The organism is Streptomyces sp. NPDC047971, from assembly GCF_040653355.1.
Classification (GTDB): domain Bacteria; phylum Actinomycetota; class Actinomycetes; order Streptomycetales; family Streptomycetaceae; genus Streptomyces.
In genome coordinates this window covers 1-55,877 of sequence record NZ_JBEZNW010000036.1, presented here as the reverse complement: position 1 = coordinate 55,877, position 55,877 = coordinate 1, and the positions used below count along the sequence as shown (strand labels likewise).

54 protein-coding genes, 1 rRNA gene and 1 riboswitch (1 of these 56 running past the window's edge) are annotated in these 55,877 nt (G+C 71.6%); of the genes, 14 read left to right on the top strand and 41 right to left on the bottom strand.

Going from position 1 to position 55,877, the window contains the following annotated elements; genetic code table 11:
* From AB0D99_RS27855 to AB0D99_RS27765, 19 genes are all read right to left on the bottom strand, one after another.
* Nucleotides 1–1,539: the 5' portion of an ABC transporter substrate-binding protein gene (locus AB0D99_RS27855; protein WP_362367970.1), read on the bottom strand. It extends 39 nt beyond the left edge of the window; the window shows 1,539 of its 1,578 coding nt (coding positions 1–1,539); the start codon lies at nt 1,537–1,539; its stop codon lies beyond the left edge, outside the window.
* A 148-nt stretch (nt 1,540–1,687) separates the two neighbouring features.
* A complete protein-coding gene (locus AB0D99_RS27850) occupies nt 1,688–2,455 on the bottom strand; it encodes an SDR family oxidoreductase (RefSeq protein ID WP_362367967.1) in 768 nt (255 codons plus the stop codon).
* Nucleotides 2,456–2,483: 28 nt separating this feature from the next.
* Nucleotides 2,484–3,245, bottom strand: a complete 762-nt coding sequence (fabG, locus tag AB0D99_RS27845) for a 3-oxoacyl-ACP reductase FabG (RefSeq protein WP_362367964.1) — start codon at nt 3,243–3,245, stop codon at nt 2,484–2,486.
* Between the two features lie 170 nt (nt 3,246–3,415).
* Nucleotides 3,416–3,799 (bottom strand): DUF3037 domain-containing protein, encoded by a 384-nt coding sequence (locus AB0D99_RS27840; protein WP_362367961.1) that lies wholly within the window; start codon nt 3,797–3,799, stop codon nt 3,416–3,418.
* Complete coding sequence (locus AB0D99_RS27835) at nt 3,796–4,641, bottom strand: HipA family kinase (protein ID WP_362367958.1); 846 nt, start codon at nt 4,639–4,641, stop codon at nt 3,796–3,798. Before AB0D99_RS27835 ends, AB0D99_RS27840 begins: the two co-directional genes overlap by 4 nt.
* A 9-nt stretch (nt 4,642–4,650) precedes the next feature.
* The gene (locus AB0D99_RS27830; protein WP_362367955.1) at nt 4,651–6,219 is read right to left on the bottom strand and encodes a GMC oxidoreductase; all 1,569 of its coding nucleotides are present in this window, start codon (nt 6,217–6,219) and stop codon (nt 4,651–4,653) included.
* A 47-nt stretch (nt 6,220–6,266) separates the two neighbouring features.
* Nucleotides 6,267–7,814, bottom strand: coding sequence for an APC family permease (locus tag AB0D99_RS27825; RefSeq protein ID WP_362367952.1), 1,548 nt, complete (start codon nt 7,812–7,814; stop codon nt 6,267–6,269).
* On the bottom strand, nt 7,811–9,280 hold the full coding sequence (locus AB0D99_RS27820) for an aldehyde dehydrogenase family protein (RefSeq protein WP_362367949.1): 1,470 nt from the start codon (nt 9,278–9,280) through the stop codon (nt 7,811–7,813). Before AB0D99_RS27820 ends, AB0D99_RS27825 begins: the two co-directional genes overlap by 4 nt.
* 346 nt (nt 9,281–9,626) lie before the next feature.
* The gene (locus tag AB0D99_RS27815) at nt 9,627–10,643 is read right to left on the bottom strand and encodes an aromatic ring-hydroxylating dioxygenase subunit alpha (protein WP_362367946.1); all 1,017 of its coding nucleotides are present in this window, start codon (nt 10,641–10,643) and stop codon (nt 9,627–9,629) included.
* Between the two features lies 1 nt (nt 10,644).
* Nucleotides 10,645–10,869, bottom strand: a complete 225-nt coding sequence (locus tag AB0D99_RS27810) for a recombinase-like helix-turn-helix domain-containing protein (protein WP_362367943.1) — start codon at nt 10,867–10,869, stop codon at nt 10,645–10,647.
* Between the two features lie 29 nt (nt 10,870–10,898).
* Nucleotides 10,899–11,834 (bottom strand): PDR/VanB family oxidoreductase, encoded by a 936-nt coding sequence (locus AB0D99_RS27805; protein ID WP_362367940.1) that lies wholly within the window; start codon nt 11,832–11,834, stop codon nt 10,899–10,901.
* 43 nt (nt 11,835–11,877) lie between these two features.
* Nucleotides 11,878–13,503, bottom strand: a complete 1,626-nt coding sequence (locus tag AB0D99_RS27800) for a thiamine pyrophosphate-binding protein (RefSeq protein WP_362367937.1) — start codon at nt 13,501–13,503, stop codon at nt 11,878–11,880.
* A 9-nt stretch (nt 13,504–13,512) separates the two neighbouring features.
* Nucleotides 13,513–14,301 carry an SDR family oxidoreductase gene (locus tag AB0D99_RS27795; RefSeq protein WP_362367934.1) on the bottom strand — a complete coding sequence of 263 codons (789 nt, stop codon included), beginning with the start codon at nt 14,299–14,301 and terminating at the stop codon, nt 13,513–13,515.
* Nucleotides 14,302–14,320: 19 nt separating this feature from the next.
* Nucleotides 14,321–15,076, bottom strand: a complete 756-nt coding sequence (locus AB0D99_RS27790; protein WP_362367931.1) for an SDR family oxidoreductase — start codon at nt 15,074–15,076, stop codon at nt 14,321–14,323.
* A complete protein-coding gene (locus tag AB0D99_RS27785) occupies nt 15,069–15,590 on the bottom strand; it encodes a cupin domain-containing protein (protein ID WP_362367928.1) in 522 nt (173 codons plus the stop codon). Before AB0D99_RS27785 ends, AB0D99_RS27790 begins: the two co-directional genes overlap by 8 nt.
* 12 nt (nt 15,591–15,602) lie before the next feature.
* Entirely contained in the window at nt 15,603–16,409 is an 807-nt protein-coding gene (locus AB0D99_RS27780; protein ID WP_362367925.1) for an alpha/beta fold hydrolase, read from the bottom strand.
* Nucleotides 16,406–17,203 carry an aspartate dehydrogenase domain-containing protein gene (locus AB0D99_RS27775; protein ID WP_362367922.1) on the bottom strand — a complete coding sequence of 266 codons (798 nt, stop codon included), beginning with the start codon at nt 17,201–17,203 and terminating at the stop codon, nt 16,406–16,408. The genes AB0D99_RS27780 and AB0D99_RS27775 overlap by 4 nt, the downstream gene beginning before the upstream one ends.
* Nucleotides 17,200–18,144, bottom strand: coding sequence for a VOC family protein (locus AB0D99_RS27770; RefSeq protein ID WP_362367919.1), 945 nt, complete (start codon nt 18,142–18,144; stop codon nt 17,200–17,202). The genes AB0D99_RS27775 and AB0D99_RS27770 overlap by 4 nt, the downstream gene beginning before the upstream one ends.
* 30 nt (nt 18,145–18,174) lie before the next feature.
* Entirely contained in the window at nt 18,175–19,659 is a 1,485-nt protein-coding gene (locus AB0D99_RS27765) for an aldehyde dehydrogenase (protein WP_362367916.1), read from the bottom strand.
* A 292-nt stretch (nt 19,660–19,951) separates the two neighbouring features.
* Here AB0D99_RS27765 and AB0D99_RS27760 point away from each other — a divergent pair, with 292 nt between their 5' ends.
* Both AB0D99_RS27760 and AB0D99_RS27755 read left to right on the top strand, forming a co-directional pair.
* A complete protein-coding gene (locus AB0D99_RS27760) occupies nt 19,952–21,316 on the top strand; it encodes an MFS transporter (RefSeq protein WP_362367913.1) in 1,365 nt (454 codons plus the stop codon).
* A gap of 94 nt (nt 21,317–21,410) precedes the next feature.
* Complete coding sequence (locus AB0D99_RS27755; RefSeq protein WP_362367910.1) at nt 21,411–21,950, top strand: MarR family transcriptional regulator; 540 nt, start codon at nt 21,411–21,413, stop codon at nt 21,948–21,950.
* 15 nt (nt 21,951–21,965) lie between these two features.
* On the opposite strand, the gene AB0D99_RS27750 is transcribed toward AB0D99_RS27755, so the two are convergent.
* Nucleotides 21,966–23,162, bottom strand: a complete 1,197-nt coding sequence (locus tag AB0D99_RS27750; RefSeq protein ID WP_362367907.1) for an MFS transporter — start codon at nt 23,160–23,162, stop codon at nt 21,966–21,968.
* A 209-nt stretch (nt 23,163–23,371) separates the two neighbouring features.
* Between AB0D99_RS27750 and AB0D99_RS27745 the strand changes: the two genes are divergently transcribed.
* Together AB0D99_RS27745 and AB0D99_RS27740 are read left to right on the top strand one after the other, a co-directional pair.
* On the top strand, nt 23,372–25,702 hold the full coding sequence (locus tag AB0D99_RS27745; protein ID WP_362367904.1) for an alpha-N-acetylglucosaminidase: 2,331 nt from the start codon (nt 23,372–23,374) through the stop codon (nt 25,700–25,702).
* Between the two features lie 76 nt (nt 25,703–25,778).
* Nucleotides 25,779–26,195, top strand: coding sequence for a Rieske (2Fe-2S) protein (locus AB0D99_RS27740; protein ID WP_362367901.1), 417 nt, complete (start codon nt 25,779–25,781; stop codon nt 26,193–26,195).
* Here AB0D99_RS27740 and AB0D99_RS27735 read toward each other — a convergent pair.
* Nucleotides 26,182–26,841: a cysteine hydrolase gene (locus AB0D99_RS27735; protein ID WP_362367898.1), complete on the bottom strand. Its 660-nt coding sequence runs from the start codon at nt 26,839–26,841 to the stop codon at nt 26,182–26,184. The two genes, AB0D99_RS27740 and AB0D99_RS27735, sit on opposite strands and share 14 nt — an antisense overlap.
* 111 nt (nt 26,842–26,952) lie before the next feature.
* Here AB0D99_RS27735 and AB0D99_RS27730 point away from each other — a divergent pair, with 111 nt between their 5' ends.
* Complete coding sequence (locus AB0D99_RS27730) at nt 26,953–27,420, top strand: pyridoxamine 5'-phosphate oxidase family protein (RefSeq protein WP_362367895.1); 468 nt, start codon at nt 26,953–26,955, stop codon at nt 27,418–27,420.
* Nucleotides 27,421–27,588: 168 nt separating this feature from the next.
* Here AB0D99_RS27730 and AB0D99_RS27725 read toward each other — a convergent pair whose 3' ends face one another.
* Nucleotides 27,589–28,494 (bottom strand): LysR family transcriptional regulator, encoded by a 906-nt coding sequence (locus AB0D99_RS27725; protein ID WP_362367892.1) that lies wholly within the window; start codon nt 28,492–28,494, stop codon nt 27,589–27,591.
* Nucleotides 28,495–28,568: 74 nt separating this feature from the next.
* Between AB0D99_RS27725 and AB0D99_RS27720 the strand changes: the two genes are divergently transcribed.
* On the top strand, nt 28,569–29,540 hold the full coding sequence (locus AB0D99_RS27720; protein ID WP_362367889.1) for a DMT family transporter: 972 nt from the start codon (nt 28,569–28,571) through the stop codon (nt 29,538–29,540).
* Nucleotides 29,541–29,581: 41 nt separating this feature from the next.
* Here AB0D99_RS27720 and AB0D99_RS27715 read toward each other — a convergent pair whose 3' ends face one another.
* Nucleotides 29,582–30,913 carry an aminotransferase class I/II-fold pyridoxal phosphate-dependent enzyme gene (locus AB0D99_RS27715; RefSeq protein WP_362367886.1) on the bottom strand — a complete coding sequence of 444 codons (1,332 nt, stop codon included), beginning with the start codon at nt 30,911–30,913 and terminating at the stop codon, nt 29,582–29,584.
* Between the two features lie 35 nt (nt 30,914–30,948).
* Here AB0D99_RS27715 and AB0D99_RS27710 point away from each other — a divergent pair, with 35 nt between their 5' ends.
* Both AB0D99_RS27710 and AB0D99_RS27705 read left to right on the top strand, forming a co-directional pair.
* Nucleotides 30,949–31,614: a pyridoxamine 5'-phosphate oxidase family protein gene (locus AB0D99_RS27710; RefSeq protein ID WP_362367883.1), complete on the top strand. Its 666-nt coding sequence runs from the start codon at nt 30,949–30,951 to the stop codon at nt 31,612–31,614.
* Nucleotides 31,615–31,625: 11 nt separating this feature from the next.
* Nucleotides 31,626–32,264, top strand: a complete 639-nt coding sequence (locus AB0D99_RS27705) for an FMN-binding negative transcriptional regulator (RefSeq protein WP_362367880.1) — start codon at nt 31,626–31,628, stop codon at nt 32,262–32,264.
* A 33-nt stretch (nt 32,265–32,297) separates the two neighbouring features.
* On the opposite strand, the gene AB0D99_RS27700 is transcribed toward AB0D99_RS27705, so the two are convergent.
* The 3 genes from AB0D99_RS27700 to AB0D99_RS27690 all read right to left on the bottom strand — a co-directional run bounded on the left by AB0D99_RS27700 (nt 32,298) and on the right by AB0D99_RS27690 (nt 35,050).
* Nucleotides 32,298–33,233: a DMT family transporter gene (locus AB0D99_RS27700; RefSeq protein ID WP_362368049.1), complete on the bottom strand. Its 936-nt coding sequence runs from the start codon at nt 33,231–33,233 to the stop codon at nt 32,298–32,300.
* Between the two features lie 192 nt (nt 33,234–33,425).
* Complete coding sequence (locus AB0D99_RS27695) at nt 33,426–34,490, bottom strand: EamA family transporter (RefSeq protein ID WP_362367877.1); 1,065 nt, start codon at nt 34,488–34,490, stop codon at nt 33,426–33,428.
* 41 nt (nt 34,491–34,531) lie between these two features.
* Entirely contained in the window at nt 34,532–35,050 is a 519-nt protein-coding gene (locus tag AB0D99_RS27690) for a Clp protease N-terminal domain-containing protein (protein WP_362367874.1), read from the bottom strand.
* A gap of 217 nt (nt 35,051–35,267) precedes the next feature.
* On the opposite strand from AB0D99_RS27690, the gene AB0D99_RS27685 reads away from it, so the two are divergent.
* Together AB0D99_RS27685 and AB0D99_RS27680 are read left to right on the top strand one after the other, a co-directional pair.
* Nucleotides 35,268–35,477: a hypothetical protein gene (locus AB0D99_RS27685; protein WP_362368046.1), complete on the top strand. Its 210-nt coding sequence runs from the start codon at nt 35,268–35,270 to the stop codon at nt 35,475–35,477.
* 78 nt (nt 35,478–35,555) lie between these two features.
* Nucleotides 35,556–35,984, top strand: a complete 429-nt coding sequence (locus tag AB0D99_RS27680) for an SRPBCC family protein (RefSeq protein WP_362367871.1) — start codon at nt 35,556–35,558, stop codon at nt 35,982–35,984.
* A 76-nt stretch (nt 35,985–36,060) separates the two neighbouring features.
* Here AB0D99_RS27680 and AB0D99_RS27675 read toward each other — a convergent pair whose 3' ends face one another.
* Complete coding sequence (locus tag AB0D99_RS27675) at nt 36,061–36,681, bottom strand: PadR family transcriptional regulator (protein ID WP_362367868.1); 621 nt, start codon at nt 36,679–36,681, stop codon at nt 36,061–36,063.
* 148 nt (nt 36,682–36,829) lie between these two features.
* Here AB0D99_RS27675 and AB0D99_RS27670 point away from each other — a divergent pair, with 148 nt between their 5' ends.
* Nucleotides 36,830–37,639 carry a PhzF family phenazine biosynthesis protein gene (locus AB0D99_RS27670; RefSeq protein WP_362367865.1) on the top strand — a complete coding sequence of 270 codons (810 nt, stop codon included), beginning with the start codon at nt 36,830–36,832 and terminating at the stop codon, nt 37,637–37,639.
* 76 nt (nt 37,640–37,715) lie between these two features.
* Here the strand turns inward: AB0D99_RS27670 and AB0D99_RS27665 are convergent, their stop codons facing one another.
* Together AB0D99_RS27665 and AB0D99_RS27660 are read right to left on the bottom strand one after the other, a co-directional pair.
* The gene (locus AB0D99_RS27665; RefSeq protein ID WP_362368043.1) at nt 37,716–38,498 is read right to left on the bottom strand and encodes a type II CAAX endopeptidase family protein; all 783 of its coding nucleotides are present in this window, start codon (nt 38,496–38,498) and stop codon (nt 37,716–37,718) included.
* 119 nt (nt 38,499–38,617) lie between these two features.
* Nucleotides 38,618–40,117 carry a glutamate-cysteine ligase family protein gene (locus tag AB0D99_RS27660; protein ID WP_362367862.1) on the bottom strand — a complete coding sequence of 500 codons (1,500 nt, stop codon included), beginning with the start codon at nt 40,115–40,117 and terminating at the stop codon, nt 38,618–38,620.
* A gap of 477 nt (nt 40,118–40,594) precedes the next feature.
* Between AB0D99_RS27660 and AB0D99_RS27655 the strand changes: the two genes are divergently transcribed.
* Together AB0D99_RS27655 and AB0D99_RS27650 are read left to right on the top strand one after the other, a co-directional pair.
* Nucleotides 40,595–41,194 carry a hypothetical protein gene (locus tag AB0D99_RS27655; protein WP_362367859.1) on the top strand — a complete coding sequence of 200 codons (600 nt, stop codon included), beginning with the start codon at nt 40,595–40,597 and terminating at the stop codon, nt 41,192–41,194.
* Between the two features lie 336 nt (nt 41,195–41,530).
* A complete protein-coding gene (locus AB0D99_RS27650) occupies nt 41,531–41,737 on the top strand; it encodes a DUF5999 family protein (RefSeq protein ID WP_362367856.1) in 207 nt (68 codons plus the stop codon).
* A gap of 132 nt (nt 41,738–41,869) precedes the next feature.
* Here AB0D99_RS27650 and gcvP read toward each other — a convergent pair whose 3' ends face one another.
* Entirely contained in the window at nt 41,870–44,755 is a 2,886-nt protein-coding gene (gene gcvP, locus AB0D99_RS27645; RefSeq protein WP_362367853.1) for an aminomethyl-transferring glycine dehydrogenase, read from the bottom strand.
* 179 nt (nt 44,756–44,934) lie between these two features.
* Nucleotides 44,935–45,033: riboswitch (glycine riboswitch) on the bottom strand.
* 111 nt (nt 45,034–45,144) lie between these two features.
* Here gcvP and AB0D99_RS27640 point away from each other — a divergent pair.
* Nucleotides 45,145–45,510: a PRC-barrel domain-containing protein gene (locus tag AB0D99_RS27640; protein ID WP_362367850.1), complete on the top strand. Its 366-nt coding sequence runs from the start codon at nt 45,145–45,147 to the stop codon at nt 45,508–45,510.
* 84 nt (nt 45,511–45,594) lie between these two features.
* Here the strand turns inward: AB0D99_RS27640 and AB0D99_RS27635 are convergent, their stop codons facing one another.
* The 11 genes from AB0D99_RS27635 to rrf form a co-directional block, all read right to left on the bottom strand.
* Entirely contained in the window at nt 45,595–46,989 is a 1,395-nt protein-coding gene (locus tag AB0D99_RS27635; RefSeq protein ID WP_362367848.1) for a DNA polymerase IV, read from the bottom strand.
* A gap of 85 nt (nt 46,990–47,074) precedes the next feature.
* Nucleotides 47,075–47,704 carry a MerR family transcriptional regulator gene (locus AB0D99_RS27630; protein ID WP_362367845.1) on the bottom strand — a complete coding sequence of 210 codons (630 nt, stop codon included), beginning with the start codon at nt 47,702–47,704 and terminating at the stop codon, nt 47,075–47,077.
* A gap of 218 nt (nt 47,705–47,922) precedes the next feature.
* A complete protein-coding gene (locus AB0D99_RS27625; RefSeq protein WP_026281837.1) occupies nt 47,923–48,396 on the bottom strand; it encodes a bifunctional nuclease family protein in 474 nt (157 codons plus the stop codon).
* 53 nt (nt 48,397–48,449) lie between these two features.
* Nucleotides 48,450–49,193, bottom strand: a complete 744-nt coding sequence (locus tag AB0D99_RS27620) for a MerR family transcriptional regulator (RefSeq protein ID WP_362367842.1) — start codon at nt 49,191–49,193, stop codon at nt 48,450–48,452.
* A gap of 29 nt (nt 49,194–49,222) precedes the next feature.
* Entirely contained in the window at nt 49,223–50,164 is a 942-nt protein-coding gene (locus tag AB0D99_RS27615; protein ID WP_362368040.1) for an FHA domain-containing protein, read from the bottom strand.
* A gap of 82 nt (nt 50,165–50,246) precedes the next feature.
* Nucleotides 50,247–51,059 (bottom strand): DUF881 domain-containing protein, encoded by an 813-nt coding sequence (locus tag AB0D99_RS27610; protein WP_362367839.1) that lies wholly within the window; start codon nt 51,057–51,059, stop codon nt 50,247–50,249.
* A gap of 5 nt (nt 51,060–51,064) precedes the next feature.
* Entirely contained in the window at nt 51,065–51,397 is a 333-nt protein-coding gene (locus AB0D99_RS27605; protein WP_015032176.1) for a small basic family protein, read from the bottom strand.
* Nucleotides 51,394–52,323, bottom strand: coding sequence for a DUF881 domain-containing protein (locus tag AB0D99_RS27600; RefSeq protein WP_362367836.1), 930 nt, complete (start codon nt 52,321–52,323; stop codon nt 51,394–51,396). Before AB0D99_RS27600 ends, AB0D99_RS27605 begins: the two co-directional genes overlap by 4 nt.
* Nucleotides 52,324–52,423: 100 nt before the next feature.
* Nucleotides 52,424–54,919, bottom strand: coding sequence for a mannose-1-phosphate guanyltransferase (locus AB0D99_RS27595; protein ID WP_362367833.1), 2,496 nt, complete (start codon nt 54,917–54,919; stop codon nt 52,424–52,426).
* 111 nt (nt 54,920–55,030) lie between these two features.
* Entirely contained in the window at nt 55,031–55,639 is a 609-nt protein-coding gene (locus AB0D99_RS27590) for a CDP-alcohol phosphatidyltransferase family protein (protein WP_362367830.1), read from the bottom strand.
* A 146-nt stretch (nt 55,640–55,785) separates the two neighbouring features.
* Nucleotides 55,786–55,877: ribosomal RNA gene (gene rrf, locus AB0D99_RS27585) — 5S ribosomal RNA — on the bottom strand; the annotation flags it as partial.

The window sequence follows — 55,877 nt, the reverse complement described above, 5'->3', positions numbered from 1 at the left end:
GACCGTCTGCGGGTCGAGCGCGCGCTCGCCGCCCGCGATGTCCTCACCGGCCGCGATGTAGAGCTTGCCCTGCCACAGCGGGAGGAGCCGGACGTCGTCGACCATGATCTCCTGCGCCTCCTTGAACTCCTCGGCGGCGGCTCCACGGTCGCTCTCGCGCCGCGACTTCGGCAGGATCTCGTCCGTGATGCGGGGGCTCACGTACGGGGTCCCCAGCGCGTTCTGCTTGCCGACGAACGGGGCGATGAAGTTGTCCGCGTCCGGGAAGTCGGGGAACCAGCCGCGGCCGAAGACCGGGTACTCGCCCTTCTGGTAGTCCGCCGCGAACTCCTTCCACGGCTTGCTGCGCAGCGTCACCTTGAAGAGCCCCGAGGCGTCCAGCTGCCTCTTCAGCTCGGCGAACTCGACCGCGGTGCCGGAGCCGTACCGGTCGGTGGTGTACCAGAAGGTCAGCTCGACGGGCTTGGTGATCCCGGCCTTGCGGAGAATCGACTTGGCCTTCGTGACGCTGGGCTCGCCGAAGGCGTCGAAGAACTCCGTGGTGTGCCCGGCGATGCCCTTGGGAACCATGGAGTACAGCGGCTCGGCCGTGCCCTTGTACGCCTTGTCGACCAGTTCCTCGCGGTCGACGATCTGCGCGATCGCCTTGCGGACCGGCTCCTTGGCGACCGAGGCGTCCCGGGCGTTGAAGACCAGGTAGCGGATGTCGGCGCCGGTCGACTCCACGAGCTGGAGCCGCTCGTTCTCCGGGGTGTCCTCCTGGAGCTCGACCACCTCCTCGGCGGTGAGACCACGGTAGGTGGCGTCGATCTCCTTCTCCCGCAGCGCGGTGACCATGGCCTCGGACTCCTTGAAGTACCGAATGGTCACGCCGCCGTTCTTGCGGTCCGCGAACCCCTTGTAGGTGGGGTTCTTGGTCAGCTCGGCCTTGTCACCCTCGGTGTACTCGTCGAGGACGTAGGGGCCGGAGCCGATGAGCTTGCCGTCCTCACGGAGCTTGTCGGCGGCGTACTCGGCCGGGTCCACCAGGGACATGGCGGGCGTGGCGAGGACGAAGGGGAAGGTGGCGTCGGGCTTGTTCAGCTTGAAGACGACCGTACGGTCGTCCACGGTCTCGATCTTGTCGAGCGAGCCGAGCATTCCGTTGGGGCCGCCGTCGGCGTTGATCGTGCGGATGCGCTCGATCGAGTACTGGACCGCCCTGGCGTCCAGTTTGTTACCGTTCGAGAAGGTCAGCCCCTCGACGAGCTTGCACTCGAAGATCCGACTGGCGGTGTCGGAGAATTTGCAGTCGGCGGCATCGGCCTGCGGGGTCGTACTGCCGGTGGGAAAACTCACCAGCGTCTGGAAGACATTTCGGTACAGCTCCCAGGAATTGTCCCAAGCGGCTGCCGGATCAAGCGTGGTGGGAGAACTCGTCGTGCCGACGACGATTCTCTGCTCCCCGGTGGATTCACCGTCCGAAAACAGGCTGCATCCGGACACCAGGGATATGGACGCAAGGGCTGCAGCGGCCTGCAGACTGGTCCGGTTGAACACGTGCACGCTCCTCGTTCAGCCATGGGTCGGCCGACCATACCGCAGCGCCCCGCCAGGTCAATGTTCGACCCTGACGGGGCACTTGAGGCATTCAACGATTAACCGGGGTCAAACCGGTCAGGAATTCAGGAAAGTGTCCGGATATCGGTCACTCGACGCCGGAGTTGAGGAAAAGACCCCCGTCGACCACCAGGGTCTGTCCGGTGATCCAGTCCGACTGGTCGGAGGTGAGGAAGGCGGCGGCGCCGCCGATGTCCTCCGGGACGCCCAGCCGGCCGAGCGGGTACGCGGCCGCGGCCTCCGCCTCACGACCCTCGTAGAGGGCCTGGGCGAATTTGGTCTTGACGACGGCCGGGGCGATCGCGTTGACCCGGACCACCGGCGCGAACTCGTGCGCCAGCTGGAGGGTCAGATTGACCATGGCCGCCTTGCTCATCCCGTACGCGCCGATGAAGGGCGAGGCGGAGACGCCGGCGATCGAGGCGATGTTCACGATCGCACCGCCATGATCCTTCTGCCAGGCCCGCCAGGTGAGCTGGGCGAATCCCAGGGCCGAGATCACATTCGTCTCGTAGACCTTGCGGGCGACGTTCAGGTCGAGCTCGGCGATCGGCCCGAAGACCGGGTTCGTCCCGGCGTTGTTCACCAGGAAGTCGACCCGGCCGAACGCCTCCATCGTCGCCTCGACCGCCGCGGCCTGGTGGGCCTCGTCGTGGGCCTTGCCGGGCACCGCGATGACCCGGTCGGCGCCGAGGCGCTCCACGGCCTCCTTGAGGGCCTCCTCGCCCCGGCCGGTGATGCACACACGGTCGCCGCGGGCGACCAGCGCCTCGGCGATGCCGTAGCCGATGCCCCGGCTGGCTCCGGTGACCAGAGCGACCTTGCCCGACGGCTCGGGCAGTTCCTTCGTGCTCATGTCCGTCTCCTTCTTCCCGCTCGAAGCGTCAGTTGAGCGGGCCGCCGGCCACGTACAGGACCTGGCCGGAGACGAAGCCCGCGTCGTCGCCGGTGAAGAAGGCGATGGCGTTGGCGATGTCCTCGGGCCTGCCGACCCGCTGCACCGGGATCATGGAGGCGGCCGCGGCCTGGAACTCCTCGAAGCCCATGCCGACGCGCTCGGCGGTCTGCGCGGTCATCTCGGTGACGATGAAGCCCGGGGCCACCGCGTTGGCGGTGATGTTGAACTTGCCGAGCTCCTTGGCGAGGGTCTTGGTGAAGCCCTGCAGACCGGCCTTGACGGCCGAGTAGTTCGCCTGGCCGCGGTTGCCGAGCGCGGAGGACGAGGAGAGCGAGACGATCCGGCCGAAGCCCGCGTCCACCATGTGCTTCTGGCACGCCTTGGCCATCAGGAACGCGCCCTTGAGGTGCACGTTCATGACCGTGTCCCAGTCCGCCTCGCTCATCTTGAAGAGGAGGTTGTCGCGGAGCACGCCGGCGTTGTTGACGAGGATCGTCGGGGCGCCGAGCTCGGTGGCCACGCGCGCGACGGCGGCCTCCACCTGGGCGCTGTCGGAGACGTCGCAGCCGACGGCGATGGCGGTGCCACCGGCGGCCGTGATCTTCTCGACGGTGTCCTTGCAGGCCGCCTCGTCGAGGTCGAGTACGGCGACGGCGCGGCCCTCCGCGGCCAGCCGTACCGCGGTGGCGGCGCCAATGCCCCGCGCCGCGCCGGTCACGACGGCTACGCGCTGCTCGGTGGTCGACATGCTTCTTCTCCTCGCCCTTGGATCATGCATGGATGCGGTCCCGCACGCTGCGTCCCCCCACATGAGCGACCGCTTAGTACCTTCCGCAGACGAGACGCTAGAAGCCCTGGCACCCGGTGTCAACGGCCCACCGGGTGCACAGCGTCACTCCGCGCCGAACCGGCCGGCGCTCAGCGCACCAGCAGATCGAGCAGCCTTTCGACCTCGGCCTCCGGGTCGACGGTCAGACCGGTGTGCACCGGGCCGGGCTGGACGACGGTGGAGCGTGGCGCGATCAGCCAGCGGAAGCGCCGTCCCGCGTCGTCACGGGCCGCCTGACCGGCGTCCTCCCCGCCCAGGCAGACCCCCTCGACCGCGTGCAGCGCGGCCCGTACACCGGTCACGTCCGCACCGGGGTCGAGCACCCTGAGCTTGGCCTCGTCGAGATGCGTACGGGCGGCGACGAACGACCTGGCCCGGCAGTAGACCACCACACCGGCGTTGAAGAACTCGCCGCGCTCGACGCGTGGCACGACGCGCAGCAGCGCGTACTCGAAGACATCGCGGTCGGTCACGTGGTGCGGTCCTTCTGGGCGGAGTGCGGCCGGGGGGCGAGACGTTCGGCGAGCCAGCCGGGCGGCTGCGCCGGCCCGCGGTCGACCCGCGGACCGAGGGTGATCCGCTCGTGGATGGTCGCGGCGCGGGGCAGCAGCGCGTCCACGTACGCGGCGCGCACCTCGTCGGTGCCGTCGAAGCCGGGCTCGTCCGCGAGCCACGCGTCCGGGACGTCCGCGGCGACCTCCTCCAGCAGCCCCCGCGTCACCAGGGGCGCCAGCTCGGCCGCGGCCGCGGCGACGTCCGGCGAGAAGGGCGCGAGGGCGTGGTCGGAGGCGTCGTACGGCTTCGCGGCGGAGACCTGGGCTCCCCGCCAGTTGTGGTGCCAGATCATCGTGGCGCCGTGGTCGATGAGCCACACGTCGCCGTGCCAGACCAGCATGTTCGGGTTGCGCCAGGACCGGTCGACGTTGTTGATCACCGCGTCGAACCAGACGACCTTCCCCGCCTCCTTCGGGTCCACCTCGTACGCCAGCGGATCGAAACCCAGCGAGCCGGGGAGGTAGTCCATCCCGAGGTTGAGCCCGCCGCTCGCCTTCAGCAGCTCCTGGACCTCCTGGTCGGGCTCGGAGAGCCCGATGACGGGGTCGAGCTCGATGGCGACCAGCTCGGGCACCCGCAGCCCGAGCCGACGGGCGAGCTGCCCGCAGATCACCTCGGCGACGAGCGTCTTGCGCCCCTGTCCGGCGCCGGTGAACTTCATGACGTACGTTCCGAGATCGTCGGCCTCGACGATCCCGGGGAGCGAGCCGCCCTCACGCAGAGGCGTGACGTAGCGGGTCGCTGTCACTTCTGTAAGCATTTCGCCAGGCTATACGGCCTGTCCCGCCCGGATCATGTCCGAGCACTTCTCGCCGATCATCATCGTGGTGATGCACGGATTGACCGCCGGCAGGAACGGCATGACCGAGGCGTCCGCCACCCGCAGGCCCCGCACCCCCTTGACCCGCAGCTGGGGGTCGAGGGGCGAGGCGGCGTCGTCCTCGGCACCCATGCGCACGGTGCCCGCCGGGTGGTAGACCGTGTTGTGCGTCTGCCGGATGTAGGAGAACAGCTCGTCGTCGGTCGTGGCGTCCGGCCCGGGCGCCAGCTCCGCCCCCTTCCAGTCGGCGAGCGGCGCCTGCGCCGCGATCTCCCGTGCCAGGCGCAGCCCGTGGGTCATCACGCGGATGTCGTGCTCGTGGGTGAAGTAGCGCGGGTCGACCTTCGGCTTGTCCCGGAAATCACGGCTGCGCAGCCGGACCGTGCCCTCGGAGCGGGCGCGGGTGACGTTGGGCGTCAGGCAGAAGGCGTTGTCGGTGGTGGGATAGCCGCGCCGGTAGGTGTTCATGTCGAACGGGACCGAACCGTAGTGGAACATCAGGTCCGGGCGGTCGAGTCCCGGTTCGGTGTCCGTGAAGATCCCGATCTCCCACCACTGCGTGGACGAGGTGACCATGGGCTGCTTCGCCTCCCACATGATCACCCCCTCGGGGTGGTCCTGGAGGTGTGAGCCGACGCCGGGAGAGTCCACCCGTACCTCCACGCCGTTGTCGCGGAGGTGGGCGGCGGGTCCGATGCCCGACAGCATCAGCAGCTTCGGCGAGTCGATCGCCCCGCAGGAGACGATCACCTCGCGCCGCGCCCGTACGGAGTCGACGTGCACGGCGTCCGGCTGCAGGTACTCGACGCCCGAGCAGCGCGCGCCGTCGAAGAGCAACCGCCGCGCCTGCACTCCGGTGCGGACCTCCAGCCCGGGCCGCTTCCCCATCACGGGATGCAGGTACGACACCGAGGCGGAGGAACGGGTCCCGTCCTCGCGGCAGTTGATCTGGAACCAGTTCGCGCCGCGCACCACCGTGCGGCCGGAGTTGAACGGGACCGTCGGGATGCCGGCGGCCTCGCAGGCCGCCAACAGCGCCCGGCCGCACGGGTCCCGGGGAGGCACCGAGCGGATCGTGACGGGTCCGGAGCGGCCGTGGTGGTCGCCCGGGCCGTCGTTGGTCTCCAGCCGTCGGTACAGCGGGAAGCAGTCGGCGGCGCTCCAGCCCGAGCACCCCAGCGCGCCCCACTCGTCGAGGTCCTCGGCCGGCGCCCAGAAGGCGATGCACGAGTTGTGCGACGAGCAGCCGCCGAGCACCTTGGCACGGGCGTGGCGCATGAAGCTGTTGCCGTTCTCCTGCGGCTCCACCGGATAGTCCCAGTCGTATCCGGACTCCAGCAGCGCCATCCACCGGTCGAGCCGCAGGATGTTCTCGTCGCCCTCGTCGGAGGGGCCCGCCTCCAGCAGGCAGACGCTGACACCGGGGTCCTCCGACAGGCGGGCCGCGACGACCGCCCCGGCGGTGCCCCCGCCGACCACCACATAGTCGAACTCGGCCTCAGAGGGCTGTGCGGGCATGGTCACTCCAGTACGGGATGTCCCCGTGACGGGGGAAGGGGCGTGGGTCAGGGGGCGTCGGCGCGGTGTTCGGCCAGCACGCCCGTACGGTGGCGCTGGACGAACCAGTAGTAGGCGAAGCCGCCGAGCGCCACGATGCCGACGAACAGGAAGGCCCCCCAGCGCAGGTACCAGTGCTGGGGCCCGGTCGCGTTGTAGACCTCGGCGCGGGGCCAGGCCAGGTTCAGGGACATGGCGGCGCCCCACAGCACCGCCAGGATGTTGATCGGCAGCCCGAGGCGGCCCAGCGAGAAGGCGCCCTCGCGCGGTTGCCACTTCCCGCGCAGCCGCTGGATCAGCATCGGGGTGGTGACCATCAGGTAGGCCACGTAGATCATGATGATCGCGATGCTGGTGATCACCGAGAAGATCTGCGGCTGGTTGATGTTGACGACCAGGATGACGACACCCACCACGCCGATCACGACGGCGGGGACCACCGGGGTCTGGAAGCGGGGGCTCACCCTGGCGAGGGCCGATCCGGCGGGCAGGTTGTTGTCCCGTGCCATCGCGAACATCAGCCGGATGCCGGCGGCCTGGACGGCCAGCACGCACACCGTGATCGCCACGACCACGCACCACAGGAAGATCTCGCCGATCGTCGACCCCAGCGTCTCCAGCACCACGTACTGCAGGCCGCCGGTGGCCAGCTCCTCCGACTGGAGGTCGGGCACCGCCATCAGCGCGAACAGCAGGATGAGACCACCGATGAGGAAGGACGCGACGAGCGCCCGGAGAATGGCCCGCGGCGCGTTGCGGCTCGGGTCGTGGGACTCCTCGCCGAGCGAGGAGGCCGTGTCGAAGCCGTACATCACGTACGCCGACGCGAGGGAGGCCGTCAGGAACGCCCCGAAGTAGCCGAGCGGCTCCCCGGCTCCCAGGCCCCACGTGTCGGTGAGCACCGTGCCGGGGCCACGGGTGATGTGCGCGGCGAGGAAGATGATCAGGGCCACGGCGGCGATCAGCTCGATGAAGACGCCCGCCGAGTTGATCCGTGCCATCAGCTGGACGCCGAAGGCGTTGACCAGCGTGGAGAAGAGGATCAGCACCGTGCCGAGCAGGACCGCGTTGGCCGCGGCGTCGTTCTCGCCGCTGCCGTCGCCGACGAACTGGAACCAGGGGTCGATCTGGGGCAGCGTGATCTGGTACGCGAGGGCCACGGCCGACAGGGTGACCATGGTGGCCGTCATCATCATCCAGCCGCCGAGCCACCCCACGTGCGGGCCGCCCATCTTCTTGGCCCAGTTGTAGACCGAGCCCGCGACGGGGTAGCGCGCGGCCAGTTCGCAGAAGCACAGTGCCACCATCAGCTGGCCCACGAACACCATCGGCCACGACCACCAGTACGCGGGGCCGCCGAAGGCGATGCCGAAGTAGAACAGCTGGAAGGTGCCGGTCAGGATCGAGATGTAGCTGATCCCGGCGGCGAAGGTGTGGAAGTTGCCCAGGGTGCGCTTCAGTTCGGGCCGGTAGCCGAGTTCGGCCAGCGACGCGTCGTCGTGCGTGGTGCCGTCGCCGGCGTCGGGCCGGTCCTGGCCCGTCGGCTGTGCGGTCACTCGAACCACCTCTGCGGCTTGGGGGCGAGGTTGCGCCAGATGTGCTTGGTCTCCTGGTATTCGGCGAGTCCCGCCGGCCCCAGTTCGCGGCCGAAGCCGGACTGCTTCATGCCGCCCCACTCCGCCTGCGGCACGTACGGATGGAAGTCGTTGATCCACACGGTTCCCGCGCGGAGCCGGGACGCGACCCGGTGGGCGCGGCCGGTGTCCCGCGACCAGACCGCGCCCGCCAGGCCGTACATGGTGTCGTTGGCGACGGCGACGGCCTCCGCCTCATCGGCGAACCGCTCGACCGTGAGCACCGGGCCGAACGACTCGTCACGGACCACGGACATCCCGGGCGTGCAGTCGTCCAGCACGGTCGGCGGATAGTAGTAGCCGTCGGCGAGTTCCGGGTCCGTCGGCCGCGCCCCTCCGCAGCGCAGCACCGCCCCCTCGGCCAGGCCCGCCGCGACGTACGCCTCCACCTTGTCGCGGTGCGCCGCCGAGATCAGCGGTCCCGTCCGCGCGTTCTCGTCGAAGGGGCCGCCCATGGGGATGGCCTTCGCGCGGGCGACGATCTCGTCGACGAAGGCGTCGTGCAGCGAGTCCTCCACGAGGAGCCTGGCACCCGCCGAGCAGACCTGACCGGAGTGCAGGAAGACGGCCATGAGCGCGTAGTCGACGGCCGCCTCGAAGTCCGCGTCCGCGAAGACGATGTTCGGGTTCTTGCCGCCGAGCTCCAGGGCGACCTTCTTCACCGTGGGCGCCGCCGCCGCCATGATCCGGCGGCCGGTGGCCAGGCCACCGGTGAACGACACCAGGTCCACGCGGGGATCCTCGGTGAGCGGCGCGCCCGCCTCGGGGCCCGTGCCCAGGACCAGGTTCCCGACCCCTGGTGGCAGCCCCGCCTCGGTGAGCAGCCGCATCAGCAGGATCGCGGTGTGCGGGGTCAGTTCGCTCGGCTTCAGGACGAAGGTGTTGCCCGCCCCGAGGGCCGGGGCGACCTTCCACGCGGTCTGCAGCAGCGGGTAGTTCCACGGGGTGATCAGCGAACACACACCGACCGGTTCGTGCACCACCCGGCTGTCCGCCTCCGGGTTGCCGGTGGCGACGATCCGGTCGGCGCCGCCCGAGGCGGTCAGGTTGCCGAAGTAGCGGAAGCAGGCCGCGATGTCGTCCATGTCGTACTCGGACTCGACGAGCCGCTTGCCGGTGTCCAGGGACTCGGCACGGGCGAAGGCGGCCTTGTCACGTTCGAGCAGATCGGCGACGCGCAGCAGCAGCCGTCCGCGCTCGGCGGCGGGGGTGGCGGGCCACGGCCCGGTGTCGAACGCCTCGCGGGCGGCGGCGACGGCCGCGGCCGCGTCCGCGGGTCCTGCCTCGTCCACGGTGGCGACCAGGGTGCCGTCCGCCGGGCAGCGGATCTCCCGCGTGCGACCGTCGGCCGCGGCTGTCCACTCGCCACCGATAAACAGCTCCGGCATCGCGCACCTCCGGGTCGACGGGCCGGGCACTGTCCGTGCTCCACCCCCCATGACACTAGGCAGCCTCGGCCGACCCCGCAGAACGAAGGCCCGCGCGGGTTCCGGCCGTGCCCACCCGTCGACGGGCGTCGTCCGGTGCCCCAACCGCGCGGGTGGGAACCGATCCGGAGACCGTCACCGCAGGTCACACCGGTGCGAAGGAGCCGCTCGTGACGGACGGCCGGGATCGCCGACCTCGACGGACGCGGGGAGCACGCCCTCCCGCAGAGGAGTGACGTGGCCGGTCGCCGTGGCCTCCGGAAGGGTCCGCCCCGGCCCGTCCCCCGGCAGGAGCGACGGGCGGCGGTCAGGTGCTGGACGAGGTCTGTGCCTCGGCCTCCGCGCGGTACAGCCGCCGCAGTCGGACGACGCCCAGGTCGTGCTGGTACAGGTTCTCCCTCTGGTCGGCGTCGGCGGGCATGGCCTCCAGCATCACGCGGTCCTGTTCCAGGACCTCCCAGTGGCGCTTCTCGATCAGCGTCTTGTAGAGGAAGCGCCAGGACGCACGCTGCCAGCCCTCGACGCGGCGGTAGCGCCAGAAGAAGGCGCCCGTCCGCCGTTCGTCGACCGGGCAGACCATGCCCACGATCCCGAACGGTCCGCCGGGGCCCGCCGACGGCGGGTACGGGATGGACAGGTCGACCCAGTCGACGCCGGTTCGGCACAGCTCGACCCAGTCGAAGTTGACGCCCCGCTGGTCGGTCTTCTCGAAGAAGTAGCCGCGCTCGGTCTCCCGGATGCGGAACTTGGCGGTCGTGTCGCCGGCGAACATGGTGTGCGACTCGTGGTGGAGGAAGGCGCCGTGCATGGGGTCGAGCAGGTTCTCCACGGCGTAGCGCCAGGGCACGTTCCACTCGGCGTAGCAGAGGAAGGCGTCCACGGCGGGGTCGGTGAGCGGCTCGGGAAGCGTCAGCTCGGCCGCCTCCGGGTGTTCCTCGTCCCCGAACCAGGCGAGGATCGCGCCGCCGACCTCGCGCACGGGCAGCGAGGCGACCAGCTTCTTGCCCTCCAGGTTGCAGCCCGGCAGGCCGGGCACGGAGGTCACCGTGCCGTCGGAGCCGACCTCCACGCCGTGGTACCAGCAGGCCACCCGGTCGCCGAGGTGCCTGCCCAGCGACAGGGGCGCTCCGCGGTGCGGGCAGCGGTCGGCGAGCATGGAGAGCGTCCCGTCGGAACGGCGGAACAGCAGCCACTGCTCGCCCAGCGCGGTGACCTTGCGCATCGCGCCGGGGGCGACGAACCGCGACGGGACGACGGGATGCCACTGGTTGCGCAGCCCGGTGGCGTAGACGTGGTCCGCGGTGGCGGTGGGCGACAGCGTCATGTCAGGCTCCCAGTCGGTTGATCTCGGCGCGGAAGGACTCCTCGGTCCACGGTGTGCCGTCGGCGGTGTGCACCTTGCGGGCGTTGAGCCCGCGCACGACGTCGGCGAGCTCGTGGCCCTCCTGGGTGAAGACCTCTTCGAGGGTGGCGGCGAGTCGGTACGCGTACGGCGTGGGCGCGTGCGTGCGGGACTGGTGGACGTCCAGGTACGGCCAGGTGTCGGTCACGTTCTCTCCTGAGAAGGCGGGGGGAAGGGTCAGAGGTCGAGGACGAGCCGGCCGGAGGCGCACCGCGAGACGCAGATCATCATGGATGCGCCGGCGGACCGCTCCGCCTCGCTGAGCAGGAAGTCCCGGTGGTCGGGAACGCCGTCGAGCACACGGGTCTCGCAGGACCCGCAGATGCCGTCGCGGCAGGAGCTGTTCACGCCGATCCCGGCGCTCTCCGCCGCGTCGAGGATGGACGTGCCGGCGCCGACTCGGAGCGTCAGGCCCGAGGTGCGGCACTCGACCTCGAACTCCTCGTCGTCCCCGGCGTGTTCGGCGGTGGGTGCGGCGAACCGCTCCAGGCGGAGCCTGTCGTCCGGGCAGCGGGCCTGCACGGCCGCGAGGAGGGGTTCGGGCCCACACGCGTACACGAGCGCGTCGTCGGGCAGCCCGGTGAGCAGCGCGTCCAGGTCGATGTGGCCCAGCTCGTCCTGCGGGACGAGCGTCACATCGCCTTGGAGCAGGGCGAGTTCGGCGGTGAACGCCATCGAGGCGCGGCTCCGGCCGCCGTACGCCATGTGCCACTCGGCGCCCCGGCGGGCGGCCTCGCGGGCCATCGCGAGGAGGGGGGTGATCCCGATGCCGCCGGCGACGAAGACGTACGAGCCGGCGTCCTCCAGGGCGAAGTGGTTGCGCGGTTCGCTGACCGTGACGGTCCCGCCCGGGCGGAGCTTCGTGTGCACGTGGCGCGAACCACCGCGCGAGGAGGGCTCGTTGAGGACGCCGATCCGGTACGCGCCCTGGTCGTGCGGGTCGCCGCACAGGCTGTACTGGCGGACGTGTCCGCCGACGTGCACGTCGATGTGGGCGCCGGGCGTCCAGGCGGGCAGGGGCTTGCCCTCGGGATGGGCGAGCTCGACGGACAGGACGCCCTCGGCCTCCCATGTCATGCGGTGGACGATCAGCTGCAGCGGGTTCTCGTTCATGGCCTGGTGCCTCCTTACCGGCGTCGGGCAGTACGGGGCCGGGTCAACGGCCCGGGATCCTCACGGGCGGGGTGAACGGGTTCTTCATCGGGCCGAGGGCCCCGAGGTCGACCTCGACGAGCGTCGGCCCGTCCGAGGCGACGGCCTGGGTGATGACCGGAGCGGCGTGCTCCTCTGCGGCGATCCGCAGGTACGGCAGGTCGCAGGCGCGGGCGAGGCGTTCGAAGTCGGGGGTGGCGAGGTCGACACCGGAGCGTCGCTCGCTGTGGCGGTCCTGCATGTTGCGCAGGACGCCGTATCCGCCGTCGTTGAACACGATCAGGGTGAGCCGGGGGCGCTCCTGGGCGAGGGTGAGCAGTTCGCCGAGGTGGACGGCGAGTCCCCCGTCGCCCGCCAGGACCACGGTGGGCGCGTCGGGCCGTGCGAGCGCCGCGCCGATCCCCATGCCGAGGCCCTGGCCGATGCCTCCGCCGCGGGGGAAGACGTTGTCCCGCGGGTCGTACATCTCCAGCAGGCGGTTGCCCCAGCTGCTGGAGGGGATGGTCACGTCCCGGGCGATCACCGCCTCGCGCGGCAGCGCGGCGCGGATGGCGTCGCAGATCGCGGCCTGCGGTCCGATGGTGTCGTGGAGCGTCGCCCGTACGTCGGCGCGGACGGCGCGGACGCGTGCGCGCCAGCCGTCCTCGGCGGGTGCGGCGTAGGCGGTCAGGGCGGTCAGGGTGGGCGCGGCGTCGCCGTGCAGGGGGTGCGCGACGGGGTAGACCCGGCCGAGCGCCGCCGCGTCGGCGTCGATCTGGATGTGCGCCGCGGGCAGCTCCAGGGTGTAGTCGGCGGTCTCGTTGGAGCGGAAGTGGGTGCCGATGGTGAGCAGCACGTCGGCGTCGGCGAGCAGGGCCCGCGCGGCGGGGGTGGTGGCGAAGTTGCCGATGACCTGCTCGTCGTCCTCGGGCACCGTGCCGCGACCGGAGTTGGAGGTGAGCAGGCCCGCTCCGGTCGTCTTGAGCAGCCGGGCGAGTTCGGGGCGGGCCCGGGTCGCGCCGCCGCCGGCCCAGACGAGGGGGCGGCGGGCGGAGGCCAGCAGCTCGCCGGCGGCGGCCAGTTCCCCGTCCGTGGGGGCGGGCGCCGCGGGGTGGTCGGGGACGGTGGGGCCGTCGGTCTGGGGCGCGTACTGGAGGTCGATCGGCCACTCCACGCTCGCCGGTCCGCCGGGTACGGCGAGCGCCGCCCGGGCCGCCCGGCGCAGGAGGTCACCCGCCCGTTCGGTGTCCGGCACGGTCGCGGCGTGGACCGACACGGCGGTCAGCATGCCGAGCTGGTCCTTGGTCTCGTGGATGAACCCCCGTCCGCTGCCGAGGAACGCGCTCTCCACCTGGCCGGTGACGTGCAGCACGGAGCTGCCGGCGCTCAGGGACTCGATGAGCGATCCCGCGGCGTTGCCCGCGCCCGTTCCGGTGGAGGTCAGGGCGCAGCCGATGGAGCCCCGGGCCCGTCCGTAGGCGTCGGCCGCGTTCACGGCGGACGCCTCGTGGCGCACGGGGACGAAGCGGAGTTCGCGGTCGACGGCCTCGACGAGCGGCAGGTTGTGCACGCTGACGATGCCGAAGACGGTGTCGATGCCCAGTTCGCGCAGGACGGCGACGAGGAGATCGCCTCCGTTGTCGTAACGCATGGTGTCTCCTCAGAGGATGGAGCGGCCGACGCCGCCGCACACGTCGATGCCGGTGCCGGTGATGTACGAGGCGCGGGGTGAGAGCAGGGTGACGACCGCGTACGCGACCTCCTCGGCCCGGCCGAGCCGGCCGAGGGCGACACCTCGGTCGGCGGCCAGCTCCGCCTGCCAGTCCTCGTAGCTCGTGCCGGTGGCGGCCGCGGCGTGGCGGCGGGTCCACTGGCCGGTGTCGATGAGGCCCAGGCACACCGAGTTCACCCGGATGCCGTCGCCGGCGAGTTCGGCCGACAGGGACTTGGAGAGGTTGAGGATGCCGGCGCGGGCGGCGCTGGTGGTGATGAGACGCGGCTCGGGCTGCTTGGCGAGGACCGCGTTGATGTTGACGATGCTCGCCGCCTCGGAGCGGGCGAGGTACGGGCGGGCGGCGCGCAGGGGGTGGAGCACCCCGGCGAACTTGAGCTCCAGTTCGTCGCGCCAGTCCTCGGCCGTCGAGTCGTCGAGTCCCTTCATGCGGGACTGTCCGGCGTTGTTGACGAGTCCGTCGACGCCGCCGAACGTCTCGGCGGCGCCGCGGACGAAGCGGTCCACGGCGTCGGCGTCGCGCACGTCGCACACGCCGGTGAGCAGACGGTCGCGTCCGGCGCCGAGCCGGGCGGCCGCCGTGGCGAGCCGGTCGGCATCGCGGCCGCAGGTGGCGACGCGGGCGCCCTCGTCGAGCAGGGCGCGGACCGTGGCCAGGCCGACGCCCGAGCTGCCGCCGGTGACCACGATGGTGCGGTCGGCGAGGCCCAGATCCATGACGGTGTTCTCCTGCGCTTCAGTTCATGGTGAAGCCGCCGTTGACGGCGATCACCTGTCCGGTCAGATAGCGGGACTCCGCGCCGAGCAGGTAGGAGACGATCCCGGTGAGGTCGTCGGGCTGCTGCGGCCGGGAGACGGCGCGGTGCATGCGGTAGAGGTCGTGCCGCTCGGCGGGCACGGTCTCGGTCGCCTCGCCTTCGGTGAGGCCGGGGGCGACCGCGTTGACGGTGATCCCCTTGTCGCCGAGTTCGCGTGCCATGGCCCGGGTCAGGGCGATGACCGCTCCCTTGGAGGCGATGTAGTGGGCGAGGCGCGGGGAGCCGTAGAGCGCGGCGTCCGAGGCGATGTTGACGATCCGGCCCGGTGCCGCGAGGAGCGGGTACAGGGCCCTGGAGACCAGCCAGGGGCCACGGGCGTTGACCGTCATCAGCCGGTCCCACACCTCGATGTCGATGTCCTGGAACTCCTTGCCGCCCACGCCGTTGGCGAGCGCCGCGTTGTTGACCAGGCCGTAGAGCGGCCCGATCTCCCGCACGGCGGCGGCCAGCGCGGCCACCGAGTCCGGGTCGGCGACGTCGCAGCGTACGAAGCGGGCGTCGATGCCCTCCCCGCGCAGCTCGGCCGCCGCGTGCTCGCCCCGCTCCCGCTCCAGCTCGGCGACGACGACGCGGAAGCCGTCCTCGCCCGCCCGGCGGGCCATGGCCAGTCCCAGGCCACGGCCCGCTCCGGTGACGACGACGGTGCGTGCGTCGGCCGGGGGCAGGTCAGCCACGGGTGACGCCGTGCATCGGCGAGTACTCCGGGTAGGTCGGCACCTGCGGCTTCCGCGTGCCGATGACGACGCAGAAGAGGGCGTCGGTGTCGCCCTCGTTCTTCAGGGATCGGGTGACGCCGGCCGGGACGACGATCATGTCGCGGTATCCGAGGGTCCGGTACTCGGCCTCGTCGGGGCCCCGGTGGATGCCGACCTTGACCTCGCCCTCCAGGACGAAGAACGCCTCTTCGACGTCGTGGTGGGTGTGGGCCGGGCCCTCCGCGCCGGGCGGCAGCAGCATGTTGGAGAAGGTGAAGCCGCCGGACGGGATGATCCGGCTGTCGTTCTCGTGGTTGCCGGTGGCGCCCGAGCCGACGTACCGGATCTGGCCGCGGCGGAACTGCGAGCCGGCCTTCTCCTGGAAGGACAGCGTGTCGAAGTCGGCGATCCGGGAGGCCCGGGTGGCGATGAGCGAGTCGGTGTAGGCGGCGAGGTCGCCGCCGTCGTCGTACTGGGTGGTGGTCAGAGGCATGGGAGACGGCTCCTATTCGGGGATGCGTGCGGTGATGCGGAGGTGGGAGAGGACCCAGGCGTTGAAGCGCCCGGGCTGCTCCTGGTTGGCCAGGTGACCGGCGTCCTTGACGATCACGAAGGCGGTCTTGTGGAGGGCGCCGGCGATGGTCTGGCTCGCTTCGATGCCGGTGACCTCGTCCTGGTCGCCGCAGAGGACGAGCGAGGGCGCGGCGATCGAGGGGAGTTCGGCCCGGAGGTCGGCCGAGGCCATGGACTCGGCGGCGTAGGCGTAGCCCGGCAGCCGCACCGAGGCCGCCATGGTGTCGACGATGCGCCGGACCAGTTCGGCCGGGGCTCCGGGCGACACGAGGCGGGGTCCGCGGGCGGCAGCGAAGGCGCGCGGGCCGAGTTCGGCCAGTTCGGTGGCGCGGGCCCGCATGCCCGCGGCCTTGCGCTCGTCCGTGCCCGAGCCCGGACTGGAGTCGGCGACGATCAGCGAGGCGACCAGATCCGGGTGGCGGGCGGCGAGCCGCAGGGCGATCACGCCGCCCCAGGAGACGCCGAGCACATGGGCGCTCCCGCCGCGCTCGCGGATCAGTCCTGCCGCCACGTCCGCGAAGTCGTCGAGGGTGAGGGGGGCCTCGGGGTCGGGCGACGAGGCGTAGCCGGGGGCGTCCCAGGCGACGACCCGTGCGTACGGGGCGAGTTCGGCGAGCTGCGGGGCGAAGGCCGCCGACGACGAACCGATGCCGTGCAGGCACAGGAGCAGGGGTCCGTGGTCACCCGCCTCCTCGACGTGGACCTCCGCGGAGGCGGGGGCGAGGACGCCGGCGCTCACAGGATCTGCCCCGTCCGTCCGGCGAGCGCCGCGAGGCTGCGCAGGACCGCGTACGGCACGACCTGGCTGGTCGCCGGGTTGCCGGGGTCCGGCAGGTGCGCGACCTCGAAGCGGTACGTCCCGTGCGGTCCGGCCGCCTCGATGACGTGCCGGGTGTGGTGGGCCGCGGGATCGGCGACGACCCGGACCCGCACAGCGTCCAGGTCGCCGACGGCCAGCGCGACCGAGGCGGCCACGTTCGTCGATTTCGGAAAGCTGACCGGGACCTCGCGGGCCGTGCCGGTCATGACCTCGACCGGGCCGGTCGCCGTCCGCATCCGGTGCAGCAACTCCTCGTCCATCCAGGGCTGTTCGAGGGTCGAGGGCAGCTTGGTGGTGGTGAGCCGGACGTCGCTGAGCGGTCCGAGGGAGCGGGCGGCCTGGAGCAGGTCGAGTCCGCCGACGGCACCGCCGGTGAAGTACACCCGGCCCGGGCCCGCGGCGAGGAGCCGCTTCGCCAGCTCGTCGTCGGTCAGTGCCCCGGTGGAGGCGATCAGCAGGTCGGTGCCGGAGGCGAGCACCCGCTCGCCCCATTCCCGTACGACGCCCTGGCCCGCCGCCTCCACGATCAGGTCGCAGCGGTCCAGCGCCTCTTCGAAGGGGACCTGTGGGGCCGGGGCCGCCTCGCCGAGCGGGCGGTTGTCGACGACGCACTCGAGTGCGGCGCCGCTCACGTCGCCCGCTGCGAGCGCGGTGCCGACGGTCCGGCCGATCGCGCCCCAGCCGACGATGCCGACCTTGCGTGCGGTGTTCATGCGGAGACCTCCTGGGCGTCGACGGGGGCGAGCGGGCCGGGGTCCGGCGCGCCGGCCATGTGGGCGCGGATCTCCTTCGACGGCGGGCCCGCCGTCCCCCACAGGTCGGACAGGTCGGGCACCCGCCGCCACACCCGGGCGATCCACGCGTCCTCGACGATCTGGGCGACCTCGGAGGTGTACTCGCAGACCAGTCCGGAGGGGTCGGTGAAGTAGGAGAAGGTGTTGTTGCCCGGGCCGTGCCGGCCGGGGCCCCATTGCGGGGTGATGCCGTGGTGGCGGAGCCGGCCGAGGCCGCGCATGAAGTGGTCGACCGAGGTCATCTCGTACGCCACGTGGTTGAGCGAGGTCCACTCGGCCTGGTTGAAGGCGATGCAGTGGTGGTCGGCGTTGCAGCGGAGGAACGCCATCTGGTGCTCGGACCAGTCGGAGACGCGCAGGCCGAGGACCTCGCGGTAGAAGGCGACGGCGGCGTCGATGTCGACGGTGTTGAGCACGGCGTGGGTGACCCCGACGGGTACGGCGCCGTCCCGTCCGCGCGGGACGACGGCCTCGACATGGGCGCTGATCTCGATGAGGCGCCCTTCGGGATCGGTGAACCGCAGTCCGTATCCGCCGCCGGCCCGGTCCAGCGGTCCGGGCCCGAAGACGGGGGTGAGGGAGCGTGCCTCCAGGCGCCGGGCCGCCTCGTCCACCTCGGCCGGGGTCCCGACGGCGAAGGAGATCCGGCCGAGACCGACGCGCTCGCGCTCGGTCAGCTGGAGCACGTGGTGTTCGTCGCCGGTGCCGCGCAGCCAGCGGGTTCCCGTGTCGGACTCGACGGTTTCGAGGCCCCAGACGTCCTCGTAGAAGCCGGCGGCCTCGGTGAAGGCGGGGGTGTACAGCTCGACGGAGCGCAGCGAGCGGAGCCGGGCGATCGGACCTGGCGGTGTGGGGTGCATGAGTCTCTCCAGGGCGGCGGGGATGCCGGGTCAGTTGGCCCAGGGCAGGGGGAGGTCGGAGGTGCCCCAGTACAGGGACTTCTGTCGCTGGTAGGCGCGGATCGCGTCCCGGCCCTTCTCCGTGCCGAGGCCGCTCTCCTTCCACCCGCTGAACGGGGTGGAGGCGCTGAACTGCTTGTACGTGTTGATCCAGACGGTGCCGGCCTCGATCCGGCGGGCGATCCGCCAGGCCGCGCGCAGGTCGCGGGTCCAGATGCCGCAGGCAAGTCCGTACACGGAGTCGTTGGCCTGGCGGACGAGGTCGTCCTCGTCGTCGTAGGGCAGGGCGACGAGGACGGGACCGAAGATCTCCTCCCGGCAGGTGCGGGAGGTGTTGGACAGCCCGTCCAGGACGGTCGGGAGGTAGTACGCGCCGTCCTGGTACCGCTCGCCCTCGGGCGCGGCCCCACCGCACAGCACGCGCGCGCCTTCGGAGCGGGCGAGGTCGACGTAGGCGGCGACCGAGTCGCGGTGGCGGTGGTGCACGAGGGGCCCGACCTGGGTGGCCGGATCGGTGCCGGGACCGACGCGGAGCTTGCGGACGCGCTCGACGAGTTCGCCGACGAAGGTGTCGTAGATCTCGCGTGCCACGAAGAGACGCGATCCGGCGATGCAGGACTGGCCGCTGGACGAGAAGATCCCGAACAGCACTCCGGCCAGGGCCTGCTCCATGTCGGCGTCGGCGCGCACGACGGTCGGCGACTTGCCGCCCAGCTCCAGCGAGGCGGGGACGAGCTTCCCGGCGGCGACGGCGGCGATCGAGCGGCCGGTCTCGGTGCCCCCGGTGAATCCGATCCGGGCGACGAGGGGGTGGCGTACGAGGGCGTCGCCGACGACCCTCCCGCTGCCCGGCAGTACCGACAGCAGGGCGGTGGGCAGGCCGAACTCGTCGAGTGCCCGGGTGATCAGCCGCCCGAGGGCGAGGGAGACCAGCGGGGTCCAGGCGGCGGGCTTGAGGAGGACGGCGTTGCCGGCGGCGAGCGCGGGGGCGATCTTCTGCGCGTCGCTGGCGACCGGTGAGTTCCACGGGTTGATCGCGCCGACCACGCCGATCGGTTCGTGGACGCTCAGGGTGACGTACGGGCCTCGGGACGGGGTGACCGCGTCCTCTGCGGTCTCCAGGGCGGCGGCCATGTAGCGGAAGGTTCCCGCCGCGCTGAGCGCCAGGGCCCTGGTCTCGGTGAGGGTCTTGCCGGTGTCGGCGGTCTGCAGGGCGGCGAGTTCGGGGGCGGCCTCTTCGGTGAGCTCGGCGATCCGGTGCAGGAGCCGGGCTCGCTGGTGGGCGAGCATGTCCCGCCAGGCGGGGTCCGCCATCGCCTTCGCGGCGGCTTCGGCGGCTTCGGCGACCTCTGCGGCGGAGGCGGAGCGCACGGTGGCGAGCACCCGGCCGGTCGCCGGATCGACGGTGTCGAGGGGCTCGCCCGCACCACGTCGCCACTGGCCCGCGATCAGGATGTCGGTGGAAGGGAGCGGCACGGGTGGACCTCCGGGCGGGCGGCGGAAGGGGAGTCGGCTCCGGGCACGGACGAATCCGGCGCGATCCCGTCACCGGAATCGTCGAAGCACTAGAAATCTAAGTGCTTAACTATTTCTCGACAAGCCCCTGAGTCGAGATCGTTGCCGAATCGGCCTTGAGCACGACCTTCAGGGAACCGAAGATGGTCGTCGGGCCTGCGAGACGGAGATCTCTAGGCGCTTAACCATTGACCGCTTAGATATGGACCCCTACTGTCTCGGCAACTCCCCTGCCCGCGGAAGGACCCCCTCCATGACGACTGTGGCCGGCAAGCAGGCCATCGGCTCCGTAGCCGCGCGACTCGAACGGCTTCCGCACTCCCGGTGGCACGTGAAGGTCCGCTTCCTGATCGGCGCCGTCACCTTCTTCGAGGCGTTCGACCAGCTCCTGGCCGCGTCCGCGCTGCCCGTGCTGATGAAGGAGTGGCATCTGACCACCGGGCAGGCCACCCTCGCCGTGACCGCCGCCTCCCTCGGCATGCTGCTCGGCGCCCTCGGCGCCGGCTGGCTGGGAGACCGGATCGGCCGGGTCCGTACCGTCGCCCTCGGCGTCGGGATCACCGGCCTCGCCAGCCTCGCGGTCGCGCTCTCCGGCGGCATCGAGACCTTCTCGCTCTTCCGGTTCGTCCAGGGTCTCGGCATCGGCGGCGTCGTCCCTGTCGCCGCGACCTACATCAACGAGATCGCCCGCTCCGACAAGCGGGGCCGGTTCGTCCTCCTGTACGAGATGATCTTCCCCGCAGGACTCGCCGCGGCCACGCTGGTGGCCGTGTGGGTGGTCCCGAACCTCGGCTGGCGCGCGATGTTCGTCATCGGCACCATCCCGGTCCTGCTCGCCGCCGCGCTCCCCCGCCACGTGGCCGAGTCACCGCGCTGGCTGCTGGCCCGCGGACGCACCCAGGAGGCGGAGGAGGTCATCGCGCGCATCGAGGCCGAGGTCGCCCGCTCCACCGCCGGGCCGCTGCCCGCCCCCGCCGCCGAGCTGTCCGACGAGACGTCCCGCGGCCGCCTGCTCGACCTCTTCCGCGGACGCTACCTCCGGCGGACGGCGGTCCTCTCGGGTCTGTGGTTCGTCGCCTACTACGTGAACCACGGCATCTCCACCTGGCTGCCCTCGCTCTACACGAAGACGTTCGGCCTGGATCTGACCACCGCCCTCGTCTACACCCTGCTGAGCAATGTGACCGGCCTGCTCGGCACACTCATCGTCGCGCTCCTGATCGACCGCGTCGGCCGCAGGCCCGCCCTCGCGGGCGCGCTCGTCGGCACCGTGCTCTCGCTGGGCGTGCTCGCCCTGGCCGGCGCGACCTCGGGCGGCCAGGTGGCGCTCTTCGCCTCCTGCACGACCTTCTTCCTCTACGCCGTCAACGCCGGCCTCTACCTGTACTCGCCCGAGCTGTACCCCACCTCCAACCGGGCCAGGGGCGCCGCGTTCGGTGGCGTGTGGAACCGGCTCGGCGTCATCCTCGGCCCGGTGACCGTCGGCGCGATCCTCGGAGCGGGCGGCAGCCTCACCCTCGTCTTCCTGCAGCTCGCCGTGGTGGCCGCGGTGGGTGCCGCGATCGCCTGCTTCGCCGTCGAGACCAAGGGCAGGACGCTGGAGGAGCTCAACGCCTGAGGCACCCGGAGCGGACGACCGCACGCTTTCACCTCAGGGCTAAGATTCTCACCGCTGTGAGAATTCGGGGGACATGCCGGACGAGGGGAAGAGCATGGCTGCATCGAGGCCGTCGGACCGAGACGCCGTCGCGAGCGTGATCGAGGACTGGGCACGGGAGAGGCCCGAGCTGGACACCAGCCCGCTGGAGGTCCTCGCCCGTCTCCACCGGTCCTTCCTGCGCTACAGCACCCGGCTCACGGCCTCGATCGAACGGCACGGTCTGTCCGTGGCGGGCTTCGACGTCCTCACCGCGCTCCGGCGGGCCGGACACCCGCACCGGCTGACGGCCGGCCAGCTCGCCGACTCCGGCCTCGTCTCCTCGGCCGGGGTGACGCTGCGCATCGACCGCCTGGAGAAGGACGGCCTCATCGTCCGTGAACGGGACGCCGACGACCGCCGCGTCGTCTACTCCCGTCTCACCGACAAGGGACTCGCGACGGTGGACACCGTCTTCGCCGAGCATCTGGACAACGAGCGCCGGATGCTCGGCGGCCTGTCCCCCTCGGAACGCCGCCAGCTCGCACGGCTGCTGCGCAAGCTGGAGGAGTCGATCATCGGCTCCGACGAGGACCCGGCGGACACGACCGCGTAGGGCCCGGTCGGCAGGTCAGTCCGGGGCCGGGACCGTCCGGGGGCGCGTCCTCATGGAAAGCAGCGGCACGACGAGCACGAACAGCGCGAGGGCCGCGAAGCCGTAGGTGAGGCTGGAGGCCGTGGCGACCGCGGCGACGAGGAGCGGGCCTCCGGCGTCGCCGAGCTCGCGGCCGAGTTCGGCCGAACCCATGGTCTGGCCCATCCGCTCCTCGGGCGTGCTCGTGGCGAGCGCCGTGAAGCCGAGCGGGGTGATCAGCCCCGTGCCCGCGCCGATGAGGACCGCCGCCGTGAGGACGCCCGCCAGGCCGGGCAGCATCGCGCAGAGGAGGCCGAGGGACGTGACGCCGAGGCCGGTGGCGAGCCCGCCCCGTACGCTGACGCGGCCGGCGTCCAGGGCCCGTCCCGCGTACGGCTGGACCACGGCGGCGGACGCGGCCAGGACGGACACGGCCGCTCCGGTGGCCACGGTCCCGAGACCGGCGGCGGCCCCCGACACGGGCAGGAAGCCCACACCGACCGAGAGGGCGGCGGTCGCCGCGGCCAGGGCCGCGGTGGGCGCGAGGAAGGTCCGGTCGGCCAGGCGCCTGGCCAGGTCGGCGAGGGTCTGGCGCTGCTTCGGGAGCGGCGGCACGGCGGGTACGGCCACCGCGGCCCACAGGGCGACGGCGAGGCCGAGCACGGCGAGCACGACGAACAGCAGGCGCAGCCCGCCGGCCCAGACGAGGAGCCCGCCCAGGAGGGGCCCGAGGGTGTACCCGATGGACTTGTGGAAGCCGTAGCCTCCGAAGGCGCGTCCGCGCTTGGCGGCCGGGTTGAGGCGGGCGACGAGCGCGGAGGCCGAGGGAGAGAACGCGGACGCGGCGGCGCCCTGGCCCAGCCGGGCGGCCCACAGCCATCCGGGGCTGTCCGCGATCGCGTACAGCGCGGAGGCGAGGGCGAAGGCCGTCAGGCCGCCGAGCAGCACCGGCTTGGCGCCGATGCGGTCGGCCAACGAACCGAAGACGGGTTTGAGGACGACCTCGGCGCCGTCGTACAGCGCGAGCAGGCCGCCGAGGACGAGCAGCGAGGTGACGGCGTCGTCCGAGAAGCCGCCGAGATTGGCGGCGATGCCGTGGGCGCCGAACGCGGTGGTGAACCCGGCCGCGTACAGGGGCCACATGGACCGCCTCGGCGCGGGCGCCCGACCGGTGGCCCGGGGTGCCGTGCTCATGGCTGGTCGTCCGTGCCGGTGACAGTCACGCCGGGGAATGTAGCAGGGGAACCCAGCCGGGGGGCGTCCACGAACGCGTGATCGGCGTCCCCTCCCGTGCACCCGCGAGGATGAGCCGGACGGTGTCCGCGGCTCCGCCTGCGGCCGCGAGGCGGGCGGTCGGCGGAGAGTGATCGCACCATTCGTCGATCACCCGAGCAGGGAGCCAGATGGGCACCGACCTGGTCCTTCGATGCCGCCGGGCGCTGGTCGCGGTCGCGCTGGCCGCGACCTGCGCGCTGGCGGTACCGGCCCCCACCCCCGCCATGGCCGCCGCCCACGCGTCGGCCCGGGCGTCCGCGAGCACACGGTCCGACGCCCGCGCCGACGCGCTCACCCGCGCCCCCGCCGAGGCCCCGGCCGCCCCCGCCGACCTCCCGGTCACGGCCCCCGCCTTCGACCCCGCGCCCGCGCGGGCGAGCCTGGAACGCCTGTTGCCCTCCCACGCCGCGCAGTTCACCCTGCTGGCGGTCGAGCGGCCGGCCTCCGGCGACTTCTTCTCGGTCTCCGGAACGCCCGGCGCGATCCGGGTCCGGGGCACCTCCCCGGCCACGCTGCTCACCGGAGTGGGCTGGTACCTGGAGCGGATCGCCGGGGTCGACATCGGGTGGCCGGGCGACAGCCTCGACCGGCTCCCCGCCACACTCCCCGGCGTCACCGGCACCGTCACCCGCTCGGCGTCCGTGCCCCACCGCTACGCCCTGAACGACACCGACGAGGGCTACTCGGGCGCCTACCGCGACTTCGCCTCGTACCGGCATCAGATCGACCTGATGGCGCTGCACGGCGTGAACGAGGTCTTCGTCCCGACCGGCGCCGAGTACTCCTCCTACCGGGCTCTCCAGCAGTTCGGCTACAGCGCGGCGGAGTTGCGCGCGTGGATCCCCGGCCCGGCCCATCAGGCGTGGTGGCTGCTGCAGAACGTGTCCGGCTTCGGCGGCCCGGTCTCCGAGCACCTGATCGAGGCCCGCGCGGCGCTCGGGCGCCGGATCGCGGGCCACCTGCGCTCACTGGGCATGACGCCGGTGCTGCCGGGCTTCTTCGGCACGGTGCCACCGGACTTCGCCGCCCGGAACCCGGGCGCGGTCACCGTCCCGCAGGGCAGGTGGCTGGGGTTCGACCGTCCCGACTGGCTGGACCCTACCGGACCGGTCTTCGATCGGCTGGCCGCCGCCTACTACCGCGTCCAGCAGCGGCAGTTCGGCGACAGCGACATGTTCAAGATGGATCTGCTGCACGAGGGCGGCACCGCGGGACAGGTCGACGTCCCGAGCGCCGCCGGCGCCGTCCAACGGGCCCTGGAGGCGGCGCGTCCGGGCGCCACCTGGGTCATGCTCGGCTGGCAGTCGAACCCGACCGCGACCCTCCTGAGCGGCGTGGACCGCGACCGGGTGCTGATCGTCGACGGACTCTCGGACCGCTACGACGGCCTCGACCGCGAGACACAGTGGGGCGGTACGCCGTACGCCTTCGGCTCCATCCCCAACTTCGGCGGTCACACCAGTCTCGGCGCCAACACCGGAGCGTGGGTGAGCCGCTTCCATACCTGGCTGGCCAAGCCGAACAGCGCCCTGCGCGGCATCGCCTACCTCCCGGAGGGCACCGGCGGGAATCCGGCCGCCTTCGACCTCTTCACCGAACTGGCCTGGCAGCCCGGACCGATCGACCAGCGGGCGTGGTTCGCCGCGTACGCGGCCCGGCGGTACGGCGGTCCCGACCCGCATGCGGCGGCCGCCTGGGAGCAGCTGCGCCTCGGCCCGTACAGCGCGCGTACGGGTACCTGGAGCGAGCCGCAGGACAGCCTCTTCGCCGCGCGGCCGAGCCTGACGGCGACGAAGGCGGCCCGTTGGAGTCCGAGCGGCATGCGGTACGAGGCGGCCTCGGTGGAGCGGGCGCTCGCGGAGCTGCTCCAGGTCGCGCCCGAGCTGAGGACCACCGACGCGTACCGCTTCGACCTCGTGGACGTCGCGCGGCAGGCGCTGACCAACCGCTCCCGCGTCCTGCTGCCCCGCGTCAGGGCGGCGTACGAGGCCGGGGATCTGGCGGGCTTCCGGGCGCTGGTGCGGGAGTGGAACGCCGACGAGGAGCTGCTCGGGCGGCTGGTCGGCTCCGATCGCCGGTTCCTGCTCGGCCCGTGGCTCGCCGACGCCCGTTCCTGGGGCGCCGATCCGGCCGAGCGGGACCGGCTGGAGTACGACGCCCGTTCGATCCTGACCACGTGGGGCGGCCGGGTGCCGAGCGAGACGGGCGGGCTGCGCGACTACGCCAACCGTGAGTGGGCGGGGCTCGTCCAGGACGTCTACGCCCCGCGCTGGGCGGCGTACTTCGCGAGCCTCGACTCCGCGCTGGTGAACGGCACCGCTCCGGTCGCGATCGACTGGTTCGCGAGCGACGACGCCTGGGCGCGCGGGCACCGGACCTACCCGACGGCTCCGTCCGGTGATCCCGTCGCTCTCGCGCGCGAGGTGGCGGACCGCGTCGGCGATGTCATCCCGCGTTGAACGTTTCCGGGTGCGGGCTCGTACTGACTCCTGACAGGGTGATCGCCTCGATGTGATCGAAAGGCAAGGGGAGCACATGAGTGGAGTGGCACGCCGGACGGTGGTCTCGGCTGCGGGCGGCATGGGCCTGGTGGCCGTACTGACCGCATGCGGCGCGGACGGGGACTCGGGCGGCGGCGGTACGGGCGGCGCACCACAGGAGCCGGGCGCGCCCTTGGCGAAGACCGCGGACATCCCGGTGGGCGGCGGCAAGGTGCTGGAGGGTCAGGGGGTGGTGATCACCCAGCCGAAGGCCGGTGAGTTCAAGGCGTTCTCGTCCAAGTGCACCCATCAGGGCTGCGCCGTCAGCGGCGTCGCCGACGGCGTCATCACCTGCCCGTGCCACCAGAGTCTGTTCGACGCCTCGGACGGCAGTGTGAAGGGCGGGCCGGCCACGGCCCCGCTGCCGCCCACTCCGATCAAGGTCGAGGGGGACTCGATCACGCTCGCGTGACGCGCCGGGGGCTCTTCCAGCAGTCCAGCACCTCGTCGGTGGTGGCGACGGTGGAGACGAGCGCGAGCGTGTGACGGATCATCGCGGGGGTGTAGTCGGCCGGCACCCCCGCGATGGCGTCCCCGGGTACGACCACCGTGTAGCCGAGGTTGACCGCGTCGAAGACGGCGTTGGGGACGGCCACGTTGGCGGAGACGCCGGTGACGACGAGGGTGCGGCAGCCGAGGTTGCGCAGCAGCGGGTCGACGTCGGTGCCGGCGAGGGGCGACAGGCCGTGCAGCCGTCGCACGACGAGGTCCTGGTCGGCGACCTCGATCGGTGCGGCGATGCGTACCGCCGTGCTGCCGCTGTGCTGTTGTACGGGGAGTCGGGCGGCGGCGCGGAAGAGTCGGGCGTTGTTGTTGGCGCCGCGGCCGTCGGGTCGGCGCTCGGCGACCGCGTGCACCACCTGTACGTCGGCCTCGTGCGCGGCGGAGACCAGCCGGGCGACGTTCCGCAGAGCACCCGAGGCCCGCGCGGCGGTGGCGAGTTCGGGCAGCGCGCTGTCGCGCCCCACGACACCTTCCTGGCATTCGACGGTGAGCAGCACCGTGCCGGCCGGGTCGAGCTGCTCCTGGAGCTGTGCCCGCTGATGTGTGCTGGTCATGGTCCCCCCTGTGTCGCGTTCCGGGCGGGCGAGGTTAGCCACCCTTGCCTCCGGAGGGAAGAGCCTCCATGATTTCTGACACTTCATCAGAATGCCAGAAGGGGGCGGACGATGACCGTCGCACAGCGCCGGGGACGCCGGATCATGATGACCCCGGCCGAGCTGGACACCTTCCTGACCGAGCAGCGCACCTGCCGGGTGGCGACGGTCTCGGCCGACGGCCGCCCGCATGTCGGCGCGCTCTGGTTCGTCTGGGACGGGACCTCGCTCTGGCTCTACTCGATCACCCGCAGCCGCCGGTGGGCGGAGCTGCGCGACAACCCCCGGATCGCGGTGGTGGTGGACGACGGCGAGGAGTACGGGGAGCTGCGCGGCGCCGAGCTGTCGGGCACGGCGGTCTTCGTCGGCGAGGCCCCGCGTACGGGCGAGCCCTGCCCCGAACTCGACGTCCCCGAAAGACTCTTCGCCGCGAAGAACTTCGGCCTGGACACGATGCCGCACGACGGCCGCCACGCCTGGCTGAAGCTGACGCCGGAAGCGGTGGCCTCGTGGGACTTCCGAAAACTGGCGGCGCTCTGAGGGGCATGCCCCTCACCCGCCCGAGGGACGCGGCCCCCACCCGCTCAGGGGGCAGGCACGCCCCTCACCCGCTCCGGGATCGCGGCTCCGGGTCCGCCGCGCCCGGGGCGGCCGGTACCCCGCGCGGGAGCGCGCGGCCCCCATCCGCCCTCGCGCCGTCCCGGCGCCTCAGCTGTTCAGGGGCTCCCCCGCGCTCCGGAGCGCCTCCACCGCCGCCCGGATCGAGGGCCGCCGGTCGGCGTCGGTGCGCCAGGTCGCGTAGATGTGGCGGCGCATCTTCTGCCGTACGGGGACGAACGCGACGCCCTCCGGGACCGGGCCCCGCCCGAGCCGTGGTGTGACGCAGACACCGAACCCGGCGGCGACCAGCGCGAGCTGGGTGTGGTGCTCCCCCGCGAAGTGGGCGATGCGCGGCTCCATGCCCTGCGAGCGCAGGGTGAACAGCAGCCAGTCGTGACAGAACTCGCCCTCCGGCCAGGAGACCCACTCCTCGTCGCCGAAGTCCACGAGGTCCACCTCGTCGCGCGAGGCGAGCGGGTGGTCCGCGGGCATGGCGACGTCCGCCGCGTCGTCGAGGAGGTGGGCGCGCTCCAGCCCTCCGGGCACGGGCGCCCGCTTGTTGCTCCAGTCGAGGACGATGGCGAGGTCGGCGTCGCCGCGCAGCACCTCGCGGATGCTCTGCTCCGGCTCCAGCTCGGCCGTCCTCACCCGCAGCTCGGGGTGGGCGGTGCGCAGCGCGACGAGGGCGCTCGGCAGCAGCCCGCGCGCGACCGTCGGGAAGGCCGCGATCCGCACCTCGCCCACGACCTGTCCGCGCTGCGCCTCGATGTCGGCCTGCGCCACCTCGACCTGGGAGAGGATGCGTGCGGCATGCTCGGCGAGGAGCAGTCCCGCATCGGTCAGCCGCACGCCCCGGCCGTTCTTGGCGAGCAGTTGTTGGCCGATCTCCCGCTCCAGCTTGGACAGCTGCTGGGAGACGGCCGAGGTCGTCACGTGCAGTCCGTCGGCGGCTCCGCTGACGGAGCCGTGCCGTGCGACGGCGTCCAGGGTCCGCAGGCGCTCCAGGTTCAACATGTAAGCAATGCTAAGCGAACGGATTCAATTAATCTCGCTTGTTCTACGAGATGGCAGCCGTCACGCTGGATCCCATGACGGTCGACTGGCGGATTCGCTTCGGTGTGCTGGCCCTGATCTGGGGCTTCAGCTTCCTCTTCATCAAGGTCGGTACGGAAGGGTTCGCGCCGTTCCAGGTGACCTTCGGCCGTCTGCTGTTCGGTACGGCGGTGCTCGCCGTCGCCATGCTCCTCAAGCGCGAGCGGCTGCCGCGCGGCCGCCGGACGTGGCTGCACCTCACGGTCGCCGCGTTCCTGCTGAACGCCCTTCCGTTCTCGCTGTTCTCGTACGCGGAGCTGACCATCCCCTCGACGCTTGCGGGCATCTGCAACGCGACGACGCCGCTGTGGGGCATGGTCCTGTCGCTGGTGGCGCTCTCGGAGGACCGCCCGACGCGGGTGCGGGCGGCGGGCCTGGGCATCGGCTTCATCGGCGTACTGACGGTGCTCGGCGCCTGGCAGGGCTTCTCGGGACTGGACGTCACGGGCACGATGCTGGCGCTGCTCGCCTCGTTCAGCTACGCCGTCGGCTGGATCTACGTCCGCCGCACTCTGACGGGCACCGGGGCGTCGAACCTCTCCCTCGCCGGGTCCCAGGTCGGCCTGGCGACCCTGCAACTGGCGGTGGTGACGCCCCTGTTCACCTCGCTCCCGTCCTCGATCGAGACCGTCCCGCTGCTCGCGGTCATCGCCCTGGGAGCGCTGGGCACGGGGTACGCGATGCTGCTGCAGTACGGCGTGGTCGCGGAGGTGGGCCCGACGACGGCGGCGATGGTCACGTACTTCATCCCGGTCATCGCCACCGCGGCGGGCGTCGCCGTCCTGGACGAGCAGCTGAGCTGGAACACCCCGGTGGGCGCCGTGATCGTGCTGGCGGGGGCGGCCCTCACCCAGACCCGCCCCCGCTCCACCCGCGGCGTGGTGCTCGCGACCGCCGTCCCGACGGAGCCGGCCGCGTCGGAACCGGCGCCTCCCGAGCCCGCGGCCACGACGACCCGCCACCCCTAGAGCACCCGTGGAACACCCGCAGAAACGCGGGGAACCGACCCTCAGCCGTAGCTCCGCGCCGGCGCCGGTCCCGCCGCGTCGGCGACCGCGTCGGCCAGGGTCTCGACGTCGCCGGGGGTCAGGTCGGAGACGGTCAGCCGGACGGCCGGGCCCGTCGCCAGGCGGAAGCGGGCGCCCGGAGCCGCCGCCCAGCCCGCGCCGAGCAGCCGGGTCACCGCGCCCGTCTCGTCCGCGACCGGCACCCACACGTTCATCCCGCTCCGCCCGTGCGCCTCGACACCTCGCCGGCGCAGCGCGCGCACGAGCCCGTCGCGCCGCTCCCCGTAGGAGCCCGCCACCGCCGCCGCGTCCACCGCGCCGGTCGCCCAGAGGTGCGCGACGGTGCGCTGGAGCAGCCTGCTGACCCAGCCCGGACCGAGCCGCTGGCGACCGAGCACCCGGTCGACGGTCTCCGGGTCGCCACTGAACGCGGCGATCCGCAGATCCGGCCCGTACGCCTTGGCCACCGAGCGCACGAAGGCCCAGTGACGGGTCACTCCGGCGAGAGGGTGGAGCGGCAGGTCGACGATCCCGTGACCGTGGTCGTCCTCGATGAGCAGCACGTCGGGGTGGCCGGCGAGGAGCCGGCGCAGGGCGGCGGCGCGGGTCGCGCCGATGGCCGCACCGGTCGGGTTCTGCGCGCGGTCGGTGACGATCACCGCGCGCACACCCTCCCGCAGCGCGGCCTCCACGGCCTCCGGCAGCGGCCCTTCGTCGTCGACCGCGACCGGCACCGGCCGCAGGCCGAGCGCGGGCACGAGGTCGAGCAGGCTTCCCCATCCCGGATCCTCGACGGCGACGGCGTCCCCCGCCCTGAGATGGACGGCCAGCACCCGTTCGATGGCGTCGAGCGACCCGGAGGCGACCGCGACCGGCCCTTCGGGGACACCGTCGGCGTCCAGCGCGGCGCGGGCGAGGCGGGCGAACCCCTCGTCGACGGGGGCCTCCGCGTACATGCCGGGCCGCTCGGCCTCACGCCGCGCCGCCTCGGCGAGCGCCCCACCCAGCGGCGGCAGCAGGGCGGGGTCCGGATTGCCCCTGCTGACGTCCCGCACACCGGCGGGTGCCTCCACCCGGATCGATCCGCGGGCCGTCGTCGCGGGCCTGAGTCGCACCCGGCTGCCCCGCCGCCCGTCCGTCTCGATGACCCCGCGCTCCCGCAGGGTCCGGTACGCGGCCGCGACCGTGTTCGGGTTGACGCCGAGAGTCGTCGCCAACTCCCGCATGGGTGGCAGCAGTTGCCCAGGCTCCAGCACCCCGTCCGCCACGCCCCGCTCGACGCTGGCGGCGATCTCCGATGCGCGACGGCCTTCGATCCGATACTCTCCTAGCACAAAACAGATTATGCACTAGTGCAATGGAGAGCGCAATGACGGATTCCTACGAGCCGACCGAGCGGACCATCCCGACCCGCTCCCGCGACCGTGCCTCGTACGACCGTGCGGCGGTGCACTCGATACTCGACGAGGGGTACGTCTGCCACCTCGGCTTCGTCCGCGACGGCGCGCCCGTCGTGCTGCCGACGCTCTACGGCCGGATCGGCGACCGTCTCTACGTCCACGGCTCCACCGGCTCACGGCCCCTGCGCATGGCGGGCTCCCGCGGCGGAGAGGCGCCGGGCCTGCGGGTCTGCCTGACCGTGACCCACGTCGACGGCCTGGTCCTCGCCCGGTCGGCCTTCCACCACTCGATCAACTACCGGTCCGTGGTGGTCCACGGCACCGCTCACCAGGTCACCGACCCCGAGGAGCGGCGCACCGCCCTCGACGCCCTGGTCGACCACGTCGTGCCGGGCCGCTCCGACGACTCCCGCCCCGCCAACGCCAAGGAGCTGGCGGCCACCGCCGTCCTCCGCCTCGACCTCGGCGAGGTGTCCGCCAAGGTCCGCACCGGCGGCCCCAACGACGAGCCGGAGGACGCGAGCCTCCCGCACTGGAGCGGGGTGATCCCCGTACGGAAGGCGTACGGCACGCCGGTCCCCGCCGACGACCACGACCCGGCCATCCCCCTGCCCGGCTACCTCTCCGTCCTCTGAAGGGCCGCGCCATGCTCATACACCCCTGGGACGCCGCCCATGAGGCCGGCGAGTGGCGCGACTGGCTGGCCCGCCACGACTTCGGCCAGCTGGCGGTCAACGGCCTGGACGGCGAGCCGCCGTGGGTGCAGCCCCTGCACTTCCGGTACGACTCCGAGCCCGGCCCGCACGGCCGGGTCCTGGCCCACCTCGCCCGCCCCAACCCGCTCTGGCCCGCCCTGGAGCGGCACCCCACGGTCCTGCTGAGCGTCGTCGACGACTACGCCTTCGTCCGCGGCCCGTGGGCGGCGCCGGAGGGCGCCCCCGCCGAGCACGGCACCCCCACGTCCTTCTACACCGCGGTCCAACTGCGCTGCACGGCGCACGTGGTCGACGACCCGGCGGAGAAGGCGGAGCTGCTGAACCGCCAGGTGGCGCACTTCCAGCCCGAGGGCGGCACCGCCCCGGTCGCCGCGGGCGAGGCTCCCTTCGGCCGGCTCCTGCCGGGCCTGCGGATGCTGCGCCTGGACGTGACGGAGGTGCGGGCCAAGTTCAAGTACGCGAACCACAAGCCGGAGTCGGTCCAGGACGGCATCGTCGCGGGGCTGACGGCCCGGGCGGGGCGAGGAGACGCCGAGGCGGCGGCCCACCAGCTGCGACGGCGCCGCTAGGCCCCGCATCCGGGCACCCGGCCCGCCGCCCGGCTAGGCCGTGGCCTCGGCGCGGCGCACCGCGGCGTCCCGCGCTTCCGCGAAGGCGAGCCCCGTCACCGCCGTGAGCAGCAACGACGTGCCCACCACGGTGGCCGCTGTCAGCTCCTCCCCCAGCACCGTCACCGCGATGGCCGCCGCGCTCACCGGTTCGAGCAGCATGATCACGGACACGGTCGCCGCGCGGACCACAGCCGCCCCGGCGAAGTAGAGGGCGTAGGCGAGCGCGGTCGGCACCGCCGCCACGTAAAGGAGCAGCCCGAGCACCTGCTGGGGCTGGTCGGTGTGCGGGACGAGGCCCTCGACGGCGGCCATCGGCAGCAGCCCCACCGCACCGATGGCGAAGGCCCAGGTGGTCGTCGACAGCGCGTCCGAGCCGCCGCCGTCGCGGCCGAGCCATCGGGTGAGCAGGGTGATGGCCGCGTACCCGGCGGCGGAGAGCACCGCGAGGCCCACGCCCAGCGGCCTGACCTCGCCGCTCTCGCCGCCCAGCACGAGGACGGCGAGTCCCGCGAGCGCGCCGCCCACGGCGGCCGTGCCACCGCCGCCGAGCCGTTCGCCCATGGTGAGCCTGGCGCCGAGGGCGATGAGGACGGGGCCCGCGCCCAGCGTGACGACGGTGCCGACGGCCAGCCCGGTCGCCTCGACCGCGGCGAAGTAGGCGCTCTGGAAGACGGTCAGCCCGATCCCCGTGCCGAGGATGCGGATCAGCCGTCGCCGGCGCGGTTCCAGCGCCTCGGCGGCGGGGCGGCCGGGCCGCAGGGCCAGCGCTCCGAGCAGCAGGACCAGCCCGCCGACGCAGCGCCAGAAGGACAGCGCCAGCGGGCCCATGTCACTGACCCGGAACACCAGCGAGGCCGCGGCCCCGGCCGTGCCCCAGGCGACGCCGGCGACGATCAGGTAGAGGAGGCTCCGCCCGACGGCGGGCATGGCCGCCGCGGACGTGGAGGATTTCGACACGTGCTTCTCCGTGGAAGGACGGGGTGGTGTGGTCGCTCGAATCCGCGCGCGGGCAGCGACGAACCGCTCGGGGACTGCCCGAGCCCGGTCTTCGTCAGGGAGAGTGCCGCCCGCGCCTAGGCGGCGGGAGGCGGAAGGACGGTCGAATGCATGATCGGCACCTTACGGGGCGGTCCGGCCGGCGGACAACTCGGCGTCGGGGCCGCTCGCCCGGGGTCCGGCCCCGGCCCCGGAGCGGGCCGCGCCCTCGACCTCCGAACCGCCATCGGCCCCCGAACCGCCCTCGATCTCCGAACCGGCCACCGCCTCCACCGAGGCCGGCTTGGGCGTCGACGACTGGGCGATGAACGCGCCGATGAGCACGACCGCGCCGCCGATGATCTGCGGCGCCCCCAGGTGTTCACCGAGCAGGACCCAGGCCAGCACGGTGGCGATCACGGCCTCCAGACAGGCGACGACGCCGGCGACCTGCGGCGAGAGCCTGCGCACGGAGACGATCCCGGTGACGTAGGCGAGGACCGTGGCGATCAGCACGATCCAGCCGAGCAGCAGCCACGCGGCCACCCCCGTGCCGTTCATGTCGGCTTCGCCGCCGAGCACGGACCAGTCCATCCCCCACGGCCGGGCGACGACGGTCAGCACGAGGGCGCCGATGACCAGTCCGTACGCGATGACGCCCAGGGGGTCGACCGGGTCGGACTCGTCGCCTCCGTGGTCGGAGAGGACGAAGTAGCCGACCTGGCAGCAGGCGGCGCCGAGCGCGAGCAGCAGCCCGAGCAGGTCGAAGCCGATCCCCGACCAGACCTGCACCACGCAGGCCAGGCCACCGACGGCGAGGACGACGCCGAGCGCGGCGGCGCGGGTGACCGGCCGGCGCTGGACGAAGCGGACCCAGCCGAGGACGAGGGCGGGGGCGAGGTACTCGATGAGCAGCGCGACCCCGACGGGGATCCGGGAGATCGACGCGAAGTAGAACGCCTGGACGCCGGCGACGGCGAGGAGTCCGAAGCCGACGAGGAGGACGGGCTTGCGACGCAGCAGATCGCGGTGGCGCCAGGCGACGGGCAGCATGACGAGGGCCGCACCGGCCACCCGGAGCCACACCACATGGAGCGGATCGAGGCCCGCCTCGATCAGCGGCTTCGCCGCCACACCTGAACCACCGAATGCGAAGGCCGAGGCCAGGGCGAGGCCCAGGCCGGCGCTTCTCCCCTGAGACGCGTGCATCGGGCCATCATGACAGGACGGCGTCAGGCCCGTAACCCCCGTTACACCTGTTGAGACAGCTCCCCGATCCGGTCGGTCAGGACGAGGGGATCGACCCCCGCACGGCGGAGCACCTCGACCGCCCGGCTCTCCGGATCCGCGGCGATCACCGCCAGCAGGTCGAGGCCACGCGCGCGCGGCTCTCCGCGCAGGGCGGCCCGCGCCGCGGCACGGTCCATCGCGGCGGCTGCGGCGGGCGACCAGCCGTCGGTCGCGGGATCGGTGTCGCGCACGGCGTCCAGGGCTCCGGTGTCCTCCACGGTGCCCTGCCAGCGCAGGCCGTAGCCGATGGAGCGCTGGACGAGATAGCCGAGGACGCGCGCGAGCTGGGGTCCGCCCGCGAAGGCGGCGCCGACCTCGGGATCGCTCTCGATGAGCGAGTGGAGCAGATGGGCGGTGTCGATCTGCCGGTCCCCGTCACGCAGGGCTCTGCGGCGCGCGCTCGCCACGACCGTCGCGACTTCGGCGGTCAGGCGGCCGAGCTGGATCTCCGGGCGGCGGGCCACGGGCTGCCGGGGCACGCGAGGGACAGGACTATGCACGCTTCCACCTCATCAGCCCCTGGCGGCCGGAACATCCCCGCGGAGGAGCATGTGCGCATCCCACGCGAGGTGGGCACGGGCGGGCGGTCCCTCATCCCTACGGAGGAGATTCAGGCCGTTCTCGCCGCGGGGGCGCGCGCCGCCTTGCCTTGCGCCCCGAACGCAACCACGACACTCCCCGTTTCGTCCTGTGAGTATGTTCTGGATGGTCGCCCTGCTCGCCACCGACGGGCGGCAGTACGTCTACCGCGTGTACGCGCCGCGGGAAGCGCTGCCGGCCGATCTCTTCTGGGCCGCGTTCCACTGCCATGACGAGGGCGGAGGCCCACGGGCCTCCGACTGGTTCGACTCCGCGCGGATGTGGTGGATCGACGAGGCAGAAGAACTGACGGTTCATCAGTATTGAATGTTGAGGGCCGCCCGGCTACGTTCCGTCGACACCGAAGACCGACGAGAACACGCGAAGCCGTGAAGGGGTGGTCGTATGGCCGAAGTCAGCGCGGAGGCACGGATCGATGCGCCGGCCGAGAAGGTCTGGGCGCAGCTGACCGACTTCACCTCGTACGGCGAGTGGAACGCCACCCACACCAACTTCCCCGACGGCGGTCCGGCCACGCTGGAGCAGGGCGCGACCTTCGCGGAGAACATGAAGCTGATGGGCTTCCCCGCAGAGGTGACCTGGACGGTCGAGGAGCTGGAGACCAGCCGGGTGCTGGCGATCCGGGGCAAGGGCCCGATGGGGGTCAACGTCGGCACCCGCTACTCGCTCGCGGCGGACGGGGACGCGACCACGGTCCGGATCGACGGCGAGTTCACCGGCGCGGCCGTCTCGCTGATGGCGGGCAAGCTCAAGGACTCGGCCACCGCGGCGCTCAACGAGTCCCTCCGGAAGCTGGCCGGCCTGGTGGCCTGAGCGGCGGCCGCGCGACGCGCACGCGGGAGGGGCCCCACGGCGTGCGCCGTGGGACCCCTCCCGCCGTCCGGCCGGCTCAGTGCTCGTCGGCCAGGATCAGGTACAGCTTCTTGCGGGCTTCGTTGATCACCGAGATCGCCTTCTGCCGCTGCTCGGCACTGCCGGTCTTCCAGACCTGGCCGAACGCCTCCATCAGACCGAACCCGGCCTGCCGCACCTCGTTCATGGCCTCCCAGTCGACACCGCGTCCGGCCTCCTCCCAGGGGGCCTCCGGGCCCGACTCGGCCTCGGCCCGGCCGGCCTCCGTGAGCGTGAACAGCTTCTTGCCGCCCTCGCTCTCGCTGATGATCAGACCCTCGTCCTCAAGGAGCTGCAGGGTCGGGTAGACCGAGCCCGGGCTGGGCTTCCACGCCCCGCCGCTGCGCTCGCCGATCTCCTGGATCATCTCGTAACCGTGCATCGGGCGGCCCTTCAGCAGGGTGAGGATCGAGGCGCGCACGTCTCCGCGCCGCGCCCGCCCCCGGCCGCCTCCGCGACCCCTGCCGCCCCCGAAAGGGCCTCCACCCCACGGCCCGCCGCCGAAGCCCGGCCCGAACTGACCGAAGGCGGCACGCCGGCCCTCGAACTCACCGCGAGAGCCGCCTCGACCACGAGGGCCGGGTCCGCAGTCTCCATGTCCGTGTCCATGTGAACGCATCGCAACGCTCCTTCCATCGGGTACATCGTTGAACTGTCGCGATGCGTCAACGATATATCGGAACAGTTCGTTTGCCAACTCCCGGCAGGTCCAGTGCTCCCGGATTGGCCTTGGCCTGCGGCTTTGCGGCCCCGGTACGTTCCGTGCCATGCGGATCCGAATCGTCGACGCGTTCACCGACCGCCCCTTCTCCGGCAACCCGGCAGGGGTCCTCCTCCTCGACTCCTTCCCCGACGACCACTGGCTCCAGAAGGTGGCCGCCGAGGTCAACCTCTCCGAGACCGCCTTCGCGCACCCGCTGCCGCCCGGCGGCGAGGCCGACTGGGCCCTGCGCTGGTTCACCCCCGCCACCGAGGTCGACATGTGCGGCCACGCCACGCTCGCCACCGCCCACGTCCTGCACACGACCGGCGCCGCGACCGGGCTCGTCCGCTTCGCCGCCCGCTGCGGCGTCCTCGGCGCCACCGTCGCGGAGGACGGCACGATCACGATGGACTTCCCGACCTCCACGCTGACCCCGGTGCCGGCCCCGGACGGCCTGGAGAAGGCGCTGGGCGCGGAGGCCGTCTCCGTCCACGACACCGCGGCCCACATCGGCGACCTGGTCGTCGAGCTGCGCGACGAGGCGGCCGTACGCTCCCTGACACCCGACTTCGCGGCTCTGGCGCGCCTCTCCGACCGGGGTGTCATCGCCACCGCGGCGGCCGAACGGCCCGAGCGGGGCTACGACTTCGTGTCACGCGGCTTCTTCCCCCGCGTCGGCATCGACGAGGACCCGGTCACCGGCAGCGCCCACACCGCGCTCGCCCCCTTCTGGTCCGCGCGCTTCGGCCGCGACGACCTCACCGGGTTCCAGGGCGGCGCCCGCACCGGCATCGTCCGCACCCGGCTGCGGGGCGACCGGACCCTTCTGACGGGCCACGCCGTGACGGTCGTCGACGGCGAACTGCACGCCTGAGCCGCGCCCCCGGTCCCGAACGCACGGAAGGGGCGTACGGCGAATGCCGTACGCCCCTTCCGTCGCCTTGCGGCGTCTAGACGGTGGGCAGCCAGTCGACCTTCCCCGCCAGGAGTCCGTAGCCGACGAAGGCGACGATGTCGAGCAGCGCGTGCGCCACCACGAGCGGGCCCACCCGCCCCCAGCGGCGGTAGAGCAGCACGAAGACCACGCCCATCACCACGTTGCCGATGAAGCCGCCGATCCCCTGGTACAGGTGGTACGAACCGCGCAGCACCGAGCTCGCCACCAGCGCCGCCATCGGTGTCCAGCCCAACTGCCCGAGGCGCCGCAGCAGGTAGCCGACGACGATGACCTCTTCCAGGACGGAGTTCTGGATCGCCGAGAGGATCAGGACGGGGTACTTCCACCACACGTCCGGCAGGGACTCGGGCACCACGGTCAGATTGAAGCCGGTCGCCCGGGCCACCAGGTAGAAGGCGAGGCCGGCGCTGCCGATCACGGCGGCCACCAGCGTGCCCCGCCCGAGATCCGGCCAGGGCCGGGTCCGGTCGAAACCGATCGCCCGCATCCCGGAGCCCTCCCGCACCAGCAGATGTGCGACGAGCAGGACGGGCATGAGCGCGGTGGCGATGCCGAAGAGCTGCCACGCCAGGTCGAGCCAGGGCCGGCCGGGGGCGAACGAGCCGTTGAGCATCGCCGCCTGTTCCTTCAGCTCGCCGGACCTGGTCAGCGAACCGATGAAGCTGATGGCGGACGACACGGCGCTCGCGCCGAGCGAGAGCCCGAGGACGATCAGGGTCTCGGACCGCAGGATCCGGCGCGGCAGGCCGTCGGGAGGAAGGGAACCGGCGACCACTCGTTGCTCCGACACCACACCTGTCTCCACTTCCCCATCGCGTTCCGGGTACGGAGATCATGCGCGAAGGGCCGGTCCGGGCGCCATTCCGGAAGCGGAGGAGTTGTCCCCCCGACCCCCTAGTCGATGCCCGGCGGCCACCGGTGCACCGGCTCGCCGCCCCGCATCAGCTCGGCGTAGCGGCGGGTCGTGGCCGCCAGGGCCGCCTCGCGGTCCAGACCGGAGTCGCGCGCCCGGCGGAAGGTCTCGGCCTGCCAGGAGGCACCGTTGACCCGGCCGCGGCAGCGCTCCTCGATGACACCGAGATAGAAGTCGCGGTCGGCCGGCTCGACGTGCCAGGCGTCCAGCCCGGACGCGGCCAGCGGCAGCAGCTCGTCGAGGACCAGACGTACCGCGGACACCGTGGAGACCCCGCCCGAGCGGCCGGGCCGGGGCCAGCGCAGCTCCGCGTCGATCCCGTGGCGACAGGCGGTGTCGAAGTTCGCCGCGGCGTCCTCGAACGCCAGCTTCTTCCACACCGGCCGGGGCTCCTCGGCCAGCGCCCGCACCAGTCCGTAGTAGAAGGCCGCGTTGGCGACGACGTCGGTGACCGTCGGTCCGGCCGGCAACACCCGGTTCTCCACCCGCAGATGCGGAACCCCGTCCACCCAGCCGTAGACGGGCCGGTTCCAGCGGTAGACCGTCCCGTTGTGCAGGACGAGTTCCTGCAGGCGCGGCACCCCGCCCCGGTCGAGGACGAGCAGCGGGTCCTCCTCGTCGCAGATCGGGAGCAACGGGGGGAAGTACCGCAGGTTCTCCTCGAAGAGGTCGTACGCCGAGTCGACCCACCGCTCCCCGAACCAGGTGCGCGGCCGGACCCCCTGTGCCTGGAGCTCGGGCGGCCGGGTGTCCGTCGCCTGCTGGAACAGCGGCGGCCGGGACTCGCGCCAGAGCTCCCGGCCGAAGAGGAACGGAGAGTTGGCGCCGACGGCGATCTGGACCGCCGCCACGGCCTGGGCCGCGTTCCACACGGCGGCGAAGCGGGCTGGGGTGACCTGGAGGTGCAACTGCACGGAGGTGCAGGCCGCCTCGGGCACGATCGACGTGGAGGTGCAGGTGAGCCGCTCGACCCCCTGGATGTCGAGACGGAAGTCCTCGCCCCTGGCGGCGACGATCTGGTCGTTGAGCAAGGTGTACCGATCGACGGCCGAAAGGTTCTCGAAGACGAGATCGCGCTGGGAGAGCGTCGGCAGAATTCCGATCATGATGACGCCGGCGTCGACCTCGTGGGCCTTGCGGTCGGCATATCCGAGACCGGTCCTCAACTCCTCGGCGAGCCGGTCGAATACCCGGCCGCCGAGACGGTGCGGAGCGATGTTCACTTCGAGGTTGAACAATCCGAGCTCCGTCTGGAAATCCGGGCTCGCGATGCGTTCGAGGACCTCGGCATTCACCATCCGCGGCATACCGTCCGTGCCCGCGAGATTGAGTTCGATCTCCAGGCCCATCAGATTCCGCGGACGGTCGAACCTCTTCTCCGCCAGGAGCCTCGCGAGCCCCGCCAGACACTGCTGCAGCTTCCTGCGGTATCTCTGCCGATCGGACAGGTCGAACCCGTCTGCCACGACCTTCTCCCCCATCGAAGCGTCCCTCCTCGATCGGGCGGCCACGGCGACGGCCGCGCGCGTCACGGACGATGATGCCCAGCCGACTGATCCATAACGCCTGCGGAGCCACCCCACCGCCAGGTAGGCTGGATTGAGCAATCACCCGGCACATCCCGTGGTCACTCGGCAAAGGACATATTCCTCCGACATAATCACGGAAAGCATGGGGGTGATATTCGGCCGTCCACGGCCGGAGCGAAGCCGCAGGCAGACGAAGTGCGCTCACCGCAAAAGATGCGAATCGCCCCCGGAACACGTCCTGATGACGCCTTGCTCGCAATATCGGCGACCGCTAGCGGAAACAAGGTGTGAACACGTCTCGTATAAACTCCGCGGACGAGGCAGAGTGTTGGCGCCCGGCCATGACCTCATGGCCCCTCTCCGGCAGCCCACAGCGCCGTCGTACCTGCCCACGCGTCACCGTGTCTCCTGAGCGAGAGGCGACCCACCATGCTCCGACCCTCCCCGGCCCCCGCGCCGGCCCTGCGCAGCGTCCTCGCGGCCCTCGGTTCCCCCACCGCCGTCCGTGAGGCTCGAACTCCCGCCCTCCGGGCCGCACAGGGGCCGCTGAGCCCCGAGCTGCCCCTGCCCGTCCATGTCCTCGACGTACGGGACCAGGTCGTCCCCGGCGGGCAGGCACCGCGCACCCGGCTCGTCGGCTGGCGCTTCCTGATCCGGGGCACCGATCGCGCGGTCGCCGCCGCCGACACCATGCTCACGCCCGACGGCTGGTCCTTCTCGCACTTCTTCGAGGGTCCCTACGTCACCGCCACCGAACGCGCCCTGCTGCAGGCCGAGACGCTGCCCACGACGTACCAGCCCCGCCTGCTGTCCGTCCCGGAGCTGTACATGCTGACGCTGTGGCTCCACGGGGACACGGAGGCCGACGGGGCGTCCGCCTCGCCCGCGCCGGCCGACCTCCTGGTCCCCCTCGCCCCGGCGCCTCCCGGCATCGCCTCCCACCGCCCGCACCGGGTGGCGGACCTGCTGCCCGTCCTGACCCTGCGCCTCGCGCCGCCGCCGCTGTTCGGCACGCCGGCGCCGGCCTGAACCACCGCACCCGACGTCCGTCCGCAGCGCGCACGCCCCGCGACCGACCGGGCCGCGGGGCGCCGCGCTGCCCGAACGCCCCTGTCGAACACCCCTCCCCGGACGGACTAGCCCGCCAGGACTACCCCGAACCATCCGAAGAGACCGCCCAGTTGAGTTGAACCGCCCGCGCGGGTGATACGTCTTCATGCAGTAGGAAGAGCTCCCGTGAAATACCTGCGGATCGACGTCCGTGGGGGAACACTGGACCAACCGAACCGACAACGGGGGGCGGCCATGAGCACCGCATCGAGCCGCAGGACGACAGACACCACGACGCAGCGAAAGAACCCACCCATGTGCCAGCACCAGCCTGCCTGTCCCACCGCCCACTCCGCCGACCGGGAGGCGGCACGACTGATGGCGCACCACCCGGAGCAGGGCTGGAGCCTGCTGTGCAACGGGGTCCTGCTCTTCGAGGACACCGGTGAACTGCTGCCGGACGGCCAGATCATCGCCCCGCACCGCCCGCTGACGGCGGGCCAGGTCACGACAGCCGCCTGACGGCGGGGCACGTCGGGCACCACACCGTACGAGGGAACACGCAAGGGCCGGCCCGGAGAAGTCTCCGAACCGGCCCTGACTCATGCCCGGTTGCCGTTGCCGCTCAACCGGCGCTCACGTGCGCGCCCGTGCTCAGTTGTCGTACTCGTCCATCGGCGGGCAGGAGCAGACCAGGTTGCGGTCGCCGAAGGCGCCGTCGATCCTGCGCACCGGCGGCCAGTACTTGTCCGCGGCCGAGACACCGGCCGGGAAGACCGCCTCGTCACGGGTGTACGGGTGGTTCCACTCGCCGCCCAGCGCCGCGGCGGTGTGCGGGGCGTTGCGCAGCGGGTTGTCGTCCGCGGGCCACTCGCCCGACGCGACCTTCTCGATCTCGTACCGGATCGCGATCATCGTGTCGCAGAAGCGGTCGAGCTCGGTCAGGTCCTCGGACTCGGTCGGCTCGATCATCAGGGTGCCGGCCACCGGGAACGACATCGTCGGCGCGTGGAAGCCGTAGTCGATCAGGCGCTTGGCGATGTCGTCGACGCTGACGCCGGTCGACTTGGAGAGCGGACGCAGGTCGACGATGCACTCGTGGGCGACCAGGCCGGCCGGACCGGTGTAGAGCACCGGGTAGTGCGGCTCCAGGCGCTTGGCGATGTAGTTCGCCGCGAGGACGGCCACCTGCGTGGCGCGCTTGAGGCCCTCGCCACCCATCAGACGCACGTACGACCACGAGATCGGCAGGATGCCGGCCGAGCCCCACGGGGCGGCCGAGATCGGGCCGACGCCCGTCTCCGGGCCGGCGGTCGGCTGCAGCGGGTGGTTCGGCAGGTACGGCGCGAGGTGCGCGCGCACACCGACCGGACCGACACCGGGGCCGCCGCCGCCGTGCGGGATGCAGAAGGTCTTGTGCAGGTTCAGGTGCGAGACGTCGCCGCCGAACTTGCCCGGCTTGGCCAGACCGACCAGCGCGTTGAGGTTGGCACCGTCGACGTACACCTGGCCGCCGGCCTCGTGCACCTCGCCGCAGATGTCGGCGACGTGCTCCTCGAACACGCCGTGCGTGGACGGGTAGGTGATCATCAGGACGGACAGCTCGTCGCGGTACTGCTCGATCTTGGCGCGCAGGTCCGCGATGTCGACCTCGCCGTCGTCGGCGGTCCTGACGACGACGACCTTCATGCCGGCCATGACCGCGGAGGCGGCGTTGGTGCCGTGCGCGGAGGACGGGATGAGGCAGACGGTGCGCTGGTCGTCGCCGTTGGCGCGGTGGTAGGCGCGGACGGCCAGCAGACCGGCCAGCTCACCCTGCGAACCGGCGTTCGGCTGGATCGACACCTTGTCGTAGCCGGTGACCTCGGCGAGACGCTCCTCCAGCTCGGTGATGAGCGTGAGGTAGCCCTGAGCCTGCTCGACCGGGGCGAAGGGGTGGATCTGGCCGAACTCGGGCCAGGTCACCGGCTCCATCTCGGTGGTCGCGTTCAGCTTCATGGTGCAGGAGCCGAGCGGGATCATGCCGCGGTCGAGCGCGTAGTCGCGGTCGGCGAGCTTGCGCAGGTAACGCAGCATCGACGTCTCGGAGCGGTGCGCGTGGAAGACCGGGTGGGTCAGGTACGCGTCCGAGCGCAGCAGCCCGGCGGGCAGCGCGTCCTCGGTCCCCGCGTCCAGGGCCTCGATGTCGGCGTCGACGCCGAAGGCGGACCAGACGGCGGCGAGCTGGGCACGCCCGGTGGTCTCGTCGCAGGAGATCGAGACGTGGTCGGCGTCGACGAGGTACAGGTTGACGCCCGTCTCGCGGGCGGCGGCGACGGCCTCGGCGGCCTTGCCCGGCACCCGGACGGTCAGGGTGTCGAAGAAGTCGCCGTGGACGACCTCGACACCGCCGGCCCTCAGGCCCGCGGCGAGGATCGCGGCGTACCGGTGGGTGCGCTGAGCGATGCCCTTCAGGCCGTCGGGGCCGTGGTAGACGGCGTACATGCCGGCCATGACGGCGAGGAGCACCTGGGCGGTGCAGATGTTGCTGGTGGCCTTCTCGCGGCGGATGTGCTGCTCGCGGGTCTGCAGCGCCAGGCGGTACGCGCGGTTGCCGTCGGCGTCGACGGAGACGCCGACGAGGCGGCCGGGCAGGGAGCGGGCGTGCTTGTCCTGGACCGCCATGTAACCGGCGTGCGGTCCGCCGAAGCCCATCGGGACGCCGAAACGCTGGGTGGTGCCGACGGCGATGTCGGCTCCGAGCGCACCCGGCGAGGTGAGCAGCGTCAGCGCGAGCAGGTCGGCGGCGACGGTGACGATCGCGCCGAGGTCGTGGGCGGCGTCGATCAGCGGCTTGATGTCGCGCACGGCACCGGAGGCACCCGGGTACTGGACGAGCACACCGAAGACGCCGCGCTCGGCGATCTCGGCGGGGATGCCCTCGGACAGGTCCGCGACGACGACCTCGACACCGGTCGGCTCGGCGCGGGTCTCGATGACGGCGATGGTCTGCGGCAGCGCGTCGGCGTCGACGAGGAAGACACCGTTCTTGACCTTGCCGACACGGCGGGCGAGCGCCATGGCCTCGGCGGCGGCGGTGCCCTCGTCGAGCAGGGAGGCACCGGAGGTGGGCAGACCGGTGAGGTCGGCGACCATCGTCTGGAAGTTGAGCAGCGCCTCCAGGCGGCCCTGCGAGATCTCCGGCTGGTAGGGCGTGTACGCCGTGTACCAGGCCGGGTTCTCCATCACGTTGCGGAGGATCACCGGCGGGGTGAAGGTGCCGTAGTACCCGAGCCCGATCATCGGGGCGAGGACCTGGTTGCGGTCGGCGAGCTCACGCAGCTCGGCCAGGACCTCGGCCTCGGTGCGCGCGGAGGGCAGACCGAGCGCCTCGGCGTTCTTGATCACGTCCGGCACGGCGGCGGCCGTGAGCTCGTCGAGGGAGCCGTAGCCGACCTGCGCGAGCATCTTGGCCCGTGCCTCGGCGTCGGGCCCGATGTGCCGCTGCTCGAACGGGATGCCCTGTTCGAGCTCGGAGAGCGGAATGCGGTTGGCGGTCATGTACGGAGGCCTCCTGGTCGTCACGACCTGCGAGGGGCACCAACGGCGCGGGTGCCCGGACGGCCTCCCCCTCTGTCATCTCAACCTGAGAGCTTCACCGGCACGCCGAAGGGCTCGCCGGCTTTCACCGTCGGTGAGGGCGGATGCCGTCGGACGTCCGCCCTGCTTTCCAGAGTGACCTCGTCCGTGCGGTACAGGGGCCTGAGAGATTCCGGGGAGGATTTGCTCCTTCGGCGCCTCCGAAAGGTTTCTCCGGAGGACTCTCCCGCACAGGGTCGACAGCCACAGCCAGCCTACCAGCGCGGTTCCGGAAGCCATCGCTCAAGTGGCCGACATCCCAGATGTGCACTTTCGTAGTCATAGAGCAGGTGCGACCAGTTGGAGGGACCGTGCAGACCGACATCGATCCGCGCAGCCTGATCGGCCGCAAGGCGTACGACCGCGAGGGGCACAAGATCGGCACCGTGGACGAGGTGTACCTGGACGACGCCACCGGCATCCCCGAGTGGGCGGCGGTCCGCACGGGCCTCTTCAGCCGGGACGCGTTCGTCCCCCTGGAGCCGAGCGAGCTGGCGAAGGACGGCCTCCACATCCCGTACGACCGGTCCCTGATCAAGGACGCACCGGACTTCGGCGTGGGCCGCCACCTCTCCCCCGAACAGGAGCTGCAGCTCTACCGCCACTACGACATCGCCCTCCCCCCGCCGCCGCCGGACCGGGACTTCGGCCGCCTGGCGGGCCAGGAGGAGACCTGACGGTTCCACCCCCACCACGCCCTCCGCGCGGACGAGCGCATCGGCCCGGCCCGCCCTGCGGGATCGACGGTCCCCCGGCGAAGCTCAGCGGGCGGGCGGGAGCGACAGGCCCGGTCTGAGGCCGGGCCCACCCCCCACCAACGGCAGCGGCTCCGCCGCCTCCAGCTCCGGGTCGTCCACGAGGAACGTCCGCACCCGCCCCGGAGCCGAACCCGGCTCCTCGAAGCGCACGGTGACCCGCCCCACCCCGCTCCCCTGCACCCACCCTGCGCCGTACACCGCGTGCCGTACGTCGTGCCCGGGCGACCACCGCCGCTCGGGGGGCGGCTCCTCCGCCGGGGCCGCGTCCGCGGGTGAAGCCTCCCCGGCCCCCGACCCCGGCTCGACCGCCCCGGCCGTCTCCGCAGCCTCCGCCTGCGCGAACAGATCCTCCTGCGTGTAGTCCGCGAGCCCGCTCACCCCGACGCCGAGCAGCCGGACACCGCCCGTCGTGTCCACCCCTTCGAGCAGCCGCCCCGCGGCCTCTCGCACCACGACGGTGTCGTCCGTCGGCCCCCGCAGCGTCTCGGAACGCGTCAGCGTCGAGAAGTCGAACCGCCGCACCTTCAGCACGATCGTCCGCCCCGAGTGCCCCGACGCCCGCAGCCTGCCCACGCACCGCTCGGCGAGCCGGTCCACCTCCGTCCGGATCCGGACCCGGTCATGCAGGTCCACGTCGAAGGTGTCCTCCACCGACACCGACTTCGTGTCCCTCTCGGCCACCACGGGCCGATCGTCGTACCCCTGGGCCATGAGGTACAGGGACGCCCCGTGCGCCCGCCCCAGCAGCCGTACGAGCTCGTCCTCGCCCGCCTCCGCGAGGTCCGACACCGTCGTCATCCCCGCACGCCGCAGGTGCTCCCCGGTGGCCGGCCCCACCCCCGGGAGGATCCGCACCGACCGCGGCCCCAGCAGCTCCCGCTCGGTCCCCGGCTCGATCAGCACCAGCCCGTCCGGCTTCGCCTCCTCCGAGGCGATCTTCGCCAGCATCTTGGACCCGGCGAGCCCCACCGACCCCGTGAGCCCCGTCGTGGCGAGAATGTCCCTGCGCAGCCGCTCACCGGCCTCCCGCGCGCTCGCGCTGTCATCGGCCACGCCCCCTGCCTCCAGGTCGACGAACGCCTCGTCCAGGCTCAGCGGCTCCACGAGCGGCGAGAGCCGCCCCAGCAACTCCATGACCTGCTCGCTGATCCCCCGGTAGAAGCCGAAGCGCGGCACGAGATAGGCGGCGTTGGGCGCCCTGCGCCGCGCCTGCGCCATCGGCATCGCGGAGTGCACCCCGAAGCGCCGCGCCTCGTAGGAGGCGGTGGCGACGACGCCGCGCGGACCCAGCCCCCCGACCACCACCGGCTTTCCGCGCAGACTCGGTTTCGCCGCCTGCTCGGCGGCGGCGAAGAAGGCATCCATGTCCAGATGCAGAATCGTCGGCGCGGCTCTCACATCTCCGATGCTGCCCTACGCCACTGACAATCGACCCGCACACACGTACGGGCGCGTCGCGCCCCGCCCGGCCGTACGGAACGACTCAGACCGCCCGGTCCCGCCGCCGCCTCGCCAGCTCGTCACCCGGGTTGTGGCCGATCAGCGTCTCACCGGTGTCGACACGCTCCCCGTGCAGCTGCGAGAGCGCGGCCTCCACATCGCGCCAGACCACACCCACCGCGATCCCGAAGACGCCCTGACCGCCCTGGAGCAGATCGACGACCTCGTCCGGCGAGGAGCACTCGTACACGGTGGCTCCGTCGCTCATCAGCGTCATGCGCTCCAGGTCGCGAAAGCCCCGTGCGCGCAGATGCTGCACGGCGGCCCGGATGTTCTGCAGCGCCACCCCGGTGTCGAGGAATCTCTTGACGATCTTGAGAACGACGACGTCCCGGAAGCTGTACAGCCGCTGCGTCCCGGATCCGTAGGCCGGCCGCACGCTCGGCTCGACGAGCCCGGTGCGCGCCCAGTAGTCCAGTTGGCGGTAGGTGATCCCGGCAGCCGCGCATGCCGTCGGACCGCGGTAGCCCACCACGTCCGTCCCGGACGCCGCGGCATCTCCCGCGTTCACACCCGTACCGAAGTCGCCCGCATTGCCGTGAAGCGGATACGGACCGCTCTCCCCGGACGCATGCCCGAGGGAGCCCCCTGCCGTACCGTCGCCGCTGCTCATCACGCCGACCCTCCGTCCTTGACCTGCCCACACGAAGGTAGGCAGTCACTCGGGGTGCGTCAACGATCGCCACACTCGGCACGCCGAGTGATAATCACCCTGAGAGTGGTTTCCCGTGTCTCTCTCCGGGGAAAGGCTACTCGAATGCCCTGACCGCACCCGGCGTGCGACGGTCGGCGGCCGGCCCACGGCCGGCCCGCCTCAGCGACTGCCGGACCTCACTGGCTGCTGGACCCGAAGTCCTCGGGGGAGATCTGGTCGAGGAACTCGCGGAACTTCTCCACCTCGTCCTCCTGCTCGTCCGGAATCGCGATACCGGCGTCGTCGAGCACACCGTCACTGCCGTAGATCGGCGTACCGGTGCGCAGCGCGAGCGCTATCGCGTCGGAGGGCCTGGCGCTCACCTCGACGCCGCTGGCGAAGACCAGCTCCGCGTAGAAGACGCCTTCGCGGAGATCCGTGATGCGGACCTCCGTGAGCTCCTGGCCCACGGCTTCAAGGACATCCTTGAAGAGATCGTGCGTCAGCGGCCGGGCGGGGGCCATGCCCTGCTGGGCGAAGGCGATCGCGGTCGCCTCACCCGGTCCGATCCAGATGGGGAGGTACCGATCGCCTCCCACTTCACGCAGGAGCACGATCGGCTGGTTGGAGGGCATTTCGACCCGGACACCCACAACGTCGAGCTCGTTCACACAGCAACCCTAGGACGTGCCCGACCGGTTTGGGTAGTCGGGCCCCCACAAGATCACGGCAACCGGAGTCCGAGAGCGGTCTGGACCAGTGCCGCATGCAGCCGGACGGACAGCCCGGCGAGCTCCTTCGCGGTGGCCTCCGCATGCGCTCTGGTCTGCGGGTTACGGTGCCGGCGCAGCGGCGCGACCACCTGTTCGACGAGACCCGCCTCCCGGTCGGCGGCCGCTTTGACCGCCCGGAGGTGCCGAGGTTCCAGACCGAATCTCCCCAGATCGGCGACAAGTCTGGCGACCGTGACGGTCTCGGCGTCGTAGCCGCCCTCGGCTCCCGCGGCGATGAGCCCGTAGGACTCCCACTCCGCGAGCTCCTCCTCGCTCACCTCCGCGGCGGCGAGCAGCTCGGCCCGACCCACCCGCGCGGCCGTCGGCCGGTCGCCCTCCGGCTCCCAGGCCCCGTCCAGCAGGTCCCGCTGCGGGCTGGGGGACGGGAGCCTGATCTGCTCACCCCGGGCGAGGGCGTCGAGATGCTCCCGGATGACCTTCAGCGGAAGATAGTGGTCCCGCTGCATCCGCAGGATCTGGGCGAGCCGCTCCACGTCCTGCGGGCTGAACTTCCGGTACCCGGAGGCCGTACGCCGGGGCTCGACGAGCCCCTCGGCCTCCAGGAACCGGATCTTGGAGATGGTCACTTCGGGGAACTCGTCACGCAGTTGGTTCAGCACCGTGCCGATGCTGACCAGCCGGTCGCCCGCGGTGGCGGTGCCGTGTCCGGCACCGCCCGTCGGTGTTCGCAGCATGGACCTTCCCTGAAGGCTTCCCGGAGGCGTCACACGCCCCGCTGGCTCGAGTAGAAGACCAGCCGGTACTTGCCGATCTGCACCTCGTCGCCGTTGGACAGGACCACCGACTCGATCGGCTCACGGTTGACGTAGGTGCCGTTGAGGCTGCCGACGTCGGCGACGGTGAAGCTGCCGTCCTGAGCCCGCCGGAACTCGACGTGACGCCGCGACACGGTGAAGTCGTCGAGGAAGATGTCGCTCTGCGGGTGACGGCCGGCCGTGGTCAGCTCGCTGTCCAGCAGGAAGCGGCTGCCCGAGTTCGGACCGCGGCGCACGACGAGCAGGGCCGAGCCGGCCGGCAGGGCCTCGACGGCCGCCAGCGCCTCGGGAGAGAGGGACGGCACGGCGGTCTGACCGGTGACCTCGGCGTCATACGCCTCGAGGCCCGAGATCGAGATCGTCGACGTCGTCTCGGACGCGCGCTCCACGGGCGCCCCGCCCCGCAGCGGCGTGCCGCAGTGGGAGCAGAAACGGCTGTCCGCGGTGTTGCGGTGACCGCACCTCGTACACACCGGCATGGACGCATCCTCCTGCCGCGGCTGACCCGCGGAGGTCTGGGTCGCATACGGATCGGGGGTGAACCCTCCACCCGTACTTGAGGTTGATGGTTCCCCGAAACCTATGCGCCCGGCACCGGCAGGGTCAACAGACGACGCGCCGTGCGCGCCCGCGACATCTCCGCCCTGGCCGCCGACCTCGTCACGGAACAGCGGACGCTCGCCGCCCTGTTCCTCGCTCTGGGCGTGGCGCGGCGCGCGGTGCTTGGCGTTGCCGCCGTCCTCGCGTGCGCTCTTGCCGAACAACTTCGCAAAAAAACTCACGGGCGATTCCCCTTGACCGAAACAGACCCGCCCGTGGGGCAGGACGAACCCTGAATGAACACACCTGCCGACCCGGACACCTTCACAACGTCCGTATCCTCCGGACAGTTTCCACCACGCACCACGCTTGTGATGCGGCGACCCCCCGCAACGCCCTCCCCTTGTCGCGTGACCGCGACACACCCCCGGCTCACTGCGAGGACGACTGAGCGTAGTCAGGCCGCTTCGCAGGTCGCAAGGCATCCACAACGATCTTCTCGGACTTGGCCACGGTCGCCGTGGCCTGCTCCTTCTCCAGCGTCTGAATGACTCCACCGGGGATGTTGAGCGCCGGCTCGAGATCCTCGGGCTTGCCGATGACCTTGAAGACGTACGGAGCGGCCACCTTCGTTCCATCGATCTCTATGTCGCTTCCCGCACCGGAGAAGTAACTGTCCGCGACCACCCGCACATCGTTGATCTGGATCGCCTCGGCACCCGCCGCACGCAGCTCCTGGATCGCGTCGAGCAGCATGTCCGACTCGACCGCCGCCGCCGCGCCCGCGACGGTCAGCGTGATGCCCGGCCCCTCGGCGGCGACCGTACCGGCCAGGATGCCGAGCTGCTGCTCCTTCTCCTGGGTCTGCTTGCGCGCCTCCTCGGCCTGGTCCGAGCTGGACTCCAGCTCGGAGCGCTGGTTCTCCAGGCGCGCCTTCTCGTCCTCCAGGCGCTGCGTACGGTCGTCGAGCTCGTCGAGGATCCGGACCAGATCCTCCTGGCGGGCGCCGCGCAGCGCACTGTTGTCGCTCGTGGAGCGAACCTGGATGGCGAGCCCCAGACCGAGGACGAACAGCAGCAGGGCGACGATGAGTTGGGCCCTGCTCACCCGTGGCGGCCACAGCCCGGCGGCCAGCCTCTGCCGTCCGGTCAGCTGCTTCTCGGGGGCGGCGGGCGCCTCGGGGGTCGCCTCGGTCGCCTCGCCGTCGTCCGGGTTCTCGGGCTTCTCGGGGTTCACGTTGCTCATCGGCGTCACGCCCGGAACACGTGCCGCCGGATGGCGGCGGCGTTGGAGAAGATGCGGATGCCGAGCACGACGACGACACCGGTCGACAGCTGCGCGCCGACGCCCAGCTTGTCGCCCAGGAAGACGATCAGCGCGGCGACCACCACGTTCGACAGGAAGGACACCACGAAGACCTTGTCGACGAAGATTCCGTCGAGCATGGCACGCAGGCCGCCGAAGACCGCGTCGAGGGCGGCCACCACGGCGATCGGAAGATAGGGCTCGACCACCGCCGGAACCTCGGGCCGGACCAAAAGTCCGACCACCACTCCCACGATCAGGCCCAGTACGGCGATCAAGATGTGCCCTTCCCTGTGTCGGCCGTGGCCTGCCCGGAAGGCTTGGCGGCCCCGGCTCCCCTCGGCTCTGCTGTACGTACGATCAGGCTCGGCGCGGCCGGCAGACGTACGTCCGCCTCGGCCGAGATGCTGGTGCGGATCCCGAAGTTCTCCTGCAGCGCGTGCAGGTACTGCCCGTCGGCGCTGTCCTGGAACGCGGTGCTCAACCGCTGCCCGTCCCCCACCGCCAGCACCGTGTACGGCGGCACCAGCGGCTTGTTGTCGACCAGTATGGCGTCGCCCGCGGCCCGGATCGCCGACAGCGACGTCAGCCGCTGACCGTTGATCGAGACGGCCTCCGCGCCCGACTCCCACAGACCGTTGACGACCCGCTGCATGTCCCGGTCACGGACCCGGCCCGTGTCGGAGAAGCCACTGCTCTCCCGGGGACCCCCGCCACCCTGCTCGGTGTCCTTGGCGTCGTCGACCACGAGCTTCACGCCCGGGCCGTGCACCGGGGTCGCCCCCGACAGCAGCGCCACCAGCTCGGCCTGGTCGCCGCCGTGCTGCTCGAGCGCCTTGCGCTGCCTCTCGCCGACCTCGGCGCGGATCTTCTCGACGTCCTGCTCCAGCTTCTCGGCCGCCTCCGTCTCCGCGTCGATCCGGCCGATCAGCTCCTGCCGCTCCTTGGCGACGACGGGCGCCGAGATCCGCGCCTCCGCGGCACCCACGGTCACCACGGCCGCGGCGAGCACCAGGCCGGCTGCCAGGCCAAGCTTGGCCCGCAGCGTCCGAGGCAGCCCGCCGCCCTCCGCCTCACGCCGGGCCGACGCCTCCGCGTAGCCGTCGTCGAGCGCGTGGTCGATCACGTTGTTCAGCAGCGACATGGACGCGTCCGGACGCGGGGGCGGTGTTCCGGTGCTCCGAACGGGGTGCTGCTGCGACATGCCGCACATCGTCGCACGTCGGGGGTGCTACCGCCGAATGGCCCCACCGATGGGCCGGGAGGCGCCCGCAGGACACCACCCGGCACATCCGCCCCAACCGTCAGTGACCTGCGCTCTCGACCACGTTCGACCACTCGTCGAGCAGGGCCTGCGCCGAGGAGTCGTCCGGCCCCTCGGCCCACAGATGGGTGACGGCCTCGGCCGGGTCCGGCAGCACCATCACCCAGCGACCGTCCGCTTCCACGACCCGTACGCCGTCGGTGGTGTCCACCGACCGGTCTCCGGCCGCCTCCACCACCCGGCGCATCACGAGCCCCTTCACGGCCCACGGCGTCGCGACGTCCCGCCGCAGGACATGCGCCCGCGGGATGCGCGCGTCGATCTGGCTCAGCGTGAGCTGCGTCCGCGCCACCAGACCGATGAGCCGTACGAACGCGGCGGCGCCGTCGAAGACGCTGCTGAATTCCGGAATGATGAACCCGCCGCGACCGTCGCCGCCGAAGATCGTGGACTCCTCCCGCCCGACCCTGGTCAGATCGTCGGGCGAGGTCGTCGTCCACTCCACCTGCGTGCCGTGGTACGCGGCGACCTGCTCCGCGATCCGCGTGGTCGTCACCGGCAGGGCCACCCGCCCGGAGCGCCGCTCGGCGGCCACCAGGTCGAGCATGACCAGCAGCGAACGGTCGTCCTCGATGATCCGGCCCCGCTCGTCGACGAGCGACAGCCGCTCACCCACGGGGTCGAACCGTACGCCGAACGCGGCCCGCGCCGACGCCACGATCTCTCCGAGCCGTACGAGCCCCGCCCGCCTGGTCTCCGCCGACTCCGTCGGCCTCGACTCGTCGAGGCCGGGGTTGATCGTCAGGGAGTCCACCTGGAGCCGGCCGAGGAGGCTCGGCAGAACGAGCCCGGCGCTGCCGTTGGAGGCGTCCACGACGACCTTCAGACCCGCCTCCGCGATCCCGGAGGTGTCCACGTTCCGAAGCAGCGAGCCGGTGTACGAGTCGAAGACGCTCGCCGGGAAGGAGAGGTCACCGATCTCGCCCGGGAACGCCCGACGGTACTCCTGACGTGCGAAGACCCGGTCCAGCTTGCGCTGCCCCGCCTGTGACAGGTCCGCACCCCGCTCGTCGAAGAACATGATGTCCACGGAGTCCGGCACACCGGGCGAGGTCCGCACCATGATCCCGCCGGCGCTTCCCCGGGCGGTCTGCTGCCGTGCCACCGGCAGCGGTACGTTCTCCAGGTCACGTACGTCGATGGCGGCGGCCTGGAGCGCCGAGATCACCGCACGTTTCAGCGCGCGGGCTCCCCTGGAGTGGTCACGCGCGGTGGTGACGGTCGCGCCCTTCTTGAGCGTCGTCGCGTACGCCCCCGCGAGCCGTACGGCCAGCTCGGGCGTGATCTCCACGTTGAGGATGCCGGAGACTCCGCGCGCCCCGAAGAGATGGGCCTGACCGCGCGACTCCCAGATGACGGAGGTGTTGACGAAGGCGCCGGCCTCGATGGTCTTGAAGGGGTAGACCCGGACGTTCCCCTGAACGATCGATTCCTCACCGACGAGGCACTCGTCGCCGATGACGGCGCCGTCCTCGATCCGGGCGGCCCGCATGATGTCGGTGTTCTTCCCGATCACGCAGCCTCGCAGATTGCTCTGCTGCCCGATGTAGACGTTGTCGTGGATGACGGCCTTGTGGAGGAACGCACCGCTCTTGACGACGACGTTCGAGCCGATGACGGTGTGCTCGCGGATCTCCGCTCCCGCTTCGACCTTCGCGTAGTCACCGATGTACAGCGGGCCCCGAAGGACGGCGTCCGGAGATACCTCCGCGCCTTCGGCCACCCACACACCGGGCGAGATCTCGAAACCGTCGAGCTCGACCTGGACCTTTCCTTCGAGCACGTCGGCCTGGGCCTTGACGTAGCTCTCGTGGGTACCGACATCCTCCCAGTAGCCCTCGGCGACATAGCCGTAGATCGGCTTGCCCTCCTTCATGAGCTGCGGGAAGACATCGCCCGACCAGTCGACGGAGGTGTCGGCCTCGACGTAGTCGAAGACCTCGGGCTCCATGACGTAGATGCCGGTGTTCACCGTGTCCGAGAAGACCTGGCCCCAGGTCGGCTTTTCGAGGAAGCGCTCGACCTGGCCGTCCTCGTCGACGATCGTGATGCCGAATTCCAGCGGATTCGGCACACGCGTCAGGCAGACCGTGACGAGGGCGCCTTTCTCTTTGTGGAAGGCGATCAGATCGGTGAGGTCGAAATCGGTGAGTGCGTCTCCCGAGATGACGAGGAAGGCGTCGTCCTTCAGCGCTTCCTCGGCGTTCTTCACACTCCCCGCTGTGCCGAGAGGTTTCTCCTCGTTGGCGTAGGTGAGCTCCATTCCGAGCTCTTCGCCGTCACCGAAGTAGTTCCTGACGAGCGAGGCGAGAAACTGCACGGTGACGACGGTCTCGTTGAGACCGTGCCTCTTGAGCAGTCGCAGGACGTGCTCCATGATCGGCCGGTTGGCGACCGGCAGGAGAGGCTTGGGCATGCTCGAGGTCATCGGGCGAAGTCGGGTTCCTTCGCCACCGGCCATCACGACGGCCTTCATGTCGGAAGCGTCCTCCTTGAAGAGACGACGGTCCTGCCGACTTCACCTGTCAGTGGCCCTAAGGCGTCCTCGTCCATGCCGGCGACGCTGCACGGCACAGGACAGACGGGCTCAATCGGCCGAGGTATCCGCCTTGACGAGTCGACGGACCTGGACCACGTAGAGGATCCCTGCCCACCAATAGAGAGTTGTACCCCATCCGGCGAAGGCCCACCCGAAAACTTCAGCGAGTGACGAAAGCCAGCCCGTTCCGTCACTGAGCAGGAGCAGGGGGAAGGCGTACATCAAGTTGAATGTCGCAGCTTTCCCGAGGAAGTTCACCTGCGGCGGGGGATAGCCGTGCCGGCGGAGGATGCCCACCATCACCAGCAGCATGAGCTCGCGGGCGAAAAGCGCGAGGGTCAGCCAGAGTGGCAGGATCTCTCGCCAGGTGAGGCCCACGAGAGTGGAAACGATGTACAGCCGGTCGGCCGCGGGGTCCAGGAGCCGGCCCAGGCTGCTGACCTGGTTCCAGCGCCGGGCGAGCTTACCGTCGAGATAGTCGCTGACGCCGCTGAGCATCAACACCAGCAAGGCCCAGCCATCGCTGTTCGGACCGCCGAACACAGGTCGCAGAATCAGCCACAGGAAGAGCGGCACGCCGACGAGGCGAGCCATGCTCAAGATGTTGGGGATGGTGAGGACCCGGTCCGTCTGAACGCGAGTCTCCTGGACCTCCACCCGGGGGCCTCCTGTGGGAACGTGCCAATGATGCCCCCTGACCTTACCCTCAGCCACGACGCACCCGTGCACAGGGGGTCCGTTGTCCCCTGAACGCAAAAATGCCTCAACCCCCGGACGAAGTCCGGGGGTTGAGGCTAAAAATTGTTCGGCGGCGTCCTACTCTCCCACAGGGTCCCCCCTGCAGTACCATCGGCGCTGAAAGGCTTAGCTTCCGGGTTCGGAATGTAACCGGGCG

Bases quoted from the DNA above. Each gene is read 5' to 3' on its own strand.
- AB0D99_RS27850 (WP_362367967.1), bottom strand. From the start codon at position 2,455: ATGAGCACGAAGGAACTGCCCGAGCCGTCGGGCAAGGTCGCTCTGGTC.
- fabG (WP_362367964.1), bottom strand. From the start codon at position 3,245: ATGTCGACCACCGAGCAGCGCGTAGCCGTCGTGACCGGCGCGGCGCGG.
- AB0D99_RS27835 (WP_362367958.1), bottom strand. From the start codon at position 4,641: ATGCTTACAGAAGTGACAGCGACCCGCTACGTCACGCCTCTGCGTGAG.
- AB0D99_RS27830 (WP_362367955.1), bottom strand. From the start codon at position 6,219: ATGCCCGCACAGCCCTCTGAGGCCGAGTTCGACTATGTGGTGGTCGGC.
- AB0D99_RS27820 (WP_362367949.1), bottom strand. From the start codon at position 9,280: ATGCCGGAGCTGTTTATCGGTGGCGAGTGGACAGCCGCGGCCGACGGT.
- AB0D99_RS27815 (WP_362367946.1), bottom strand. From the start codon at position 10,643: ATGACGCTGTCGCCCACCGCCACCGCGGACCACGTCTACGCCACCGGG.
- AB0D99_RS27805 (WP_362367940.1), bottom strand. From the start codon at position 11,834: ATGAACGAGAACCCGCTGCAGCTGATCGTCCACCGCATGACATGGGAG.
- AB0D99_RS27800 (WP_362367937.1), bottom strand. From the start codon at position 13,503: ATGCGTTACGACAACGGAGGCGATCTCCTCGTCGCCGTCCTGCGCGAA.
- AB0D99_RS27795 (WP_362367934.1), bottom strand. From the start codon at position 14,301: ATGGATCTGGGCCTCGCCGACCGCACCATCGTGGTCACCGGCGGCAGC.
- AB0D99_RS27785 (WP_362367928.1), bottom strand. From the start codon at position 15,590: ATGCCTCTGACCACCACCCAGTACGACGACGGCGGCGACCTCGCCGCC.
- AB0D99_RS27775 (WP_362367922.1), bottom strand. From the start codon at position 17,203: ATGAACACCGCACGCAAGGTCGGCATCGTCGGCTGGGGCGCGATCGGC.
- AB0D99_RS27770 (WP_362367919.1), bottom strand. From the start codon at position 18,144: ATGCACCCCACACCGCCAGGTCCGATCGCCCGGCTCCGCTCGCTGCGC.
- AB0D99_RS27760 (WP_362367913.1), top strand. From the start codon at position 19,952: ATGACGACTGTGGCCGGCAAGCAGGCCATCGGCTCCGTAGCCGCGCGA.
- AB0D99_RS27755 (WP_362367910.1), top strand. From the start codon at position 21,411: ATGGCTGCATCGAGGCCGTCGGACCGAGACGCCGTCGCGAGCGTGATC.
- AB0D99_RS27750 (WP_362367907.1), bottom strand. From the start codon at position 23,162: ATGAGCACGGCACCCCGGGCCACCGGTCGGGCGCCCGCGCCGAGGCGG.
- AB0D99_RS27745 (WP_362367904.1), top strand. From the start codon at position 23,372: ATGGGCACCGACCTGGTCCTTCGATGCCGCCGGGCGCTGGTCGCGGTC.
- AB0D99_RS27740 (WP_362367901.1), top strand. From the start codon at position 25,779: ATGAGTGGAGTGGCACGCCGGACGGTGGTCTCGGCTGCGGGCGGCATG.
- AB0D99_RS27735 (WP_362367898.1), bottom strand. From the start codon at position 26,841: ATGACCAGCACACATCAGCGGGCACAGCTCCAGGAGCAGCTCGACCCG.
- AB0D99_RS27730 (WP_362367895.1), top strand. From the start codon at position 26,953: ATGACCGTCGCACAGCGCCGGGGACGCCGGATCATGATGACCCCGGCC.
- AB0D99_RS27725 (WP_362367892.1), bottom strand. From the start codon at position 28,494: ATGTTGAACCTGGAGCGCCTGCGGACCCTGGACGCCGTCGCACGGCAC.
- AB0D99_RS27720 (WP_362367889.1), top strand. From the start codon at position 28,569: ATGACGGTCGACTGGCGGATTCGCTTCGGTGTGCTGGCCCTGATCTGG.
- AB0D99_RS27710 (WP_362367883.1), top strand. From the start codon at position 30,949: ATGACGGATTCCTACGAGCCGACCGAGCGGACCATCCCGACCCGCTCC.
- AB0D99_RS27705 (WP_362367880.1), top strand. From the start codon at position 31,626: ATGCTCATACACCCCTGGGACGCCGCCCATGAGGCCGGCGAGTGGCGC.
- AB0D99_RS27700 (WP_362368049.1), bottom strand. From the start codon at position 33,233: ATGCCCGCCGTCGGGCGGAGCCTCCTCTACCTGATCGTCGCCGGCGTC.
- AB0D99_RS27695 (WP_362367877.1), bottom strand. From the start codon at position 34,490: ATGCACGCGTCTCAGGGGAGAAGCGCCGGCCTGGGCCTCGCCCTGGCC.
- AB0D99_RS27685 (WP_362368046.1), top strand. From the start codon at position 35,268: ATGTTCTGGATGGTCGCCCTGCTCGCCACCGACGGGCGGCAGTACGTC.
- AB0D99_RS27680 (WP_362367871.1), top strand. From the start codon at position 35,556: ATGGCCGAAGTCAGCGCGGAGGCACGGATCGATGCGCCGGCCGAGAAG.
- AB0D99_RS27675 (WP_362367868.1), bottom strand. From the start codon at position 36,681: ATGCGTTCACATGGACACGGACATGGAGACTGCGGACCCGGCCCTCGT.
- AB0D99_RS27670 (WP_362367865.1), top strand. From the start codon at position 36,830: ATGCGGATCCGAATCGTCGACGCGTTCACCGACCGCCCCTTCTCCGGC.
- AB0D99_RS27660 (WP_362367862.1), bottom strand. From the start codon at position 40,117: ATGGGGGAGAAGGTCGTGGCAGACGGGTTCGACCTGTCCGATCGGCAG.
- AB0D99_RS27655 (WP_362367859.1), top strand. From the start codon at position 40,595: ATGCTCCGACCCTCCCCGGCCCCCGCGCCGGCCCTGCGCAGCGTCCTC.
- AB0D99_RS27650 (WP_362367856.1), top strand. From the start codon at position 41,531: ATGTGCCAGCACCAGCCTGCCTGTCCCACCGCCCACTCCGCCGACCGG.
- gcvP (WP_362367853.1), bottom strand. From the start codon at position 44,755: ATGACCGCCAACCGCATTCCGCTCTCCGAGCTCGAACAGGGCATCCCG.
- AB0D99_RS27630 (WP_362367845.1), bottom strand. From the start codon at position 47,704: ATGAGCAGCGGCGACGGTACGGCAGGGGGCTCCCTCGGGCATGCGTCC.
- AB0D99_RS27620 (WP_362367842.1), bottom strand. From the start codon at position 49,193: ATGCTGCGAACACCGACGGGCGGTGCCGGACACGGCACCGCCACCGCG.
- AB0D99_RS27610 (WP_362367839.1), bottom strand. From the start codon at position 51,059: ATGAGCAACGTGAACCCCGAGAAGCCCGAGAACCCGGACGACGGCGAG.
- AB0D99_RS27600 (WP_362367836.1), bottom strand. From the start codon at position 52,323: ATGTCGCAGCAGCACCCCGTTCGGAGCACCGGAACACCGCCCCCGCGT.
- AB0D99_RS27595 (WP_362367833.1), bottom strand. From the start codon at position 54,919: ATGAAGGCCGTCGTGATGGCCGGTGGCGAAGGAACCCGACTTCGCCCG.